At 70.3% G+C, this 55,713-nt stretch carries 52 protein-coding genes, 1 tRNA gene and 2 pseudogenes; 25 read left to right on the top strand and 30 right to left on the bottom strand.

Annotated elements, in window-relative coordinates; genetic code table 11:
* Positions 1-86: 86 nt before the first annotated feature.
* Together V6U81_RS06010 and V6U81_RS06005 are read right to left on the bottom strand one after the other, a co-directional pair.
* On the bottom strand, positions 87-1,349 hold the full coding sequence (locus V6U81_RS06010; protein ID WP_334485549.1) for an RNA polymerase sigma factor: 1,263 nt from the start codon (positions 1,347-1,349) through the stop codon (positions 87-89).
* Between the two features lie 3 nt (positions 1,350-1,352).
* Positions 1,353-1,745 carry a YciI family protein gene (locus V6U81_RS06005; RefSeq protein WP_334485547.1) on the bottom strand — a complete coding sequence of 131 codons (393 nt, stop codon included), beginning with the start codon at positions 1,743-1,745 and terminating at the stop codon, positions 1,353-1,355.
* Between the two features lie 252 nt (positions 1,746-1,997).
* On the opposite strand from V6U81_RS06005, the gene V6U81_RS06000 reads away from it, so the two are divergent.
* Complete coding sequence (locus tag V6U81_RS06000; protein WP_334485293.1) at positions 1,998-2,675, top strand: ribonuclease FAU-1 family protein; 678 nt, start codon at positions 1,998-2,000, stop codon at positions 2,673-2,675.
* Between the two features lie 77 nt (positions 2,676-2,752).
* Here V6U81_RS06000 and V6U81_RS05995 read toward each other — a convergent pair whose 3' ends face one another.
* From V6U81_RS05995 to V6U81_RS05980, 4 genes are read right to left on the bottom strand one after another with little or no spacing between them, the layout of a single operon-like run.
* A complete protein-coding gene (locus V6U81_RS05995) occupies positions 2,753-5,017 on the bottom strand; it encodes an alpha-galactosidase (protein ID WP_334485291.1) in 2,265 nt (754 codons plus the stop codon).
* Positions 5,014-5,922 carry a carbohydrate ABC transporter permease gene (locus V6U81_RS05990; RefSeq protein ID WP_334485289.1) on the bottom strand — a complete coding sequence of 303 codons (909 nt, stop codon included), beginning with the start codon at positions 5,920-5,922 and terminating at the stop codon, positions 5,014-5,016. Before V6U81_RS05990 ends, V6U81_RS05995 begins: the two co-directional genes overlap by 4 nt.
* Complete coding sequence (locus V6U81_RS05985) at positions 5,919-6,878, bottom strand: carbohydrate ABC transporter permease (RefSeq protein WP_334485287.1); 960 nt, start codon at positions 6,876-6,878, stop codon at positions 5,919-5,921. Before V6U81_RS05985 ends, V6U81_RS05990 begins: the two co-directional genes overlap by 4 nt.
* Positions 6,879-6,899: 21 nt before the next feature.
* Positions 6,900-8,228 carry an ABC transporter substrate-binding protein gene (locus V6U81_RS05980; RefSeq protein WP_334485285.1) on the bottom strand — a complete coding sequence of 443 codons (1,329 nt, stop codon included), beginning with the start codon at positions 8,226-8,228 and terminating at the stop codon, positions 6,900-6,902.
* Positions 8,229-8,506: 278 nt separating this feature from the next.
* On the opposite strand from V6U81_RS05980, the gene V6U81_RS05975 reads away from it, so the two are divergent.
* From V6U81_RS05975 to V6U81_RS05965, 3 genes are all read left to right on the top strand, one after another.
* A complete protein-coding gene (locus tag V6U81_RS05975) occupies positions 8,507-10,549 on the top strand; it encodes a beta-galactosidase (protein ID WP_334485283.1) in 2,043 nt (680 codons plus the stop codon).
* A 40-nt stretch (positions 10,550-10,589) separates the two neighbouring features.
* The gene (locus V6U81_RS05970; RefSeq protein ID WP_334485281.1) at positions 10,590-11,366 is read left to right on the top strand and encodes a DeoR/GlpR family DNA-binding transcription regulator; all 777 of its coding nucleotides are present in this window, start codon (positions 10,590-10,592) and stop codon (positions 11,364-11,366) included.
* A gap of 132 nt (positions 11,367-11,498) precedes the next feature.
* Positions 11,499-12,473: a sporulation protein gene (locus tag V6U81_RS05965; protein ID WP_334485279.1), complete on the top strand. Its 975-nt coding sequence runs from the start codon at positions 11,499-11,501 to the stop codon at positions 12,471-12,473.
* A 77-nt stretch (positions 12,474-12,550) separates the two neighbouring features.
* On the opposite strand, the gene V6U81_RS05960 is transcribed toward V6U81_RS05965, so the two are convergent.
* Positions 12,551-12,946 carry a hypothetical protein gene (locus tag V6U81_RS05960; RefSeq protein WP_334485277.1) on the bottom strand — a complete coding sequence of 132 codons (396 nt, stop codon included), beginning with the start codon at positions 12,944-12,946 and terminating at the stop codon, positions 12,551-12,553.
* A gap of 298 nt (positions 12,947-13,244) precedes the next feature.
* Here V6U81_RS05960 and V6U81_RS05955 point away from each other — a divergent pair, with 298 nt between their 5' ends.
* Positions 13,245-13,667: a hypothetical protein gene (locus V6U81_RS05955; RefSeq protein ID WP_420883981.1), complete on the top strand. Its 423-nt coding sequence runs from the start codon at positions 13,245-13,247 to the stop codon at positions 13,665-13,667.
* Positions 13,668-13,772: 105 nt separating this feature from the next.
* On the opposite strand, the gene V6U81_RS05950 is transcribed toward V6U81_RS05955, so the two are convergent.
* Both V6U81_RS05950 and V6U81_RS05945 read right to left on the bottom strand, forming a co-directional pair.
* A complete protein-coding gene (locus V6U81_RS05950) occupies positions 13,773-15,998 on the bottom strand; it encodes a HelD family protein (RefSeq protein ID WP_334485545.1) in 2,226 nt (741 codons plus the stop codon).
* A gap of 295 nt (positions 15,999-16,293) precedes the next feature.
* Positions 16,294-17,403 (bottom strand): LolA family protein, encoded by a 1,110-nt coding sequence (locus V6U81_RS05945; protein WP_334485276.1) that lies wholly within the window; start codon positions 17,401-17,403, stop codon positions 16,294-16,296.
* Positions 17,404-17,498: 95 nt separating this feature from the next.
* Between V6U81_RS05945 and V6U81_RS05940 the strand changes: the two genes are divergently transcribed.
* Both V6U81_RS05940 and V6U81_RS05935 read left to right on the top strand, forming a co-directional pair.
* Complete coding sequence (locus V6U81_RS05940) at positions 17,499-18,155, top strand: response regulator transcription factor (RefSeq protein ID WP_334485275.1); 657 nt, start codon at positions 17,499-17,501, stop codon at positions 18,153-18,155.
* Positions 18,156-18,196: 41 nt separating this feature from the next.
* Complete coding sequence (locus tag V6U81_RS05935) at positions 18,197-19,576, top strand: ATP-binding protein (protein WP_334485544.1); 1,380 nt, start codon at positions 18,197-18,199, stop codon at positions 19,574-19,576.
* A 168-nt stretch (positions 19,577-19,744) separates the two neighbouring features.
* On the opposite strand, the gene V6U81_RS05930 is transcribed toward V6U81_RS05935, so the two are convergent.
* Positions 19,745-21,271, bottom strand: coding sequence for a tetratricopeptide repeat protein (locus V6U81_RS05930; protein WP_334485273.1), 1,527 nt, complete (start codon positions 21,269-21,271; stop codon positions 19,745-19,747).
* 57 nt (positions 21,272-21,328) lie between these two features.
* Positions 21,329-21,790 (bottom strand): MarR family winged helix-turn-helix transcriptional regulator, encoded by a 462-nt coding sequence (locus V6U81_RS05925; protein WP_334485543.1) that lies wholly within the window; start codon positions 21,788-21,790, stop codon positions 21,329-21,331.
* Between the two features lie 50 nt (positions 21,791-21,840).
* Between V6U81_RS05925 and V6U81_RS05920 the strand changes: the two genes are divergently transcribed.
* Both V6U81_RS05920 and V6U81_RS05915 read left to right on the top strand, forming a co-directional pair.
* Positions 21,841-22,362 (top strand): VOC family protein, encoded by a 522-nt coding sequence (locus V6U81_RS05920; protein WP_334485271.1) that lies wholly within the window; start codon positions 21,841-21,843, stop codon positions 22,360-22,362.
* Positions 22,363-22,387: 25 nt separating this feature from the next.
* Complete coding sequence (locus tag V6U81_RS05915; protein WP_334485269.1) at positions 22,388-23,284, top strand: hypothetical protein; 897 nt, start codon at positions 22,388-22,390, stop codon at positions 23,282-23,284.
* Here the strand turns inward: V6U81_RS05915 and V6U81_RS05910 are convergent.
* On the bottom strand, positions 23,250-23,768 hold the full coding sequence (locus V6U81_RS05910; RefSeq protein WP_334485267.1) for a potassium channel family protein: 519 nt from the start codon (positions 23,766-23,768) through the stop codon (positions 23,250-23,252). The genes V6U81_RS05915 and V6U81_RS05910 overlap by 35 nt on opposite strands.
* A 110-nt stretch (positions 23,769-23,878) precedes the next feature.
* Positions 23,879-24,058 carry a DUF4236 domain-containing protein gene (locus V6U81_RS05905; RefSeq protein ID WP_208569874.1) on the bottom strand — a complete coding sequence of 60 codons (180 nt, stop codon included), beginning with the start codon at positions 24,056-24,058 and terminating at the stop codon, positions 23,879-23,881.
* Between the two features lie 252 nt (positions 24,059-24,310).
* Here V6U81_RS05905 and V6U81_RS29130 point away from each other — a divergent pair, with 252 nt between their 5' ends.
* From V6U81_RS29130 to V6U81_RS05875, 7 genes are all read left to right on the top strand, one after another.
* The gene (locus V6U81_RS29130; RefSeq protein ID WP_349881247.1) at positions 24,311-24,388 is read left to right on the top strand and encodes a putative leader peptide; all 78 of its coding nucleotides are present in this window, start codon (positions 24,311-24,313) and stop codon (positions 24,386-24,388) included.
* Positions 24,389-24,522: 134 nt separating this feature from the next.
* Complete coding sequence (locus V6U81_RS05900) at positions 24,523-25,542, top strand: ABC transporter substrate-binding protein (protein WP_334485262.1); 1,020 nt, start codon at positions 24,523-24,525, stop codon at positions 25,540-25,542.
* Positions 25,539-26,393, top strand: a complete 855-nt coding sequence (locus tag V6U81_RS05895; protein WP_334485260.1) for an ABC transporter ATP-binding protein — start codon at positions 25,539-25,541, stop codon at positions 26,391-26,393. Before V6U81_RS05900 ends, V6U81_RS05895 begins: the two co-directional genes overlap by 4 nt.
* Positions 26,386-27,246 carry an ABC transporter permease gene (locus tag V6U81_RS05890; protein WP_334485258.1) on the top strand — a complete coding sequence of 287 codons (861 nt, stop codon included), beginning with the start codon at positions 26,386-26,388 and terminating at the stop codon, positions 27,244-27,246. The genes V6U81_RS05895 and V6U81_RS05890 overlap by 8 nt, the downstream gene beginning before the upstream one ends.
* A gap of 11 nt (positions 27,247-27,257) precedes the next feature.
* Positions 27,258-28,595 carry an LLM class flavin-dependent oxidoreductase gene (locus tag V6U81_RS05885; protein ID WP_334485257.1) on the top strand — a complete coding sequence of 446 codons (1,338 nt, stop codon included), beginning with the start codon at positions 27,258-27,260 and terminating at the stop codon, positions 28,593-28,595.
* Positions 28,592-29,155: a flavin reductase family protein gene (locus V6U81_RS05880; RefSeq protein WP_334485255.1), complete on the top strand. Its 564-nt coding sequence runs from the start codon at positions 28,592-28,594 to the stop codon at positions 29,153-29,155. The genes V6U81_RS05885 and V6U81_RS05880 overlap by 4 nt, the downstream gene beginning before the upstream one ends.
* Positions 29,152-29,763, top strand: a complete 612-nt coding sequence (locus tag V6U81_RS05875) for a malonic semialdehyde reductase (protein ID WP_334485253.1) — start codon at positions 29,152-29,154, stop codon at positions 29,761-29,763. The genes V6U81_RS05880 and V6U81_RS05875 overlap by 4 nt, the downstream gene beginning before the upstream one ends.
* Position 29,764: 1 nt before the next feature.
* On the opposite strand, the gene V6U81_RS05870 is transcribed toward V6U81_RS05875, so the two are convergent.
* Both V6U81_RS05870 and V6U81_RS05865 read right to left on the bottom strand, forming a co-directional pair.
* A complete protein-coding gene (locus tag V6U81_RS05870) occupies positions 29,765-30,220 on the bottom strand; it encodes an RrF2 family transcriptional regulator (protein ID WP_334485251.1) in 456 nt (151 codons plus the stop codon).
* Positions 30,221-30,227: 7 nt separating this feature from the next.
* Positions 30,228-31,163, bottom strand: a complete 936-nt coding sequence (locus V6U81_RS05865) for a helix-turn-helix transcriptional regulator (RefSeq protein WP_334485249.1) — start codon at positions 31,161-31,163, stop codon at positions 30,228-30,230.
* 134 nt (positions 31,164-31,297) lie between these two features.
* Here V6U81_RS05865 and V6U81_RS05860 point away from each other — a divergent pair, with 134 nt between their 5' ends.
* The gene (locus tag V6U81_RS05860) at positions 31,298-32,074 is read left to right on the top strand and encodes a glucose 1-dehydrogenase (RefSeq protein WP_334485247.1); all 777 of its coding nucleotides are present in this window, start codon (positions 31,298-31,300) and stop codon (positions 32,072-32,074) included.
* 73 nt (positions 32,075-32,147) lie between these two features.
* Here the strand turns inward: V6U81_RS05860 and V6U81_RS05855 are convergent, their stop codons facing one another.
* A complete protein-coding gene (locus V6U81_RS05855; protein WP_007457244.1) occupies positions 32,148-32,579 on the bottom strand; it encodes an SsgA family sporulation/cell division regulator in 432 nt (143 codons plus the stop codon).
* A gap of 273 nt (positions 32,580-32,852) precedes the next feature.
* On the opposite strand from V6U81_RS05855, the gene V6U81_RS29125 reads away from it, so the two are divergent.
* A complete protein-coding gene (locus V6U81_RS29125) occupies positions 32,853-33,560 on the top strand; it encodes a TIGR02611 family protein (protein WP_420883980.1) in 708 nt (235 codons plus the stop codon).
* 71 nt (positions 33,561-33,631) lie between these two features.
* Positions 33,632-33,706: transfer RNA gene (locus tag V6U81_RS05845), tRNA-Val, on the top strand.
* A gap of 57 nt (positions 33,707-33,763) precedes the next feature.
* Here the strand turns inward: V6U81_RS05845 and V6U81_RS05840 are convergent.
* The 8 genes and pseudogenes from V6U81_RS05840 to V6U81_RS05805 all read right to left on the bottom strand — a co-directional run.
* Positions 33,764-34,666 carry a tyrosine-type recombinase/integrase gene (locus tag V6U81_RS05840; protein WP_334485243.1) on the bottom strand — a complete coding sequence of 301 codons (903 nt, stop codon included), beginning with the start codon at positions 34,664-34,666 and terminating at the stop codon, positions 33,764-33,766.
* A 312-nt stretch (positions 34,667-34,978) separates the two neighbouring features.
* A complete protein-coding gene (locus tag V6U81_RS05835) occupies positions 34,979-35,263 on the bottom strand; it encodes a helix-turn-helix domain-containing protein (RefSeq protein WP_334485241.1) in 285 nt (94 codons plus the stop codon).
* Positions 35,264-35,280: 17 nt separating this feature from the next.
* On the bottom strand, positions 35,281-36,993 hold the full coding sequence (locus V6U81_RS05830) for a replication initiator (RefSeq protein WP_334485239.1): 1,713 nt from the start codon (positions 36,991-36,993) through the stop codon (positions 35,281-35,283).
* A 220-nt stretch (positions 36,994-37,213) separates the two neighbouring features.
* Positions 37,214-37,654 (bottom strand): hypothetical protein, encoded by a 441-nt coding sequence (locus tag V6U81_RS05825; protein WP_334485237.1) that lies wholly within the window; start codon positions 37,652-37,654, stop codon positions 37,214-37,216.
* The gene (locus tag V6U81_RS05820; RefSeq protein WP_334485235.1) at positions 37,651-38,262 is read right to left on the bottom strand and encodes a hypothetical protein; all 612 of its coding nucleotides are present in this window, start codon (positions 38,260-38,262) and stop codon (positions 37,651-37,653) included. The genes V6U81_RS05825 and V6U81_RS05820 overlap by 4 nt, the downstream gene beginning before the upstream one ends.
* Positions 38,259-38,447 carry a hypothetical protein gene (locus V6U81_RS05815; RefSeq protein WP_334485233.1) on the bottom strand — a complete coding sequence of 63 codons (189 nt, stop codon included), beginning with the start codon at positions 38,445-38,447 and terminating at the stop codon, positions 38,259-38,261. Before V6U81_RS05815 ends, V6U81_RS05820 begins: the two co-directional genes overlap by 4 nt.
* Before the next feature lie 24 nt (positions 38,448-38,471).
* On the bottom strand, positions 38,472-38,780 hold the full coding sequence (locus tag V6U81_RS05810) for a spread protein (protein ID WP_334485231.1): 309 nt from the start codon (positions 38,778-38,780) through the stop codon (positions 38,472-38,474).
* Positions 38,777-39,715, bottom strand: a pseudogene (locus V6U81_RS05805) (type IV secretory system conjugative DNA transfer family protein); the annotation flags it as partial. The gene V6U81_RS05810 and the pseudogene V6U81_RS05805, both read right to left, overlap by 4 nt.
* Between V6U81_RS05805 and V6U81_RS05800 the strand changes: the two are divergent.
* Positions 39,705-40,253, top strand: coding sequence for a kinase (locus V6U81_RS05800; RefSeq protein ID WP_334485229.1), 549 nt, complete (start codon positions 39,705-39,707; stop codon positions 40,251-40,253). The pseudogene V6U81_RS05805 and the gene V6U81_RS05800 overlap by 11 nt on opposite strands.
* Here the strand turns inward: V6U81_RS05800 and V6U81_RS05795 are convergent.
* Together V6U81_RS05795 and V6U81_RS05790 are read right to left on the bottom strand one after the other, a co-directional pair.
* Positions 40,211-40,990 carry an HAD family hydrolase gene (locus tag V6U81_RS05795; protein WP_334485541.1) on the bottom strand — a complete coding sequence of 260 codons (780 nt, stop codon included), beginning with the start codon at positions 40,988-40,990 and terminating at the stop codon, positions 40,211-40,213. The two genes, V6U81_RS05800 and V6U81_RS05795, sit on opposite strands and share 43 nt — an antisense overlap.
* A 98-nt stretch (positions 40,991-41,088) precedes the next feature.
* A complete protein-coding gene (locus V6U81_RS05790; RefSeq protein WP_334485227.1) occupies positions 41,089-41,391 on the bottom strand; it encodes a hypothetical protein in 303 nt (100 codons plus the stop codon).
* Between the two features lie 672 nt (positions 41,392-42,063).
* On the opposite strand from V6U81_RS05790, the gene V6U81_RS05785 reads away from it, so the two are divergent.
* From V6U81_RS05785 to V6U81_RS05775, 3 genes are all read left to right on the top strand, one after another.
* Positions 42,064-42,495 carry an FxLYD domain-containing protein gene (locus tag V6U81_RS05785; RefSeq protein WP_334485225.1) on the top strand — a complete coding sequence of 144 codons (432 nt, stop codon included), beginning with the start codon at positions 42,064-42,066 and terminating at the stop codon, positions 42,493-42,495.
* 1,135 nt (positions 42,496-43,630) lie between these two features.
* Entirely contained in the window at positions 43,631-44,107 is a 477-nt protein-coding gene (locus tag V6U81_RS05780) for a hypothetical protein (protein WP_334485223.1), read from the top strand.
* A gap of 190 nt (positions 44,108-44,297) precedes the next feature.
* Entirely contained in the window at positions 44,298-45,059 is a 762-nt protein-coding gene (locus tag V6U81_RS05775) for a hypothetical protein (protein ID WP_334485221.1), read from the top strand.
* On the opposite strand, the gene V6U81_RS05770 is transcribed toward V6U81_RS05775, so the two are convergent.
* The 3 genes from V6U81_RS05770 to V6U81_RS05760 form a co-directional block, all read right to left on the bottom strand.
* On the bottom strand, positions 45,046-46,182 hold the full coding sequence (locus tag V6U81_RS05770; protein WP_334485219.1) for a hypothetical protein: 1,137 nt from the start codon (positions 46,180-46,182) through the stop codon (positions 45,046-45,048). The two genes, V6U81_RS05775 and V6U81_RS05770, sit on opposite strands and share 14 nt — an antisense overlap.
* A gap of 459 nt (positions 46,183-46,641) precedes the next feature.
* On the bottom strand, positions 46,642-48,633 hold the full coding sequence (locus tag V6U81_RS05765) for a DUF4209 domain-containing protein (RefSeq protein WP_420883979.1): 1,992 nt from the start codon (positions 48,631-48,633) through the stop codon (positions 46,642-46,644).
* A 425-nt stretch (positions 48,634-49,058) separates the two neighbouring features.
* The gene (locus V6U81_RS05760; protein ID WP_334485215.1) at positions 49,059-50,357 is read right to left on the bottom strand and encodes a hypothetical protein; all 1,299 of its coding nucleotides are present in this window, start codon (positions 50,355-50,357) and stop codon (positions 49,059-49,061) included.
* 507 nt (positions 50,358-50,864) lie between these two features.
* Between V6U81_RS05760 and V6U81_RS05755 the strand changes: the two genes are divergently transcribed.
* Complete coding sequence (locus tag V6U81_RS05755; protein ID WP_334485213.1) at positions 50,865-52,160, top strand: HNH endonuclease signature motif containing protein; 1,296 nt, start codon at positions 50,865-50,867, stop codon at positions 52,158-52,160.
* A gap of 162 nt (positions 52,161-52,322) precedes the next feature.
* A complete protein-coding gene (locus tag V6U81_RS05750; RefSeq protein ID WP_334485211.1) occupies positions 52,323-53,165 on the top strand; it encodes a CBS domain-containing protein in 843 nt (280 codons plus the stop codon).
* A gap of 1,581 nt (positions 53,166-54,746) precedes the next feature.
* Here the strand turns inward: V6U81_RS05750 and V6U81_RS05745 are convergent.
* Positions 54,747-55,713: pseudogene (locus V6U81_RS05745) on the bottom strand (tyrosine-type recombinase/integrase); the annotation flags it as partial.

Below are 55,713 nucleotides of genomic sequence, written 5' to 3'. Positions count from 1 at the left end.
CGCGGCACCGGTGGCCGGGTCCGCCCGGACCCGGCCACCTCTCCGCGGGTACGAGCGCCATGCTGCTCCGAGCGCGGCCCGCCCGGTCAGTGGCCGGCGTCGTCCGTCCCGGCGAGCCGGGCCGCCCGCATCAGCAGGTAGTGCTGCTCCGGGCGGCTGCTGGTGCGCCCGGCCGCCGCCCGGTAGTGGGCGACCGCGCGCTCCCGCTCGCCGGCCATCTCGTACAGGTGGGCCCGGGCCGCGTCGAGGCGGTGCTGCCCGGCGAGGCGGGCGTCGACGTCCAGCGCGGCGAGCGCGTCGAGGCCGGCGGCCGGCCCGTGCACCATCGCGGTGGCGACCGCCCGGTTGAGCGCGACCACCGGGCTGCCGGAGAGCCGCTCCAGCACCTCGTACAGGGCGAGGATCTGCGGCCAGTCGGTGTCCGTCGCGGTGGGCGCCTCGTCGTGCAGCGCCGCGATCGCGGCCTGGAGCTGGTACGGCCCGACGGGCCCCCGGGTTATCGCCCGGGTGACCAGCGCGGTCCCCTCGGCGATCGCGTCGGCGTCCCACCGGCCACGGTCCTGCTCGGCCAGGGAGATCAGCTCGCCGGCCGGTCCGGTCCGGGCGGCGGCCCGGGCGTCGGTGAGCAGCATCAGCGCGAGCAGGCCGGCGACCTCGCTGTCGTCGGGCAGCAGCGCGTGTATCGCCCGGGTCAGCCGGACCGCCTCCTCGGAGAGGTCCACCCGGCGCAGCGCCGGGCCGACGCTGGCGGTGTGCCCCTCGGTGAAGACCAGGTAGAGCACGTGCAGCACCGCGGCGAGCCGGGCCTGCCGCTCCGCCTCCTCGGGCATCCGGAACGGCACGCCCGAGTCCCGGATGCGCTGCTTGGCCCGGCTGATCCGCTGCGCCATGGTGGCCTCGGGGACGAGGAAGGCGCGGGCGATCTCGGCGGTGGTCAGCCCGCCCACCGCGCGCAGGGTCAACGCGATCGCGGAGCTGGTGGAGAGGGTGGGATGGCAGCAGAGGAAGAGCAGCACCAGGGTGTCGTCGGAGTCGGCGGCCGGCTCGTCCGCCGCCGGCGCGATCCACCGGGCGTCCGGTTCCCGGCGGCCGGCCAGGTCCTCGCGGCGCCGCCGGGCCACCTCGGAGCGGACCAGCTCGATCATCCGCCGGTGGCCGACCTGGATCAGCCAGCCGCGCGGGTTCTCCGGCACCCCCTCGACCGGCCACTGCGTCGCCGCCGCCAGCAGCGCCTCCTGCGTGGCGTCCTCGGCGTCGGCGAAGTCACCGAACCGGCGGGCGAGCACGCCGAGGACCTGCGGCGCCAGCTCGCGCAGCAGGTCCTCGGCGGGGCGTTCCGGGGTGTCCAGGCGTCACAGCTCCTGCGGTGGGGCGGACATGACCGGGTGCACCTCGATGGGCATCCGCAGCGGCCGGCCACCGGGGCCGGGCGCGGTGGAGATGTACGCGGCGATCTCGGTCGCCCGCTGCGGGGTGTCGCAGTCGACGATCCACCAGCCGGCCAGGAACTCCTTGGTCTCGGCGAACGGTCCCTCGGTGACCACCGGCGCGCCACCCTCGCCGGCCCGGACGATCCGGGCCTGCTGCGGCCCGCCCAGCCCTTCGGCCTGGACCAGCTCGCCGGCGGCGGTGAGCTTCCCGTCCACCTCCCGCATGAACCCGATGTGCGCCGCGATCTCCTCCGGCGTCCAGGTGTCGATCGACGGGAAGTCGGTTCCGGCGGCGCTGAACTGCATCAGCAGCATGTACTTCACGGCTCGCTCCTCACGCTGTGGCACCGATTCTCGGTGCTCTCACCCCCGGGTAGAAGCCGCCGTCCCGGTTCTCGACATCCGCGATGAAAAAGTTCGAAAGAATTTTGATGGTGGCAGTGTCCGGTGGCCTGCCCCCGGCGCCGGGATGAGATTGCGGGACAGCTTGTCGCTGGGGCTTGTTCCTCGATGGCGGACGTGCGTATGGGGCAATGATCATCAGGCCCTGATGGGTATCGTGCTCGAATGATCTTCGAGCGGGGGCAGACGATCGTCCGCCGGCACCTGTACCCGGACGGCCGGGTCGGCTCGGTGCTGTGCGGGCGGGTGGTCAGCGACGACGAGCGCGGGCTGGCGCTGTGGATCGAGGCGGGCTCACAGGCCATGCGCCGGGTTGACACCGCTGGCCAGCCGACCCGGAAGCTGTCGCTGCTCACGTCGCTGCGGATGACCACGCTGCTCGGCCTGAGCACGTGGCAGCCTTTCCGGACTCTGATGTTGATGCCGCCTGGTGCGGCGCATTCGGTCTGGTGGAGCTGGCGACCGGACGGCGATTTCGACGGTTGGTATGTCAACCTGGAGCGTCCGATCACCCGGTGGGCCGGCGGGGTCGACGTCTACGACCAGGAGCTCGACCTGCTCGTCTATCCGGATGGCAGGTGGTCGTGGAAGGACGAGGACGCGTTCGCCGAGTACACCGGCGAGCCGGCGTTCTGGGATGAGGTCGAGGCCGCTGAAGTCCGAGCCGAGGGCGAACGGCTGCTTGCCCTGGCCCGCGCCGGGGCCGCCCCCTTCGACGGCCGGTGGATGGACTTTCAGCCGGATCCCACGTGGCGGCCGACGCTGATGCCGCACTGGTGGGAGTTGCCGGCGGACACCACCTGCTGGGGTCCCGAGTACTTCCAGCCTTCAGCGCCTGCGTGAGATGAGGTTGATCAGTCCCAGGTGAGGGTGCGGCGGGCTTGACGGCGTGAGCTGATGCCCCAGTCAGGTACCACGCTCTAAGCTGCGGTGACCTCCAGCAGCAGCGCCTGCTCCGGGTGCAGGGCGGGCAGTTGCAGCCCCACCGCACCCAGCACCGACCCGCTCACCGTCACCCCGTCGCCGGTCGTCAGCCAGCCCGGCGGGGTCAGCTCCAGCAGCGCCGGCCCCGGCACCCCGGCGGGCTGCCGGACCCGGTAGCGGCGGGCCGGGTCCAGCCCCGGCAGGCGTACCGCGCCGGGCGCCTGCGCCACGGAGGTGGCCAGCCGGGACACCGCGTACACCGCGTGGGAGCCGTCGTGGGCCACCACGCCGTGCGCCTGGACGGCCGGGTCGGGGTGGTCGACCCGGACCACCCGGCCGGCGTGCAGCAGCGGGCGCAGCCGCTTGTGCAGCGCCACCCAGGCGGCCAGTTCGGCCCGCTCGGCCGGGGTGATCGCGCCGATGTCCCACTCGATGCCGTGGTGGCCGAAGAGCGCGGTGACCGCGCGGAAGCCGAGGTCGTGCACCCGGTGGGTGGTGTGCGAGCGCTCCGGTCCGATGTGGGTGCCGACCAGCTCCGGCGGGAGCAGCAGCCCGGTCCAGCGCTGGATCGACAGTCGTTCCAGGGCGTCGTTGCAGTCGCTGGCCCAGACCCGGTCGGTACGACCGAGGATCTCCAGGTCCACCCGGGCGCCGCCGGAGGAGCAGCTCTCGATCTCCAGGTGCGGGTGCCGGGCGCGCAGCTCGTCCAGCAGCCGGTAGACCGCCAGGGTCTGCGCGTGCACCCCGGGTCGGCCGGCGTGCCCCGCCTCGGTCAGGTCCCGGTTGTGGTCCCACTTCAGGTACGCGATGCCCTCGTGCTCGGTGAGCAGCGCGTCGAGCCGGCCGAACACGTGGTCGTACGCCTCGGGGTGGGCCAGGTCGAGGACCTGCTGGTGCCGCCACTCGGGGGGCAGCCGGCCCGGCGCGGCGAGCAGCCAGTCCGGGTGGGCGCGGAACAGGTCGGAGTCGGGGTTGACCATCTCCGGCTCCACCCAGAGCCCGAACTGCATCCCGAGCCCGCGCACGTGGTCGATCAGCGGGTCCAGCCCGTCCGGCCAGACCTCGTCGTCGACGTGCCAGTCGCCGAGGCCGGCCCGGTCGTGGCGGCGGCCCCGGAACCAGCCGTCGTCGAGGACGAACCGTTCCACCCCCACCTCGGCGGCCCGGTCGGCGAGCGCGGTGAGCCGCGCGAGGTCGTGGTCGAAGTAGACCGCCTCCCAGACGTTGAGGGTGACCGGCCGGGGGGAGCGGGGATGCCCGGGGCGGGCCCGCAGGTGGGCGTGGAGCACGTCGCTGAGCCCGTCCAGCCCGGTGTCCGAGCGGACGGCGTGCAGCAGGGGAGTGGCGTACTCCTCGCCGGGGCCGAGCAGGATCTCGCCGGGGGCGAGCAATTCGCCGCCGCCCAGGGTGGACTCCCCGGTGGGGCGGCGCTCGGCGACCGTGACGTGGTCGCCGCTCCACGCGGTGTGCACCGCCCACACCTCGCCGTGCCGGAAGCCGAAGCCGGGCGTGCCGGCCGCCAGCAGCAGGGTGGCGTCGTGTCCGGTCCGGCCGTGCCGGCCCTCGCGGACCCAGGCGCCCATCGGCCAGGGGTGCCGCTGCGGCGCGCGTTCCCGGCACCAGCGTCCGGTCAGGTCGAGCAGTTCGGTGGCGACCGCCGGCACCGGCAGCACCGGGGTCAGCTCGCGCACCTCGTAGGGGGCGTCGCCGGTGTTGCGCAGCCGGTGCCGCAGCGTCAGCAGCCCGGTCGGGTGCAGGGTGATCTCGACGGTGAGGGCGAGGGCGGCGCCGGGATCCGACGCCCGCACGGTCACCCGCGCCGCGCCGGCCCCGCCGCGGTCACCGTCCTTCGCGGGTACGACCACCGCCTCCCCGCCGAAGGACACCCGGCTCGGGTCCGGGCCGTTCGACGTGGCGTCCGGCCCGCCGTCGAGCTCCGGGAGGTCGCGGCCGCCGCCCGCGTCGACGACGTCGAGCCCGTCGAGGCGGAAGGCGGTGGACCAGTCCCGTCCGTTGCGGTGGCCGCCGAGGCCGGGCCGGCCGCTCCAGCCGGCGCTCGCCTCCGGCAGCAGCGACAGCACGGTCGGCGCGTCGAAGCTGCTCGGCACGACGGGCGGGACGGTGGCGTCCACCAGCGCGGGCAGGTCGTCGGTCGGCAGCGGGCCGAGGTCGGCGCCCCAGTGCACGACCCGGGGCAGGCCCGGGCCGCGGGCGTCCAGCACCAGGCTGGTCCGCCCGCGGCGCAGGTGGACGACGCTCATCCTTTGCTCGCCCCGAGCGTCAGGCCCCGGACGAACTGCTTCTGCAGCAGGAAGAAGATCACCAGGGTGGGGATCGCGACCAGGACCGAGCCGGCCGAGACCAGGTTGTTGTCGGTGAAGAACTCGCCGCGCAGGTTGTTCAGCGAGCTGGTCACCGGGAACTTGTCGCCGGTGCGCATCAGCACGGTGGCCCAGAAGAACTCGTTGTAGATCCAGGTCACCTCCAGGGTGGCCAGCGCGGCCAGGGCCGGCCGGCACAGCGGCATGGTGATCTGCCAGTACTGCCGCCAGATGTTCGCCCCGTCGACCATCGCCGCCTCGTACAGGTCGCGGGGGAGCGCCTTCATGTAGTTGCTGAGCACGAAGACGCAGAAGCCGCACTGGAAGGCCACGTTGACCAGGATCAGCCCCCAGTAGCTGTCGTAGAGCAGTTCCGAGTCGCTCATGAACGCCGGCAGCGGCACCTCGGTGAAGAGCCGGAACAGCGGGATCAGCAGCGCCTGCTGGGGCAGCAGGTTCGCCGCCGTGAAGAGTCCGAGCAGGACGATGTTGAGCTTCCAGCTGAACCGGGCGATCACGAAGGCCACGCAGGAGGCCATGAAGAGCGTCAGCAGCACCGCCGGGACGGTGATGTACACCGAGTTGAGGAAGTGCTTGCCGAACTCGGCCGTCTGCCAGGCGGTGACGTAGTTGTCGAACGTCCAGCCGCCGAAGGAGACGTAGCCGTTGATGGCCGTGTACTCGTACGACCGCAGCGAGCTCAGCACCGCCCACAGGATCGGGAAGAGCCAGCCGACGGCGATCGCACCCAGGAAGAGGTGCAGGGCCACCCGGGCCGGCCGGAGCGGCCGGCGCGGGCTGACCGGGGCGGTGGCCGCCGGCTCGCGGGTCAGGGTGGTGGTCATCGCCGGTCCTCCCGCATGACGGTGGTCAGGTAGAGGGTGATGAAGACCAGCGAGACGACCAGCATGATCGTCGCCAGGGCCGAGCCGAAGCCGATCCGGCTGGCCTCGCCCACCACGTTCTGGGTGACCAGGGCGGAGAGCAGCTCCAGGCCGTTGCGACCCTTGTTGATCACCCAGACCAGGTCGAACGCGCGCAGCGACTCGATCACGGTGACCACCAGGACGATGATGTTGATGGGTCGCATCACCGGGAACACCACGCGGAAGAAGGTGCTGGTCTCGGAGGCGCCGTCCACCGCCGCGGCCTCGCGCAGCGACGGGTCGACGCCCTTGAGGCCGGCCAGGTACAGCAGCATGATGTAGCCGACGTGCCGCCAGCCGGCGGCGACCAGCACCGCCCAGATGTTGACGTTCGGGTCGCCGTACCAGTCGGTGTCGCCGCCGAGCACCGCGTTGAGCAGCCCCTGGTCGCGGGAGTAGATCAGCTGCCAGACGAAGCCGATGAGCGCCAGCGAGAGCACCACCGGCAGATAGAGCGCGGTCTGGTAGAACCGGCTGCCGCGGATCTCCTTGTCCAGCAGCACCGCGAGGAACATGCCGATCGGGGTGGCCACCGCGAAGAGCGCGGCCAGCCAGAGCAGGTTGTTCTGCACCGCGGGCACGAACGGCGGGTAGATCTCCACCACGTCGGAGTAGTTCTTCCCGCCGACCCAGTCGATCTCGCTGATCGGGCCGATGCCGTCCCAGTCGGTGCCGGAGAGTGCCACGGTGGCCAGCGCCGGCAGCCAGACCAGGCCGACCACCAGCACCAGCGGTACGAGGACCATCAGCGTGATCACCACGCGGTCGGTGCGGGACAGGAGCCGTAGCCGGCGGCCGCGACCACCCCGGGAGGTGGTGGTCGCGGCCGGCGACGGCACGGCGCGATCCGCTTGGATCAGGGGCAGGTCGGACACGATGTCCTTCCCCTCTCGCCGTCAGCTGGTGAAGATCGACTTCTTCTGGTTCTCGATGCTGGTCAGCAGCCCGCTGACGTCCTTCGGGTTCTTGAGGAACTGCTGCAGCGCCGGGATGACCACGGTGGAGGCGAAGTCCGGCCGGGTGTCCCGGTCCAGGAACTGGGCGATCTCGGTGGCCGAGCCGACCAGCTCCGCGGCCTTCTTCTGCAGGGCGGTGTAGCCGCTGACGTCGGCCTTGCCGTTGGCCACCAGGGTGCTCGGGTCGTTCTTGACGGTGATGTTCGCGGCGTCGGTGGAGCCGAGGTACTCCAGCAGCTTCTTGGCGTTGGCCTCGGACTTCGGCTTGCGGGCCAGCATGTAGCCGTCGATCGGGGCGTCCAGGGCCTTGGCCCCGATCGTCGAGTCGATCTCTGGGAAGGTGAAGAAGTCCAGGTCGTCCTGCTCGGCGGCGCTGAACTGCTGGGCGACGAAGAGGCCGAGCAGGTACATGCCGCTCTTCTTCTGCTGCAACGACTGCGCGGCCTCCTGCCAGGTGCGGCCCAGCGCGTCCGGCTGGTGCAGCGGCAGCAGCCCGTTCCAGGTGTCGAAGACCTTCTTCACCTTGTCGGAGGTCCAGGCCTCCTTGCCGGCCATCAGGTCGACGTGGAACTGGTAGCCGTTGATCCGCAGGTTGAGGATGTCGAAGGTGCCCATCGCCGGCCAGCCGTCCTTGTCGGCGAAGGCGATCGGCGCCAGGCCGTCCTTCTTCATCTGCGCGCCGAGCGTGTTGAGCTGGTCCAACGTGGTCGGTACCTGGTAGCCGTACTGCTTCCAGACCGACTTGCGGTAGAAGAGCGCCCACGGGTAGTACGACGACGGCACCAGGTACTGCTTGCCGTCGTCGCCGGTCGAGGCGGTCTTGAACGCGTCGGAGAAGCCCGAGAGCTTGCCCCAGACGTCGCTGACGTCACCGGCCAGGCCCTTCTCCGCGAAGAACCGCATCCGGTAGCCGGAGAACCAGGTGAACACGTCGTCCGGCTTGCCCTGCAGGTAGTTGTTGATGTTCTCCTGGAAGGTGTTGTGGTCGACCGTGTTGATCGCGACCTGGATGCCGGACGAGGTCTTGAACCCGTCCATGACCTTGGCGATGACGCCCTTCGGCACCGGGTCGGACTGGTTCGAGCCGAGCGACACCGCCTTGCTGTCCGACCCGGAGTCCGAATCGGAGCCGCAGCCGGCGAGGAGGCCGGTGCCGAGCAGCGCGCCCGCCCCGGCGGTGCCGGCGAGCAGTGAGCGTCGCCGGAGGCCGGCGACGGAGGGCGGTGCGAGTCGGGCCAGGTACTCGGCTTCGGTACGGGGACGGGACATGGTGCCTCCTGCGGATGAGAAGGTGCGCTGCGCCCAGCGGCCGTCGGGTGTGAGGGGGTCGGTGTCGGTGAAAGCCACATAGATCCACCGAGAACAAACATTCGCAAACACAAAGTGCCGGTGGCGCTTGAAGCTACCCCTCCCTGCGGCCGTGTCAAGAGGGCTGATGCCAATCGGTATCGCAGTGTTGACAAGGGATCCCGGTGGTAAACGTTGGAAATGCTGTCGATGTTGGAAAGTGTTGACTTGGCCCGTCCGTAGGGGCACGCTCTGGTGCCATGCGACAGGACGGCACCTGGCAGGGCGACGGGATCTTCTACGGCGCCGACTACAACCCGGAGCAGTGGCCCGAAGAGGTCTGGGCCGAGGACGTGGCCCTGATGCGCCGGGCCGGGGTCGACCTGGTCTCGGTCGGGATCTTCTCCTGGGCCCTGCTCGAACCGGCCCCCGACCGGTACGACTTCGGCTGGCTCGACCGGGCCCTCGACGTGCTGCACCGGGGCGGGATCAGCGTCGACCTGGCCACCGCCACCGCGAGCCCGCCGCCGTGGCTGGCCCACCGGCACCCGGAGACGCTGCCCCGCCGGGCCGACGGCACGGTGCTCTGGCCCGGCGGCCGGCAGGCGTACTGCCCCAGCTCGCCGGTCTTCCGGCAGCGCTCGCTCGCCCTGGTCGAGGCCGTCGCCGACCGGTACGCCGACCACCCCGCCGTGGTGATGTGGCACGTCTCCAACGAGCTCGGTTGCCACAACGTGCACTGCTACTGCGACGTCAGCGCCGAGGCGTTCCGCGGCTGGCTGCGCGACCGCTACGGCGACCTGGCCGCGCTCAACGACGCCTGGGGCACCACCTTCTGGAGCCAGCGGTACGGCGACTGGGCCGAGATCAACCCGCCGCGCACCGCGCCCACCTTCGCCAACCCCACCCAGCAGCTGGATTTCCTGCGCTTCTCCTCCGACGAGCAGCGGGCCCAGCTGCGCGCCGAGCGCGAGGTGCTCAAGCGGCGGGTCCGCCAGCCGGTCACCACGAACTTCATGATCGGCACCGGGATCAAGTACCTCGACTACCACTCCTGGGTCGCGGACGTGGATGTCGTCGCCAACGACCACTACCTGACCGCCGCGGACCCCCGTGCGCACCTGGGCCTGGCGCTCGCCGCCGACCACACCCGCGGGGTGGCCGGCGGGGACCCGTGGCTGCTGATGGAGCACTCCACCAGCGCCGTCAACTGGCAGCCGCGCAACGTCGCCAAGGCCCCCGGCCAGCTGCGCCGCAACAGCCTCACCCACGTGGCCCGCGGCGCCGACGGGGTGCTCTTCTTCCAGTGGCGGGCGTCCCGGGCCGGCGCCGAGAAGTTCCACTCGGCGCTCGTCCCGCACGCCGGCCCGGAGACCAAGGTGTTCCGCGAGGTCTGCCAGCTCGGCGCCGACCTCAAGGCCATCGCCGAGGTGCGCGGCAGCCGGGTCGAGGCGGAGGTGGCGATCCTCTTCGACTGGGAGGCGTGGTGGGGGGTCGAGCTGGACTCGCACCCCAGCGTCGACGTGACCTACGCCGACCGGGTCACCGCGCTGTACGGGGCGCTCTGGCGGGCCGGTGTCACCGCCGACCTGGTGCACCCCTCGGCCGACCTCACCGGCTACAAGCTCGTCCTGGTGCCCACCCTCTACCTGGTCCGCGACGCCGACGCCGAGGCGCTGCGCCGGTACGTCGACGGTGGCGGCACCGCCCTGGTGACGTACTTCAGCGGCATCGTCGACGAGCACGACCACATCCGCCTCGGCGGCTACCCGGGCGCGTTCCGCGAGCTGCTGGGTGTCCGTACCGAGGAGTTCTTCCCGCTGCGCGCCGGCGAGCGGGTGCGCCTCGACGACGGCTCCGGCGCCGACGTGTGGACCGAGTGGCTGCACCCGGAGGGGGCCGAGGTGCTCGCCTCGTACGCCGACGGGCCGCTGCCCGGGGTGGCCGCCCTGACCCGGCACCGGGTCGGCGCGGGCACCGCCTGGTACGTCGGCACCCGGCTCGACGAGGCGGCCACCGACCGGCTGGTGGCCCGGCTGCTGGCCGAGGCGGGCGCCCGTCCACCGGTGGCCGCCCCGGCCGGGGTCGAGGTGGTCCGCCGCCGCGCCGGGGACCGGTCCTGGCTCTTCGTGGTCAACCACACCGACACCGAGGCCCGGCTCGACGTCACCGGCGCGGACCTGCTCACCGGTACGCGCTGCGCCGGCGATCTCGTCGTCGGCGCCGGCGAGGTGGCCGTGGTGCGGGAGGAGCCGGCCGTGGCCGGGTATGTCCCGAACGCCGAGCCGCGAGCAGCGGCCTGATCCGCGTACCGTGTCGTCGTCCGCCGCCGAGGGAGGTCCGATGCTGGCTCAGCAACGGCAGAGCGCCATCCTGGAGCTGATCCGGCACCATGGTGGCGTCCGGGTCAGCCACCTGGTCAGCCGGTTCGGGGTCTCCGACATGACCATCCGGCGGGACCTGGAGGTTCTCGCCGAGCGCGGGCTCATCGACAAGGTGCACGGCGGCGCGACGCTCGTCGGCCCCGGCTCCGCCGAGGAGCCGGGCTTCGCCGCCAAGTCGATCCGCCAGCAGGACGAGAAGCGGGCCATCGCCGAGCGGGCGGCGTGCCTGGTCGAGCCGGGCATGGCGATCGCGCTCTCCGCCGGCACCACCACCGCCGCGCTGGCCACCCGGCTCGCCGACGTGCGGGGGCTGACCGTCGTGACCAACTCGATCCCGGTGGCCGACGCGCTCTACCAGAACCCGCGCGCCGACCAGACGGTCGTGCTGACCGGTGGCATCCGCACCCCGTCGGACGCGCTGACCGGGCCGGTGGCCGAGGCGGCGATCGGCGCGCTCAACGTGGACCTGCTCTTCCTCGGCGTGCACGGGATGAGCCCCCGTACCGGGTTCACCACGCCGAACCTGCTGGAGGCGGCGGTCAACCGGCGGCTGATCGGCGCCGCCCGGCGGCTGGTCGTGCTCGCCGACCACACCAAGTGGGAGACCATCGGGATCGCCACCATCGCCCCGCTCACCGAGGCCGACGTGCTCATCACCGACGGGAAGCTGCCGGCCGAGGGGCGGCGCCAGATCGGCGAGGAGGTCGGTGAGCTGATCGTGGTCGAGACCGACTGAGCCGGCGGCCGCGGCCGGGGCGACGTACCGCGGCGCGCTTCCCAGGCACTTCACAGCGCTGCGGGTTAGGGTGCCCTGCGTGACCGTGCGCGCTCCACGGTGGAGCGCGCCGAGGGTGAACCAGGAGTGTCGATGGTCTTCAAGAAGATGCTGAGCGCGTTCGGTGTGGGTGGGCCCAGCGTCGACACCGTGCTGGCGAACCCGAACACCCGCCCGGGCCTGGCCCTGGACGGCCAGGTCAACCTGGTCGGCGGGGACGCCCCGGCGAGCATCGAGCAGATCACCGTCGCCCTGGTCACCCGGGTCGAGATCGAGGGCGGCGACACCGAGTACGCCGGCATCATGGAGTTCCAGCGGATGGCGGTCAGCGGCCCGCTCCAGCTGGCGCCGAAGCAGCAGCTGTCGATCCCGTTCCAGCTGCCGGTGCCGTGGGAGACCCCGATCACCGACGTCTACGGCCAGCGGCTGCACGGCATGACGATGGGGCTGCGAACCGAGCTGGCGATCGCCCGGGCGGTCGACAAGACCGACCTGGACCAGGTCAACGTGCACCCGCTGCCGGTGCACGAGCGGATCCTGGAGGCCTTCCAGCGGCTCGGTTTCCGGTTCAAGCACGCCGACCTGGAGCGGGGCCACATCCGGGGCACCCAGCAGACGCTGCCGTTCTACCAGGAGATCGAGTTCTTCGCCGCGCCGCAGTACGCGCGGACCGTGAACGAGGTCGAGGTGACCCTCGTGACTAGCCCGCATGGCGTCGAGGTGATCCTCGAGTGCGACAAGCGCGGCGGCTTCCTCAGCGCCGGGCACGACGCCTTCGGCCGGTACGCCGTCTCACACGCGGACGCCGACCGGGTCGACTGGGCCCGCGTCGTCGAGGGCTGGTTGCAGGAGACCACCTCCCGCTACGGCGGACTGCGCGCCTCCGGCTTCGGCCAGCCGACCCACGGCTACCCGACCCACGGGCACCACGGCCGTGGCGCGGGCATGGGTGGCATGGTCGCCGGCGCGGCCCTCGGCATGGCCGGTGGCCTGGTCGCCGGTGAGATCATCGAGGACGCCTTCGAGGGTGACTTCGGTGGCGACGACTTCGGTGGCGACTTCGAGTGAGCCGCTGACGGCCAACGACGGTGGCCCCCGGGAATGATCCCGGGGGCCACCGTTCTCAGGAACTGATCTCGTCGGGGTCAGTGGCGCGCCCTGCGCTCCTCGCCCGTGCGGAAGTTGCTGCCGGCCTTCGACAGCCCCCGGCTGCCCAGGTAGCCGATGGTCAGCAGCGTGATGAAGAACCAGGCCTGCGGGGCGCGGAAGATGTCCACGCCGACCGAGTTCTTGCCGACCAGGTACGACGCGGCCAGCACGCCGATCACACCGGCGACGTAGACCCAGAATTCAGTCGTCGCGAACGACGGCTTGGTCTCCGTCCCCGGCGCCGTCAGGTCCTGCCGGCGTCCTTCGTGCATCATCGGCATCGGACGGGTCATCTCGTCCATCCGCGCCCGATCATCCATGTCCGTCGGACGGTTCGGCGCGTTCTGGGTGGGCCGGTTCATCGGCCTGGTCGATGCAGCCTGCGTGCTCATCTGTCCTCCTCAAGGATTTGATGAGTACCTGCACTCCCTCGCCCCGCTACCGCGGTTCGGCCACGGCGCGGTTCACCTGCTGTGGCGAGGGCACCCTGCGTCTACCCGGCCCCCCGGAGGAGGTAACACCGAACCCGCCGACGGATCGGTCCGCCGCTGCCGCCCCGCGCGGACGCACCACCGCCGGGGTACGTCAGCGCAGCCCGGCTCGGGGCGTCGGTGAACCGGCGCGGGCCGGTTTGTCGTCCCCGTCAGCGGGCAGGCGGTGGGTTACCGCCAGTTCTGCGAGGTGATGAACGTGCGTGAGAGCAACCCGATGCGGGAGTCCGCCCGCAAGACCGAGGAGCGGCTCACCGCCGGCGTGTACGGCGAGGGCGCGCTCGACGAGGTGACCGTGCCGCGTTTCGACGAGACCCGGGTGATCCAGGAGGAGGACCCGGACGATCCGGCCGACGCGCCGGTCGACCCGAACGTGCTGCGTGACGGCGGTCCGACCCGAGGCCAGGGCGCGGTCACCACCACGGGCGGCACCGCCGGCCCGGCCAGCGCCCGCCGAGTGGCCAGACAGCCCGAGCGACACCCTGGCAAGGTGGCTCCGACCACCACCGGCGACGCCACCACCGGCGGCCTGAGCACCCCCGCCGGCGGCTCCACCAGCGACAAGTCCAGCTCCGGCAGCCAGGTGGGCAACTTCACCAACGATCGGGCGAACCCTGGCTGATCCGGTTGCCCGCTGATCGCGCTCGACCACGGAAGCAGTGGCCTCACCCGCACGGGGAGGCCACTGCTTTCCGCATCGGCCGATTCGTCGCCGGCTCGGCAGCGGTCAGGGGGTGGGGCGGAGGATGCCGAGTCGCTGGGTGGCGCGGGTGAGGGCGACATAGAGGTCGCTGCGACCGCGCGGGGACTCCGCCACGATGCCCTCGGGGTCCACCACCAGGACGGTGTCGAACTCCAGGCCCTTGGCCTGACCGACGGTCAGCACCACCACCCGGCTCTCCAGCTCCGGCTGCTCACCGACGGCGGCTTCGGGCAGCGCGGCGACCACGGCCGCCGCCAGCTCGTCCGCCCGGCCCGCCGGGACGATCACGCCGAGCCGGCCGTCGTCCAGTGCGGCGGCCTCCCGGGTGGTCGCCTCGACCAGCTCTGTCGCCAGCGTTGCGGCGTCCACGGCCCGGTCCCACGGCGGCTCGCCGCTCTCCCGGACCGAGCGGGGCGGGCGCAGCGCCGGGTCGATCTCGGCGAGCACCTCGGCGGCGACCGCCATGATCTCGGCGGGGGTGCGGTAGCTGACGGTCAGCTCCTCGAGCCGCCACCGCCGCGCCACGTACGGCTCCAGCGCCTCGCCCCAGGACGGCGTACCGGCCAGCGCGCCGGTCTGCGCGACGTCCCCGACGATGGTCATCGACCGGCTCGGGCAGCGGCGCATCAGCAGCCGCCAGCCCATCGGGGTCAACTCCTGCGCCTCGTCGACGATGACATGCCCGAACGCCCAGCTCCGGTCGGCGGCGGCGCGCTGCGCGGTGGTGAGGCGGTCGGCCTCCTCCTGCCGTTCCAGCAGCCGGTCGGCGTCGATCAGGTCGGTGACGCCGAGGATCTCACCGCCGTCGGCCTCGTCCTCCACGTCGATGGAGCGGGAACCCCGGGCGATCTCCAGCACGCCCTCGGCGTACTCGCGCTGAAAGGATCGGATCCGTTCGCGGCGGGCGGCGGCGGCCCGTTCGTCCTCCCCGAGCAGCTCGGCGGCCTCGTCGAGCAGCGGCACGTCGGCCGGCGTCCATCCGCCGCCCGGTTCCCGGTGCAGCAGGGCGCGCTCGGCGTCGGTGAGCATCGGCGCGGCGGTGGCGAGTCGGTCGGGGGAGGCGTACACGTCGGCCAGCAGCCGCTGCGGGGTGAGCACCGGCCAGAGCCGGTCGAGCACGGCCTGGACCTCGGGTTCCTCCCGCAGCTCCCGGCGGATCTCGGCGCGGTCCGCCTCCTCCAGCAGGTTCTCCCCGCCCAACGGGTCGGCGCCGATCCGCTCGGCGACCTGCGCGGCGAGGGCGTGCACCAGCTCGATGTCGAAGAGCGCCCGGGCCAGGTTGTGCGGCCGGTCGGCGTGGCGGACCCGGTCACGGGCCGCCCGGACGGTCTCCGGTTCCACCCGCAGGATCTCGCCCTGGGGCAGTTCGATCTCCAGCGGCTCGTCCGGCACCCACTGCCGGTCGCGTACCGCGGCGGCCAGCACCTCGGCCATCACCGCCCGGCCCTTCAGCGCCGCCGTCCCGGCCGGCTCCGCGCGCCCGGCGCTCACCCCGGGGAAGAGGTCCCCGGGGGTACGCAGCAGCACGCCCGTCTCGGCCAGCGCCGGTAGCACCTGAGAGATGTAGCGCAGGAAGGTGGCGTTCGGGCCGACCAGCAGCACGCCGCGGGTGGAGAGCTGCTGTCGGTGGGTGTAGAGCAGGTACGCCGCGCGGTGCAGCGCGACCGCGGTCTTGCCGGTGCCGGGGCCGCCCTGCACGACCAGCACGCCCGGCAGGTCGGCCCGGATGATCCGGTCCTGCTCGGCCTGGATGGTCTCGACGATGTCGCGCATCCGGCCGGTGCGGCCGGCGTTGAGCGCGGCGAGCAGGGACGCCTCGCCGGTCAGCTCCTCGTGGGCGGTGGGGGAGGCGGTGGCGATGTCCAGCGTCTCGTCGTTGAGGCCGGTGACCTTGCGCTGCCGGCTCCGCAGGTGTCGCCGCCGGCGTACGCCCTGTGGGTTGGCGGCGGTGGCGAGGTAGAACGGGCGGGCGGCGGGGGCGCGCCAGTCCATCAGCAGCGGGTCGTAGTCACCGCTGGTGTCGAAGATGCCGATCCGGCCGATGTAGTGCCGGGCGCCGTCGGCGCCGTCGAGTCGGCCGAAGCAGAGGCCGTTCTCGACCGCGGAGAACTGCTCGACCTGGTCGGCGTACATCCGTACGGCGCTGTCCCGTTGGGATCGCGCCTGGAGGGTGCCGCCGGTGGTCCGCAGCTCCTGCGTGAGCCGGCGGGCGGCCTGCTCACGCAGCCCGTCCAGCCGGCCGTAGAGCATCGAGACGTACTCCTGCTCGCGGCCGATCTCGTCCTCGTGCCGCGGCAGCTCGCCGGGACCGCCGGAATGCGTTGACAAGCCGTCTCCTCGTCAATTAGAATTGCGCCAGGAATGGCCGAGAGCGCCATTCCTTTTTTGTGCCCAGGAACTGTTGAAGATACCGCGCGGCGAGCCGCGGCACCAAGCCTGCCGGTCCGGGGGCGACCACGTCACACCGCCGCGCCGGCTCCGGGCACGCGAACGGGGGCCCGCACCGGCTTCCGCCGGCCCGGACCCCCTGCGCGGTCGCGGTGGGTCAGCCGCGCGCGGCCTGGTAGAGCCGCTCGGGCGTGACCGCCCCGGCCAGCAGCCGGCCGTCGTCGGTGAGCAGCACGCTGAACAGCTTCCCGGTCAGCAGCCGGCCGCTGCCCCAGTCGCCGCTGACCTTCGGCAGCCCGTTCAGCAGGCTCCCGAGCTGGGCCGCGTCGGGTCCAGCGGTGCCGTCCGCGGCGGTCGGCTTCTCCTCGCGCGGGGCGGTCGCGTCCGTGCGCGCCACCACCACGGTGGTCCAGCCCTCGCCGACGGTACGCACGTCCGCGCCGTCCGCCCGGTGCTGCGCGGCCCGCTGCCGGTCACCCGCCGGCGCGTCGGCCCGCTCCTCGGTGACCTTCACCCCGGGCGGCGGGTTGAAGGCGAACTGGTCGGCGTCCGGCCGGCGGAAGTCGACCTGGGTGAACGCCACCTCGAAGGCCGGCTGGTCGGCGCCGTCGGCGAGCACCTCGAAGCGGAGCGGGATGTGCTCGGTGGCGTCGATGGCGATCCGCACCTGATGCACCAGGGACGCCTCGTCGCGCGGAGTGAGCACCAGCTCGTACGCGTCCCGCCCGGCGACCGTGGCGGTGCGACCGGTGGTGACCACGGTGCTCGGGTCGATCGCGGCCAGCGCCCGGTCGGCGGCCTCCTGCGGAGTGGCCGGCAGCTCCGCCTCCGGCGCGCGGCCCGCCGACTCCGGCAGGGTGCGGTGGCTGGCGGTGTTGGCCCGGCTGTCCCAGGTCCAGACGTCCCGGCCGGCGCGGATCACGTCCCGCTCGCCGAGGGTGTCGAGCAGCGCGACCCGCTGCCGGTCCGGGCCGGAGTGCCAGACCCGCAGGGTGTGCGTGCCGGTCAGCAGCTTGGTCAGGTCGCCGCCGACCAGGCCGGCGATCGGCGGCAGCCCCAGGTCGGCGCGCTGCACCACGGTGCCGGAGAGCCCGTCCAGCCGGGCGGTCTGCACGTCGACCAGGAGTTGGGCGGCGCTGCGCGGCGGCAGCGCGGGTTCGGCGTTGGCGGCGAACGTGCCCACCGCGACGCCGCCTCCGACGACGGTGACGGCCGCGGCCAGCGGCACCAGCCAACGCAGCGCGGGACGGCTCTTCAGTACGGACATGACGCACCTCCTGCGCCCATCCTGCCCGGAAGGTGCTGTGAAGGTGCTGAGGACGCCAGACCAGCCGGCGGCGCCGGGGTGGCACGCTTGTGGGCGTGCGGGTGCTGGTGGTGGAGGACGAGTCCCGGTTGGCGGCCGCCCTGCAACGCGGCCTGACGGCGGAGGGGTTCGTGGTGGACACCGCGTCCACGGGTCCCTCCGGGCTGGACGCCGCCCGCCACGGCGGGTACGACGCGATGATCCTCGACGTGATGCTCCCCGGCCTGTCCGGCTACGAGGTGGTCCGCCGGCTGCGCGCCGAGGAGCACTGGTTGCCGGTGCTGATGCTGTCGGCCAAGGACGGCGAGTACGACCAGGCCGACGGGCTGGACTGCGGGGCCGACGACTACCTGACCAAGCCCTTCTCGTACGTCGTCCTGCTGGCCCGGCTGCGGGCGCTGCTGCGCCGGGGCGCGCCGGAACGCCCGACCGTGCTCACCGTCGGCGACCTGCGCCTCGACCCGGCCCGCCGGCGGGTCACCCGGGCCGACGTGGAGGTCGTCCTGACCGCCCGCGAGTACGCCCTGCTCGACTACCTGATCCGCCGCCCCGGTGAGGTGGTCTCCAAGACCGAGCTGCTCGACCACGTCTGGGACGGCGGGATGCGGACCGCGCCGAACGCGGTCGAGGTGTACGTCGGCTACCTGCGCCGCAAGATCGGCCGGGACCGGTTGGAGACGGTCCGGGGCGCCGGTTACCGGCTGGCGACGTGAGCCGCCCCGGCTGGCCGTCGCTCGGGCTGCGCGCCCGGCTGATGGCGCTCGGGGTGGCGGGGCTCTGCGTGGGGCTGGCCCTCGGCGGGGTGGTGCTGCTGGTGGCGCTCGGCTGGACGCTGCAACGCAACGTCGACGACGAGGCGTTCCGGACCGCCGACGCGGTGGCTCGGCTGGCCGCCGAGGACGCCCTGCCGGATCCGCTGCCGGTGGCCGGTGGGCAGCTACGGGTGCAGGTGGTGGACGCGTCGGGGCGGATCCGGGCCGCCTCGATCGACGCCGACCGGCTGGTGCCGATGGTCCGCCCCGACCAACTCGGCGGGGGCGACCGTCGGCGCACCGTCGTCCCGGGGCAGCGCCTGGGCCTGCCGGGACCGGTGCGGGTGGTGGCCGTCCCGGCCGGTACGCCCACCGAGCCGCTGACGGTCCTGGTCGGCCGGTCGACCGAGGACGTCGCGCACGCGCTGCGGGCGGCCCGGACGGTGCTACTGGTGGCCTTCCCGCTGCTGGTGGCGCTGCTCGCGGCGGTGGCCTGGCGGGTCGTCGGGGCGACCCTGCGCCCGGTGGAGGCGCTGCGCAGCGGCGCGGCGGAGATCACCGGCCGGGGCGCGGACGCCCGATTGCCGGTGCCGGTGGCCCGGGACGAGATCCACCGGCTGGCGGTCACCCTCAACGACATGCTCGACCGGTTGGAGGCGGCCCGGGCCCGGCAGCGGGCGTTCCTCGCCGACGCCGCGCACGAGCTGCGCAGCCCGCTGACCAACATGCGTACCGAGCTGGAGGTGGCGCAGCGGCTGGCGGACCGGACCGACTGGCCGTCGGTCGCCACCGACCTGCTCGCCGACACCGAGCGGCTGGGTCGGCTCGTCGACGACCTGCTCCTGCTGGCCCGCCTGGACGAGCAACCGCCCGCGCCCGCCACGCCGACGGGCGGGCCCGGCACGTCCGCCGGCGAGCCGGTGGAGCTGGGCGGGCTGCTCGGCGAGGTAGCCGGCCGTTACCCGTCCCCGCCGGTGTCGGTGATCCCGGCGCCGGGCCCGGTGTGGAGCGTCGGCCACCCGGAGGAGCTGCGCCGGGTGCTGGCCAACCTGGTGGACAACGCCGTCCGGCACGCCCGCTCCCGGGTCGTGCTCGCGGTCCGCCCTGCCGCCGGAGGCGACGCGGCCGGCCCGGGTGGGGCGTACCACCTGGTGACGGTGACCGACGACGGGCCGGGCATCCCGGCCGCGGACCGGCAGCGGGTCTTCGAGCGGTTCACCCGGCTGGACGAGGGGCGGGCCCGCGACGCCGGCGGCGCCGGCCTGGGGCTGGCCATCGTGCGGGAACTGGTCCGCCGGGCCGGCGGGACGGTCGAGCTGTCCGACGCCGGGCCCGGCCTGGCCGTTCGGCTGCGGCTCCCGGCGCTGCCCGATCCGGGCTGACCCCCGCGGGCGCGGCGGTACCTTCGAGGCGCTTCCGGACAGCGATGTGCTGAAGAGCGATATGACGCTCCGTCATATTCATGACGCGGAGTCATGTCGCCGACCGGGACATGCGGCCCCCGGGTCTCGACACGCCGAAGCACCCGACCGGCCAATGGGGACGCGGGGTCAGCGGCGCTTCGTGCAGACCCGGTTGGCCCGGGCGACCGTGTCGGTGGACCAGGCCACCGCGACCGTGAAGCAGTAGTCGGTGGTCCCGTCGAGGCCGTAGACGACGAAGTTGGTCGTCCCGGCGGGCAGCTCCTGGAAGGCGCGCGGATCCTGGTCGGCGCGGCCGCCCGCGATCACCACCGGCCCCTCGGCGCCGGCCGGGTACGTCCAGCTCAGCGCGATGTTGTCGCGGCGGTCGCGGAGGCTGACCGCGCCCGGTGGGGTGCCGGGCGAGGCGGGGGCGACGGCGGGCGACGAGGCGCTCGGCGCGGCGGGCGACCCGGACCGCGCGGTGGACGCGCTCGGGGAGGCGGGTGCGGCGGGGCTGTCCCCGGAGCCGTCCACCTGGGACACCCCGGCGATCACCGCGACGGCGCCGAGCAGCACCACGACCACCCCGGCGACGACCGCCGGCGCGGCCCGGATCCGGCGGGGTGGGGGAGCGTGCTGCCGGGGCACCAGCACCGGCAGCAGCCGGGACGAAATCGGCGGCCCGACCCGGCGGACCCCGTCGGCCTCGTCGGCGTACCCGCCGGCCAGGCCGACCACCGAGGGCGGGACCGGGTCGTGCGGGGTCGGCTCGGGCGCGGGTTCCGGCGGCCACCAGTCGGTGTCCTCCGGGTACGTGTCGTCGGGCGGGAGCCGCTGGCCGGGCACGGTCGGCGGGTGGGGCTCGTCGGCGGCCGGCGCCGCGACGGGCCAGACCGGCGGCTCCGGCGGGCCCTCGGCCGGCGGCGGGGTACGCGCGGCCGGCACCACCGGCCCGTCGTGCTCCGGCCCGTGCTCGTCGTCGCACACGTGGTCGGGGTCGGCGGCGCCCCGGGCCAGCGCGGCGACCTGGCGGGCCAGCGGGTCGTCGTCGGCCAGGTGGTCGGCGGCCAGTTCGCGGGCGAGCGCGAGGGTGTCGTGCGCCTCGCCGAACCGGCCGCAGTCGCGCTGCATCGCGCCGAGCCGGGCGAGCATCTTGATGCCGCTGGGGTGCCCGTCGCCGTAGACCTCGCGGTGCAGCTCCCAGGCGTCCTGGAGGCGTTCCCGGGCCTGGACGCACTGGCCGCGGGCGTACTCGACGGTGGCCAGGTCGGCGTGGGCGGCGAGCACCCGCACCGACTCGGGGCCGTCCCGAGCGGTCAGCTCCAGGATCACCTCGGAGTAGAGCCGAGCGGCCCGGGCCTCGCTGCCGACCCGGTGCAGCACCGCGGCGAGGGTGGCCGCGGCGGAGATGGTGCGCTCGTCGGAGCGGCCGTGCAGCCGGTTGGCGGCCGCGTACGCGAAGGCGGCCCAGCCTCGGGCGGAGTGCGGTTCGCCGAGAGCGACCAGCACCCGGGCCTGGAGCCCGGCGGCGTCGGCCAGCTCGGGGGAGGCGTGGTCCGGGCGGGGGTCGGCGTCGGTCAGCGCGTCGGAGAGCAGCCGCTGCGCGCCGGCCAGGTCACCGGCGGACACCAGCTGGTGCGCCTGGACAGTGAGTTCACCGAAGCCAGAGGACACGCCCCATCGTGCTCGTCCGGCGACGGTATGTACAACCCTTGCCGGGGAGCAAGTTGGTCAAGAACTCGTCAGGTGGGCGGCGAGCGTCTCGCTGATCCGGCGCAGCTGGTCGACCTGGGCCGGGCTGAGCGCGTCGAACAGGTGGCGGCGTACCCCCTCGACGTGGCCGGGCGCGGCGGCGGCGAGCGCCGCGAAGCCGGCGTCGGTGAGGACGGCGACCTGCCCGCGCCGGTCGGTGGGGCATTCCTCGCGGCGGATCCAGCCGGCGGCCTCGAGCCGGGCGGCGGCGTGCGAGAGCCGGCTGCGCGAGGAGCCGGTGGCGTCGGCGAGGTCGCTCATCCGCAGCCGCCGGTCGGTGGCCTCGGAGAGCCGGACCAGGATCTCGTAGTACGCGTGCGGCATCCCCGCGTCGCGTTGCAGCTCGCGGTCGAGGGTCTCCATCAGGGCGCGGGAGGCGGTCAGGTAGGAGCGCCAGGTCTGTTGCTCGTCGGGGTCCAGCCACCGGGTCATGACGACCATCATACCGGAAGTGGTTGAGCGTTCAACCAAGCCGCGCTACCGTGGGTCGCATGGGAATCCACCGCCTGAACCACGCCGTCCTCTACGTGAGCAACCTCGACCGCAGCGTTGCGTTCTACCGTGACGTGCTCGGCTTCCGCCCGGTGTCGATGACCCCGGACGGCTTCCGTGGCGCCGCCTTCCTCCAGGCGCCCGACTCGACCAACGACCACGACCTCGGCCTCTTCGAGATCGGCGCCGCGGCCGGCCGGTCGACCGCCGGCCGCGCCACCGTCGGCCTCTACCACCTGGCCTGGGAGGTCGACACCCTCGACGAGCTGGCCGCCACCGCCGAGCGGCTCGCCGCCGCCGGTGGCCTGGTCGGCAGCTCCGACCACGGCACCACCAAGAGCCTCTACGGGCAGGACCCGGACGGGCTGGAGTTCGAGGTGGTCTGGCTCGTCCCCGCCGACCTGCTCGACGAGGCCGCCCTCGCCGCCCGCAAGCGGATCGGCCCGCTCGACCTCGACCGGGAGCGCCGGCGCTACGGCGGCCAGACCCGCGGCGGAGTGGGCATCTCCATCCCGGCCTGAGCGGCCCTACTGGTACAACGGCAGCATGTCGACCGACGCCGTCCTGCGTGAGCTGCTCGTCCGCCAGCTCGACCACTGGTTGCCGGGGGCGTTGCAGCGCTCCCGGCGGGCCACCCTCGCCCTGTCCTACGCGGGGGAGCCCGCCACCGCCGAGGCGGCCCTGCGGGTGGTGGCCGAGTTCGCCGACCGGCTGCGCGGGCGGCGGCTCACCGTGCTGGTGCTGGCCGGCGGCGCCGACCTGCCGGCCCGGCTCGGCGCGGTCGAGGCGACCCTCCCCGCCGACGTCGCCGTCCACCTGGTTCCCGGCGACCCGGCCCGGCTGCCCGTCGCGCTGAAGGCCGCCGGGGCGGCCGGGGCGCCGCTGCTGACCGTGGTCGACGGGGTCGTCCCCGGCCCGGCGGTGCTGGACGCCGCGGCCACCGGCCGTCCGGCCGAGGTGCTGGCCGTCGCGCCCGCCCCGGCGACGCTGCGTCCGGCCCTCGACGCGGCCGGGTTCCCGCTGGTCACCGAGGTCGAGCTGGTACCCGCCGACGGTGGCGCCGGCCGGGTGGTCGCCTACGGCACCCGTCTCGACCGGAGCCTGGAAGCGTTCAAGGACGCCCTCTGGGACGCCGACGAGTTCGCCGGGGTCCGCTACCGGGACCCGGCCGACCCGGCCGGCGGGCTGCTCGACATCGCGTTGCACCCCGAGCCCGGGCCGCTGCGCCGCGAGCTGCTGGCCGAGCTGGCCCGCTCCGGGCCCCGTACGGTCACCGAGCTGCGCCGGCACACGCTGACCGCGACCGCCTACCGGGCCGCCGACACCGTCCGTGCGCTGAGCACTCTGCTGACCTCGGGCGCGGTGACCCGGGAGCCGGAGCACGGCCGGCTCGGCGGCGACGTGCTGATCAGCGCCGCCCCGGGCGGCCCGTCAGCTGCCTGACCAGGATGGACGCCCCGGTGGCGATCACCCCGATGCTGAACAGCATCTGCGCGCAGACCACCACCCGGGCGATCTGCCCCTGGGCGTGCACGTCGCCGTAGCCGATGGTGGTCAGGGTGGCCAGCGCGAAGTAGAGCGCGTCGACCCGGGTGTCCAGGTTCGCGAACTGGTCGGGCCGGGTGTTCGCCACCACGTAGTCGGCGAGGGCGAAGGTGACCACTCCGGCGACCAGGGCCACCGTCAGCCGGACCAGCGAGCGGGCCTCCGCCTCGCCGGTGGGTGCCGCGGCGAGCTGTCGACGCACCTGGCCGGTGACCAGCGCGGCGACGGTGAGCACCAGCAGCAGCGTGCCGACCGAGCGCAGGACCAGCCGCGGCCCGTTCGGGTCCGGCTCCACCGGGACCAGGAAGTAGGCGAGGAGCAGCAGGAGGCATCCGATCGCCGCGCGCCGCCGCTCCCGACGCCAGGACCCGTCCCCACCCATGCCGCGATTCTGCGCCGGGAACGCGGCCGTCCCGGGCCGAACGCCGAACCGGGCCGGAACGCCGAGCGGGGTGCCGGTGAATCACCGGCACCCCGCTCGACCTCGGGACGTCATGCCCGGGACTTGTCCTGCTTCCACGAGAGGGGCCCCGGCAGGTCGACCCGGTGCGCCTTGGCCTTGGAGTTCCAGGACCAGCGACCGATCTTGATGCTCCAGGAGGAGAAGCCGTTCTCGGTGAAGTTCAGGATGATCGGCCCGTACTTCTTGCGCTTGCGGAACATCAGACCCATTGTGGGCTCCCTTCGCATTCCCTCTACTGCCCTGCTCTGTCGTGATCGAACATGCCCGGATCGAGGAATTACGAAACCTGCGTCCGTTCCGCTCTGGACGGTGCACGGCGAGCCCTCCAATCCCCATTGAGTCGGTAGGTGTTGCGGGCCGGTAAACCCAGCTCAGCAAGGGATGTAACAAAGCCAGCGACGCACATCTCATGTTCTGGAAGGCCGTTGACCGGGGTGCCCGCCGGCCGGCAGCATGGGCTCATGTCGCAGCGGGATGAGCTTCTCCTCACCGCTCGCGTGCACGTCGACCTGGTCCGGCACGCGAGCGCGCTCTGTTGAGCTGACGCGATTCGCCGTCTTCCACACCTCACTTCCTCCGCGCAGACCACGCCCCGCCCACGGCGGCCCGGTGGCGCGCGTCGGCGTATCCCCGCGCCCCGGGCGCGGTTCCGTGCACAGATCAGGAGACCGCCATGTCCCCATTCCGTCGTACCCTCGCCGCCCTCGCGGCCCTGCTCACCCTCGGCGCCGCCACCGCCTGCGGCGCGGACGCCGAAGCCTCCGGCCAGGCCAGACAGCTGCGCTACCAGGGCTCGGTCGGCCAGGTCACCCTTCCCGAACTCGCCGCCGACCTCGGCTACCTCGGCGACGTCAAGCTCAACTGGATCGGCAACGTCACCGGCGGCCCGGCCGACATCCAGGCCACCGCCACCGGGCAGAGCGACTTCGGCGGCGCGTTCAACGGTGCGATCGTCAAGCTCGCCTCGGCAGGCGCCCCGATCACCGCCGTGGTCAGCTACTACGGCTCCGACGCGCAGACCTTCCAGGGCTACTACGTCCTGCAGGACAGCCCGATCAGGACGCCGCGCGACCTGATCGGGAAGAAGGTCGGGATGAACACCCTCGGCGCGCACGCCGAGGCGGTACTGAAGACCTGGCTGGTCAAGGGCGGCCTCACCCCGGCCGAGATCGCCAGGGTCGAGCTGGTCGCGCTGCCCCCGGTCAACACCGAGCAGTCGCTGCGGGCCAAGCAGATCGACGTCGCGGTGCTCGGCGGGGTCATCCGCGACAAGGCGGTCGCCAACGGCGGCGTCCGCACCATCTTCACCGATTACGAGCTGCTCGGCGCGTTCAGCGGCGGCGCGTACGTCTTCCGCGACGACTTCATCAAGCGCAACCCGCAGACGGTGAAGACGTTCGTGGGTGGGGTCGGCAAGGCCATCGAGTGGGCCCGTAGCCAGCCCCGGGAGACTGTGGTCGCCCGGCTGGAGCAGATCATCGCCAAGCGCGGCCGCAACGAGGACCCGTCCCTGGTGCGGTACTGGAAGTCCACCGGCGTCGCGGGGAAGGGCGGCGTGATCACCGACCGGGAGTTCGCCACCTGGATCGACTGGCTGGCCGACGCCGGCGAGCTCAAGGGCGACAAGCCGAAGCCCGGTGACATCTACACCAACCAGTACAACCCCTTCGCCTCCGGTGGCGGTGCGGCATGACCGGCGACAAGGTCCTCTTCGACCGGGTGACCAAGACCTTCGACGTCCGCGGCGGCCGGCGCGCGTCCGCCGGCGCGGTCACCGCGCTGGACCAGCTGACCCTCGGGGTACGCCCCGGCGAGTTCCTGGTCGTCGTCGGCCCGAGCGGCTGCGGCAAGTCCACCCTGCTGGACCTGCTCGGCGGGCTCTCCCGGCCCACCTCCGGGCAGGTGCTGGTCGACGGCCGCCCGGTCACCGGGCCCGGCCTCGACCGGGGCATCGTCTTCCAGCAGTACGCCCTGCTGCCCTGGCGCACCGCCGCCGGCAATGTCGCGTTCGGACTGGAGGCCAAGGGGGTGCCCCGCGCCCAGCGGGCCGACCTGGTCGCCCACCACCTGGAGCTGGTCGGGCTGAGCGGGTTCGCCGAGCGCTACCCGCACGAGCTCTCCGGTGGCATGAAGCAGCGCGTCGCCATCGCCCGCAGCCTCGCGTACGACCCGGACATCCTGCTGATGGACGAGCCGTTCGCGGCGCTCGACGCGCAGACCCGCGACTCGCTCCAGGACGAGCTGGTACGGATCTGGCAGGCCACCGGCAAGACCATCGTGTTCATCACCCACGGCATCGACGAGGCCGTCTACCTCGGCCGGCGGGTCGCCGTGATGACCTCCCGGCCGGGGCGGATCAAGCAGGTCATCGACATCGAGCTGGGGGACCGGGGGGAGGCCGAGGACGTCCGTTCCTCCGACGCGTTCCGGCACCACCGGCACGAGATCTGGACGCTGCTGCGCGACGAGGTGCGCGCCGCCCAGTCCGCCGAACGCCCCGCCGCCACCCCGGCGGCCCGCCGACAGGAGGCCCGCGTTGGTTGACATCGCCGAACGTCCCGCCCGGCTGGCGGCTCCGCCCGCCGCGCCACCGGCGACGGCCCTCGCCGCGCCCACCCTGCCCGGCCGGCTGCTCGGCCTCGGCGGCCGGGCTTTGCACCGCAGTGCCGCGCTGCTGGCCCTGGCCGCCGTCTGGGAGACCGCGCCCCGGGCCGGGCTGGTCGACCGGGTCTTCCTGCCGCCGCTGTCCGAGGTGCTCGTGGCCTGGTGGGCGCTGCTCACCAGCGGGCAGCTCGCCGACCACGTCGGCGCCAGCCTCACCCGGTCGCTGACCGGGCTCGGGCTGGCCGTGCTCACCGCCATCCCGCTCGGGCTGCTGATCGGCTGGTACCGCCCCCTGGCGGAGCTGCTCAGCCCGCTGCTGGAGGTGTTCCGCAACACCGCCGCGCTGGCCCTGCTGCCGGTCTTCGTGCTGATCCTCGGCCTCGGCGAGACCTCCAAGATCGCCCTGGTGCTCTACGCCTGCTCCTGGCCGATCCTGCTGAACACCATCGCCGGGGTGAAGGGCGTCGACCCGCTGCTGGTGCGCTCGGCCCGTTCGATGGGGCTGAACCACCTGCGGCTGTTCCAGAAGGTGATCCTGCCGGCGGCGGTGCCCACCGTCTTCACCGGCGTCCGGCTCGCCGGGGCGTACTCGATCCTGGTCCTGGTCGCCGCCGAGATGGTCGGCGCGAAGGCCGGGCTCGGCTACCTCATCAACTACGCGCAGTACAACTTCGCGATCCCCGACATGTACGCCGGGATCATCACCATCTCCGCCATCGGCCTCGTGGTCAACCAGCTCCTGGTCGCCGTGGAACGCCGCTTCTCCACCTGGCGCGTCGACGTCTCCGCCTGAGAGGAACCCCCATGTCCCGCACCCTGCACCTGAACGCCTTCCTGATGGGCGTCGGCCACCACGAGGCGGCCTGGCGGCACCCGCGTACCGACCCCCGGCGGGTCGCCGACGTCCGGCACTTCCAGGAGCTGGCCCGGATCGCCGAACGCGGCACCCTCGACTCGGTCTTCCTGGCCGACGGGCTCGCCGTCGGGCCGAACGTCCGGCACAACATCCAGGCCGTCTTCGAGCCGCTGACCCTGCTCGCCGCGCTGGCCACCGCCACCGAGCACATCGGTCTGATCGCCACCGTCTCCACCACCTACAACGAGCCGTTCAACGTCGCCCGCAAGTTAGCCTCGCTGGACCACCTCAGCGGCGGCCGGGCCGGCTGGAACATCGTCACCTCCGCCCAGTCCCGGGAGGCGTGGAATTTCAACCTCGACGAACACCCGTCGCACGCCGACCGGTACCGCCGGGCCGCCGAGTTCGTCGACGTCACGGTGAAGCTCTGGGACAGCTGGGAGGACGACGCGCTGGTCCTCGACGCCGCCGCCGGGGTCTTCGCCGACACCGACCGGGTGCACGAGGTCGCCCACGCCGGCGGGCACTTCACGGTCCGCGGCCCGCTGAACACGCCCCGCCCGCCGCAGGGCCGGCCGCTGCTGGTGCAGGCCGGCTCGTCCGCCGACGGCATCGCCTTCGCCGCCCGGTACGCCGAGGCCGTCTTCACCGCGCAGCAGACCCTCGCCGACGGGCAGGCGTTCTACGCCGGGCTCAAGCGGGCGACCGCCGCCGCCGGCCGCGACCCCGACCTGGTCAAGGTGCTGCCGGGCATCGCCCCGGTGATCGGGGGTACGGAGGCGGAGGCGCGGGCCCTCGCCGACGAACTGGAGGCGCTGATCGTGCCCGAGCACGCCCTCGCCCAACTGTCCGGGATGACCGGGGTGGACCTCACCGGCCTGCCGCTGGACGGCCCGCTGCCCGACCTGCCCGACGCCACCAGCGTGCAGGCCCACCAGAGCCGCTACCAGCTCGTCGTCGACCTGGCCCGGCGGGAGAAGCTGACCATCCGGCAGCTGATCGGCCGGCTCGGCGGCGGGCGCGGGCACCGGGTGGTCGCCGGCACCCCCGAGCAGATCGCCGACCAGATCGAGCTCTGGTTCACCGAGGGCGCCGCCGACGGATTCAACGTCATGCCGCCGCTGCTGCCCAGCGGGCTGGAGGCGTTCGTCGACCACGTGGTGCCGCTGCTGCGCCGGCGCGGGCTGTTCCGCCACGAGTACACCGGCCGGACCCTGCGCGAGCACTACGGCCTGCCCCGCCCGGCCAGCGGGTACGCCACCGAGCGGGAGCTGGTGACGGCGTGACCACCGTGGAACGTCCCACCGACCTGCTGCCGGTGGACCGGGACCTGTTCCGGACCCTGCTGCGCCGGCAGGCGTCCACCGTCACCGTGGTCACCGCGGTGGCCCGGGGCACCGACCCGGCCTGCCTCGGCGGGGTCGGCGCCCCGGTCCGGGCGGGCTTCACCGCCACCTCGTTCACCTCGGTCTCGCTGGACCCGCCGCTGGTCTCGTTCTGCCTCGGCGTGGCCTCGTCGAGCTGGCCGGTGCTGGCCCGCGCCGAACACGTCGCGGTGCACCTGCTCGGCGCCGGCCAGCAGGAGGCGGCCCGGATCTTCGCCACCAGCGGCATCGACCGGTTCGCCGCGTACCCGGGGTGGACGCCGGGGCCGTTCGGGCTGCCGCTGCTCGACGGGGTGCTGGCCCGGCTGCTCTGCCGGGTGGTGCACCGGGTGCCGGCCGGGGACCACACCCTGGTCATCGCCGAGCCGCTGGCGCTCGGCCCGGGGGAGGACGGCGACCCGCTCGTCCACCACCGGGGCGGCTACACCACCACCGGCGGCATCGCCGAGGCGGCCTGGTGACGGCCGCGCCCCCGACCGACCTGCTCGCCCTCGATCCGGCCGCCCAGGACCTGCTGTTCCGGGCGGCCCGGACGGCGAACACCTTCACCGACGAGCCGGTCGACGACGCGCAGCTGGCCGCCGTCCACGACCTGGTCCGGTACGGGCCGACCGCGCTCAACGGTCAGCCGCTGCGGGTGCTGCTGGTCCGCTCGGCGGCGGCCCGGCGACGGCTGCTGCCGTACGTGTCCAGCGGGAACCGGGTCAAGACGGCGGGCGCGCCGCTGGTGGCGGTGCTCGCCGCGGACGTCGACTTCCACGAGCGGCTGCCCGAGCTGTTCCCGCACCGGCCGCAGGCCCGGGACTGGCTGGCCGACCGGGCCGAGCGGGTCACGCAGGCCCGGTTCAACGCCACCCTCCAGATCGGCTACTTCCTCGTCGGGGTGCGCGCCGCCGGGCTGGCCGCCGGGCCGATGGCCGGCTTCGACGCGGCCGGCGTGCAACGGGAGTTCTTCCCGGACGGTCGGCACGAGGTGCTGCTGTTGGTGAACATCGGCCGCCCGGGGCCGGACGCCTGGCACGACCGGCTGCCCCGGCTCGCCGCCGAGGAGGTGATCCGGACGGTGTGACTCAGCGCGGCTCCCAGGCGTCCGGCAGCGCCGTCAACCGTCGTACGTGGGCGGGCATCCGGCCGCTGAGGATCTCGGCGAGGCTGACCTCGTCGAGCACCTGCCGGACGGCCGCCCGGACGGCGACCCAGAGCCGGGGCAGGTTCTCCGCCGAGCCCTCGTACCGGGTCTCCTCCGGGCGCAGCCCGCGTACCCCGGCCAGCGGGCCCTCCACAGCGCGCAGGATCGTCCCGACGGTGACCTCGCGCGGCGGGCGGGCCAGGGTGTAGCCACCCTCGGCGCCGCGCTGGGCGCGGACCACGCCGGCCCGGCGCAGGTCGGCCAGGACGGCCTCCAGGAACTTGCGGGGCATGTCCTGCTCGGTGGCGATCGCCTGGGTGGAGAGCAGCGACGGGTACGCGGCGGCGAGGCTCAGCGCCGCCCGCACCGCGTAGTCGCCGCGCGCGGAGATCTGCACCCTGCCATCATGCCCGGCCGGGGTCGACCGGCGGGTCGGCGGGCCGGCGTGGCCGTACCACCCGGGGCAGTGGTTGCTCGCGGGCCGCGCGGAACGCCCCGGGGCTGACCCCGACCTCCCGGGTGAAGAAGCGACCGAAGTTGGTCGGCTCCGGGAAGCCGAGCCTGCGACCGATCCGGGCCACCGGCTCGTCGGTCGCCGCGAGCAGCCGGCTGGCCTGCAACGCGACCCGCTCGTCGACCACCTGCTTGGCGCTGCGGCCGGTGACCGCCAGGCAGGCCCGGGTCAGGGTACGCACGGAGCAGCCCATCCGGGCGGCGTAGTCCTCGACCCGGCGGGTCTGCTGGTAGCCGTGCTCGACCTCCCGGCAGAACCGGTGGAAGGTGACCAGCTCGGCGCGCTGCGACTCGGCGCCGTCGCTGTTCCGCCCGTTGCTCTCGCGCCCGGCGCCGTCCCGGTACGGGTCGGGGAGCAGGGCCAGCCGCAGCAGCAGCACGGCGAGCTGGTGGCGCAGCAGCGGGTGCGCGGCCGGGTCGGCGCGGTGCCGACGGTGGTCCACCACCAGCTGGCTCACCTCGTTGATCACCGCGTCCTCGTCCTCGCCGGCGAGCTGGTGGTGGGCCGGGACGGACTCGGGGTCGACGTCCAGGCCGCGCAGCGCGTCGCCGTGCCACCGGATGACCGTGGCGTCGAGCTGCGCGGTGCAGCGCAGCACCTGGCCCGGGCCGGCGTGCAGCAGCGTGCCGGGGCGGCAGGGCCGCGGACGGAAGTCGAGTTCCGCGGTGCCGTGCCCGCCGGTGACCAGCACGAGCACGTCGGCGTCGAGCAGCACGGGTCGACGCCACCCCGCGCCCGGAGCGAGGTCGCCGAGCTCGAGGATGTCGATCTCGGTTTCGGGCAGGTCGGGACGGGTTGCCGGGGAGAGCTGACCGGAAGGGACCATCACCTGCGACGGTAACCGGACGTCCGGTCGGTCGCATCCCGGCCACGGGACTCCGGTCCCGCCCACGGTTGTCCGGCTCCGCGGGTGGGGCTAGGTTACCGAGCGGTAGGGCTTCGGCGGGTGATGGGACGGGCATGACGGATCTGTTCTCGGTCGACGGCAAGACGATCCTGGTCACCGGCGGGTCGCGGGGAATCGGGCTGATGATCGCCCGGGGCTTCGTGCAGGCCGGCGCGCGCGTGATCATCTCGTCCCGCAAGGCCGACGTCTGCGAGTCGGTGGCCAAGGAGCTGTCGGCCGAGGGGCACTGCGAGGCGATCCCGGCCGACCTCGGCCACGACGCCGGAGCCGAGGCGCTCGCCGCTGCCGTGCGGGAGCGCACCGACCGGCTCGACGTGCTGGTCAACAACGCCGGCGCGACCTGGGGCGCACCGCTGGAGCAGTATCCCGAGGCCGCGTTCGACAAGCTCTGGGCGATCAACGTCAAGGCCGTCTTCCGGCTCACCACCGCGCTGCTGCCGGCGCTGCGCGCCGCGGCAGGCGCGGACGACCCGGCCCGCGTGATCAACATCGGCTCGGTCGACGGCCTCCGGGTGCCGTTCATGGAGGTGTACGCCTACTCGGCCACCAAGGCGGCCGTGCACATGCTCACCCGGACCCTGGCCCACCAGCTCGCCGGCGAACACATCACGGTCAACGCGATCGCGCCCGGCCCGTTCGAGAGCAGAATGATGGCGTTCGCGCTGGACGACCCGGCGTCGCGGGCGGCCATCGCCGGACAGGTCCCGCTGGGCCGGATCGGCCGGCCCGAGGACATGGCTGGCACGGCGATCTACCTGGCGTCGCGGGCGGGCGCCTACCTGACCGGCGCGGTGATCCCGGTGGACGGTGGGCTCACGACGCACGGCTGAGGGCGTACCCCGGCGTGGGTAGCCGGAGCCGCGCGGACTCGGCAGATCCGCGCGGCTCCTTCGACGAGCGTGGTCAGCGACCGGCGAGCAGCCGGTTCACCGCCGTGTCGACGTCCAGGTGCTCGGCCTCGCGACCGCGCGGGACGACGACGTAGGTCCGGCGCAGGAAGCGCACGAGCACGCTGCGCGGCACCTCGAACAGGGCGTTGCCGTCCGGGGACGACAGCGCCAGCGCGACGAAGTCGCCGCGCGGTGTGGCCCAGGGCCACACCCGGACGTCGCCGATGCCGGCCGGCTCGTCGAGACCGGTCACCAGCAGCTCACGGGCGAAGGACCAGCTGACGGCCTCGCCACCGGCGGATTCGGCGTGGAACAGGACATGGACCGCATACGGGTCAGCAGGGTCGTAACGCAGGCTGGCACGCACCGGCAAGGCGGTGGCGTCAGGCGCGACGAGCCTTAGCGACGTCTCGACCTCTACGGTCGTCGGTCGGATGACACTCATGGACGTTCTCCCCCCGGCACCGCTGCGGAACGCGCGTGTCCCGCTTTTCCCATACTCAGGTGCTACTCCTGGCTACGCTCCGCCATACGCTGACTTCACCCAGTGGTGGGAAGGGGTTCGGAAACGCCTCGAGAATGTGAAGATTCTTGTAGGATTTCCGGTTCTGCCCAGTGCGTGATCCCGCCCGAAGTCGGGTGGCTCAGTCGTCGACTTACTCCGGTAACGTCCAGTGGTCTGCAGGAGTGACGGGCCGGGGCGACACTGGGGGGTGAAATGGTCACGAACCGATCCTCAGTGGATGCGGGGCGCGCGGCCGACTCACCGAAAGTAGGGGCCCGAGCAGCCGAAAGGCGGGGGAACGGCGTGCCGATGGATCAGCCCGGCAGGGACGGACGGCCGACGTCCGGGGCGTCTCCGGCCGGTTCGTCGGGCGCCCCGACGGGTGCTTCGTCGGGTCGCGGCGCCGGCGGCCCTTCCGGTCCCGGCGGTTCTTCCCGTCGCGGTGGATCCGCCCGCGGCGAGGCCGGCTCGCGATCGGCGGGCGGCGGCGGACGGGGTGGCGTCGCGGTGGCCGAGCGGCGACCGTCCGGGTGGCGCAAGCGGGTCCGGACGACCCTGGACCTGATCCGGTCCAACCCCACCGGGCGGATCACCCTCAAGATCTTCATTTCGATCGCCGGGGCGCTGGTGGTCACCCTCGGCATCGCGCTCATCCCGCTGCCCGGGCCGGGCTGGCTGATCGTGATCGCCGGACTGGCCATCTGGGCGGTGGAGTTCCACTGGGCGCGACGACTGCTCGCCTTCACCCGCCGACACGTCCAAGCCTGGACGCGATGGGTCACCACCCGGTCGCTGGGAGTGCGGTTCATCCTCGGGGCCGTCGGCCTCGTCTTCGTGGCCGTGGTGGTCTGGCTGTCGCTCAAGTACAGCCTGGGGATCGACCTCGTGGCGCGGTTGGCGCACTACCTGGCGACGCACTGACGCCTCTCCAAGGCGCGCGGACCCCGGGTTTTTGGTCCGGTGGCTCGATCAGGTAGAGTCATGCGCGCTGAGGGCGATTAGCTCAGCGGGAGAGCGCTTCGTTCACACCGAAGAGGTCACTGGTTCGATCCCAGTATCGCCCACCACCGAAGTAACGCAGAAGAGCCACCCTCGGAAGAGGGTGGCTCTTGCTGATTCCATCGTCAGGTGTCGTTGGGCGTCAGCGGATCGTCAGCGAACGCGTCGCGGATGCGTTGATCCCGCCCGTCCGACCGGTGGGTGTAGAGGTTCAACGTCGTCGACGGCTTCTCGTGGCCCATCACCGCCTGGACGTCGTTGACCGGCACTCCCCGGGACACCAGCTCCGTGGCGTACGAGTGCCGCAGGTCGTGGAAGCGGAGTCCGCCTGGCGCCATCTTCGCCACGTGCGCGACCGCATCCCGTTCGGTGGGGAACTCTGCCGTGCACTCGACGCCCTCCACGTCGACCCAGGCCGCCCGCCAGGTGAAGTGACCCACCCGGCTGACGGTCCCGAGCAACCCGGCCCGGACCAGCGACGGCCGCCACACCCGAGCCCGGAACAGCGTCCGGCGCAGCGGACCGGCGGACGAGTTGGTGAACACCTCAGCGCGGGGGCCGGCGGGAAACGCCTCACGATGGGCCGTCAGCAGGTCGACTGCGAAGTCCGGCACCGGGACGGTACGCCGGCCCGCCCGCGACTTCGGGTAGGGCTTGATCGTGACGGTGCCCGCCACCTCGACGGCGACCCGGACGACCTCGACCGTCTTCCGGTCCAGGTCGAGCGATTCCCAGCGGAGTCCGGTGCACTCACCCCAGCGCAGACCGGTGCCGCCGGCCAGCGCGACCAGGGCGCGATACCGGTCGGGGACGGCCGGTAGGAGCCGAGCGACCAGATCCGCGCGGGACAGTACGTGCCCGTCGGTGTCCTTCTTGCGTCGCGATGGCACCTTGACGCCCTCACACGGGTTGGCGCCGATGAGCCGGTCACGGACGGCGGCGCGGAGGACGGCCGACAGCAGCCGGTAGCGCTCCGCCACCGTGGCGGGCGATCGACGTGCGCCCAGCTCCGCCACCCAGGACTGCACCGCGAGGTGATCGATTCGCGACAGCGGAACGTCTGACCAGCGGGGGAGGACGTGCGTCCGCAGGATTGAGGCGTCCCGCGCCCTCGTGGTCAGCTCATCGTTGCGGGACTCCCGCCACCGTTCCGCGTACTTCCCGAACAGCAGACGTCCGGCGTGCGGGTCGACGTACCCGCCGGGCGATGGCGGTTTCCGTCTCGGCGAGGAAGGCCGCGGCCTGCCGTCGCGTCGGGAACGTCTTGGCCTTCTGCCGGCCGCTCGCGTCACGCCAGTTGGCGCGGAAAGTACCCGCGGGCGTCTTGACGACGTGTCCCATCAGGCCCAGCCCTCCGGACCGTCGGCCTGCTCGGTGCACTCGTCGAGCCAGGCGTGGAATCGCTTCTTGGGGATGACCCAGCGGCCACCGAGCTTGCGGGCGGGTATCTCGCCGTCGCGCACCAGGGCGTAGGTGCTGCCGAGGGAGAGGGAGAGCAGCCGGGCGACCTCGCGGACGGAGTAGACAGCCCGGTTGTCGGCCATGCGGAGCAGCCGGCCGGGGACGTCGGCGTCGGTGGTGGCGGGGCGGGGCCGGGTGGTGAGGGAGACGACAGGGCGGTCCATTGCAGGGTTCCTCCAGGTCAGTGGCTAGCGGACTGGACGGTGCTGGTGTCGGTGGTGGCGGCGCGGTCCCGCGCGGCGAGCAGTGCTGCCCTCCACTGCGCCCGTTGGGACAGGGCGCGCAGGAGCCGGTGTTGCAGGGGTGGGATGTCCGGGTCATCCGGCCGGGCGAGTTCCCAGGCGTAGGCGGGCGGGGCGTCCTGGTCGACGGGGTAGGCATCGTCGGTGCCGGTGGTGACGCCGAGGAGGTTGCGGACCCACGCCCGAGCGTCAGCCCGGTGGTCAGCGAGCGTCTTGCCGGACCAGTCGCGGGAGACGAGGATGCGTCGTCCGCCGATGCCGAGGGTGGCCCGCTGGTGGACCTTGCCCTTGCAGCGCCCGGCTTGCAGCCGTCCATGTGCCTTCTTCGGCTGGACGCCGTACAGCAGCCAGTTAGCGCACCGCTCGTTGCATGGCGTGATTCGGAGTTGGTGCCAGAGCCGGTCGAGGTGATCCCGCTGCCGGTCGGTGTCTGCCTTGTGGCAGTCGGCGGCGCTCTTGGTGATGTACTTCGTGATGTAGCCGATGGTCCGCTGCGCGTGGACGGTGCCGGGGGTGACGCCCTCGGCGTGGACCTGCCGCCCGAACGTGACGACGTGGGCGGGTTGGGCGTCGGGGTCGGCGTCGACCAGGTCCAGGGCGTCAGCCCACGACGGCAACGGCTCCCGGCTGTCGGGGTCGACCCATGTACCGCGGCTGTCGTCCCATACCGGCGGGTGCTCCAGCTCGTAGACCAGCTCGTCAGCGGGCGGCCACCACACCTGGTGGTAGGTGGCGGCGGCGACCTGCCGCAGCACGGCGCGGGGGATGGTGCCCCGGATGGCGAAGTGCGCGTGCGGCGCCAAGCGGCGTTGGGGCTCGACGCAGCCGGCGTACTGGACGTTCCAGCCGACGCAGCGGCGCAGGTTCTGCCAGAACCGGTCGAGTAGCCGCGCGAAGTGCACCGCATCCCATGCGGCTCGCCGGTAGTCGTACGAGTCGGGGTCGACCGGGGTGCCGTCGGGCAGGACCCGGCCGTAGGAGTCGAGGGTGAGCGACAGCCACATGGACGGGCGGTGTTCGGTGCCGTCCGGGGCGGTGTAGACCCGGCCGACCGTGCGCCGCTCCACCTTCTTACGCGGCAGGTCCGGGGCGTCCTGCCGGCGGCGGGTCGACCGCTTCCGGCGGCCGCCCTCGGAGCCTTCCCCGTCGTGGGGTGGGGCGACCTGCCCGCGTAGGCCCTCGGCGGCGATGGCTTCCTCAACCTCGGCGATCGCCTGGTCGATGCCGGGCACTTGATCGAACTGGGCGGAGCGTTGGGCTTCGTCGCGGGCGAACTCCAGGTGCGCCCGCAGCAGGATCAATTCCCGTTGAGCGTCGGTGGCCGGGTCTGGTGCGGGGGCGGGTTCGTCGGTGCGGTGCCAGCCTTCCCGGATCTGGGTCTGTCGCAGCCGGCGGGCACGCTGCGCGCAGGGCGGGCACTTGTCCTCGCGGGTGGTGCCGCACGGCAGGTCGATCACTTCCGTCTGTCCGGTGGCGAGGTCGGTGCGGCGCAGGGTCACGGGTCGGATGCAGACGCCGTACTCAGCGGCCATCTCCTTCAACACCTGCCGTGACATCGGCAGCGCGAGGCGGGCAGCACGCGAGCCCGCCGCCGGCGGGACGGTCGCCGGGGCGGGTTCGGCGGCGAGGCCGGGCAGGGTCGGGGCGGTCAACGGGTCACCTCCGGAAGCTCGAACAGGGCGGGTTGCGTGTCACCGATCGGGGTGGTGCGGGTCGGGCCGATCGCACTGGCCCAGCGATGGGCGGCGCGGGTGTGGCGGTGGCAGGTGGTTTCGGCGCGGTAATGGCCGCTGCCGGGGCGGCCGGCTTCGACCAGGGCGACGGCTGACCCACCGCAGCGGGCGCAGTAGGTGGGCCAGCCAGCCATGGCGGTCAGTGGCCGCAGCCAGGGCAGTGCAGACCGGGGCAGCACCGGCCAGAGCGGCGCCGCAGCAGCACGATGACGACCAGGACCAGGACGACACCCGCGATGAGGGGAAACGCGGCCCGCACCGCCTGGACGAGCTGCACGGCGGCGAGGTAGCCCGCCACCGCGACGGCACCCACGGTCGGAACGGCGACGGCGGCGACGACGCGGCCACGGCGCAGCCGGCGGATCGGAGCCGGGGCCGGGCGGCCGGTGTCGAGGAACCGGACCGTGACCGTGACGCGAGAGTCACCAGGGAGCTGCCGGGGCGCGGTCATCGCCACCAGGCGACCGGAGTCACGGACCAGGGCGACCGTGGCGGCGACCTCGGCCGGGGTGCCGACGATCCGGCGCGCGACGAGGGCGGGGCGGCGGGTTTGGACGCGGGCGAGTTGGGTGCGGGTCATCGGGTCACCTCCGAGGCGAAGACCTGACCGTTGCGGGGTGTCTGGACGACGGACGAGACGAGGGCCGAGCGGACCGCCACCGGGGCAGCGGGGGCCGGGGTCGGGACGGTGGGTGCCGGCGGGACGAAGACCGGGGCGGGATTGGTAGGCCGGTCGGTGTCGTCCAGGTCGACGGCGGCGGACGGCGACGGCCGGACCGAAGCCGGGTTGGGCGTCTTCGCCGTGGCGGACAGGATGAGCTTGGACAGGGCGAGGAATGCCAGCGCGGGCACCGAGGACAGCAGTCGGGACGAGAAGCTGTCCTCCGCGACGGCGATCTGCGCGGCCAGGGACAGGGCCACCGCGGCGACGAGGATCGACAGCGGGTAGAGCACCGGGGCGTGCGGGTCGAGGCGGCGGCGACGGCGGATGACCAGCAGCGCGGCGGCCGGGGTCAGTTCGGAGATGACGGCGTTGGACCAGCCGAACCACTGCCCGGTTCCGGCCGGGGCGTGGTCCATGGTCCAGTCCTTGACGTGGGTGAACCACGCGGCGCCGGCCATGCCGCCCACGGCCAGGAGGATCAGGACGAGGGCGACGGCTTCCAGCCGATCGGAGGCCCGCTTCACGCTGCCCACCCCCACGCTTCGGCGTCCTCGGCGGCGATCTCGACGTGCTGCCGCAGGGCGGTGTCGAGGATTTTGGCGGCGTCGGTGTCGGGGGCGCAGTAGGGGCACTGCTGGTCGGGGTCGGTGTGGGCGAGGTCGAGGCAGGTGCGCCGAATGGGCCGGCGGGTGAGTCGACGGGTACGCATCGCGCAAGCTCCAAGCGGGGGAGGTCAGCGGTGGGTGGGGGTGATGTGCACGCGGATCCACTCCGGCGGCTCGCCAGTCGAGGCGACCGCTTCGGACAGGCAGCGCCACAGCGCCCACGCCTCGTTCGGGGTGAGGTACATGCGGCGCCGTCCGGACCCGACGGCCACGTAGAGGTCGGCGTCCGGGGTGACGCGGACCGTGACCGGCACCGAGGCTTTGTCGACGTGCGGGGCGCGCAGCCGGTAGAAGCGGCGCGGCTCCTGCACCGGGTCGGGTTCGTCGGCGTAGGGCATCCGGGCCGGCGTGCCCTCGGGCAGCTCGTTGGCGGTCATCGGGGGTCGCCTCCGTTCGTAGGTGCGTCGAGGTCCAGGGCGTTGAGCAGCGACGGCGGCAGCAGCGGCGCGGCCTGCCGGGGCGGGGTCGGCCGGTAGGTGTGCCGACCGTTGCCGTTGGTGCGAGCCGGCTTCACCGGGACCGAGGGCTTGACCGGTTCGGGCTGAACCTCGGGCGGAGCGGCGAAGGTGGCGGCCATCTCGCGGATCAGGTCGTCATCGATGTAGGAGAAGCGGACGCGGGCCGGTTCCGGCTGGCCGTCGAGCAGGACGTAGGCGACGCCCTTGGCCGACAGCGGGATGTGGTCGGCCAGGGCACCGCGGTCGCGGGCACCGTCGCCTAGGAGCAGGTCGACGTGGCCACGTTCGGTCAGCCCGAGGGCGATACGGGTCGGGAAGTAGTCCCGGACCGTCACGACTTCCTTGCGCGGGTCCTGCGTGGCGGCCACGACCAGGACGCCGAGGCCGGCGCCCTGCGACAGCAGCACACCCAGGCTCTGGGTGATGCGGTTGCGGATCTCGCTGTCGGGCAGGAATGCCAGCAGCGTGGCCAGCTCGTCAATCACGATGACGATCAACGGCTCATCCACAGTTGGGCTGTGCACCCGGACCTTCCCGCGCAGCACCCGTTGCCGGGCACGCATCCGGGTCACGGCGTCGTCGAGCATGTCGGCCATGCGCGACCAGTCGTCATCGACGTAGCGGGAGAACAGCGGACCGCCGATGGCCAGCTCCATCCCGCCCTTCGGGTCGATCGCCCACACTCGCACCAGGCCCGAGCGGATGCCAGCAGCGAGGGCGCGCAGCAGGGACCAGATGACCGAGCCCTTGCCCATCCGCGTCGCCCCACCGATCAGGACATGGGTCGCGAGCAGCCGCAGGCAGTAGACGGCCAGGTCCTCGCGCAGCCCGAGCGGCAGAGCGGTGAAGTCCGGGCTCTACGGGCCACCCGCCGCTGGTAAGGACACCATCACCAGCGCCCTGCACGAGCTCGATGCCCGGTACACGCTGTACCCGCGCCTGAAGGTGGGGCCGGGCCGCACCGCCGGCTACCGGATGGCCGATGAGGCGACCGTCAACGCGCTACGAGCGAACGACGAGATTGTCTGGGAGAACCACAGGTATGACGCGCTCTACGTGGTTGACAGGCCGTCGCTCCTGCAAGGACTGACGACGGGGATGCCTGTCGTACACCTTGGGCAGCGGCCGGCTGTCGACGCTGTCACCGCGGCCGTTTCGGCCGCCCGCTGGTTCGTGGTCTACCTGTGGTGCCCAAGGGGGGTTGCGAAGCAGCGAATCATCTCGCGAGGCACCGGCGATACCGACGCCAGGCTTCGTGCCTGGGATGCCACTGAACCGCTACCCGACAGTGACCTGACTCTGAACACCGCTGACGTTTCCCCGCGTGCCGCAGCCGAGCAGATCCACCGTCACGTCCTGGCCGACGAGCGGGCGGCAGTTCCCCAGGCCTGACGTAACAAGGCGAGCAGCCCGTGACCGTCCTCGATCCTCGCGTCCGGTTCGACGTGGGGGAGGGCGGATTCGCGATCGGTACGAGGTGACCGCATCAGGATCGCCGCACCGGCACCCGCCCGACGAGCGCAGACGATGTCACGTTTGAGGCTGTCTCCGACGAACCAGCAGTCCCCGATCGGGACTCCAAGGCAGCGGGCGGCCATGTGCGCCAGCTCCGGGTTCGGCTTTCGCGGCCCCGCCTCGTCGCTGTAGAACTCGGCTGCGAGCAGCCCGGAGAGCCCTGCCGCGGCGAGGTAGTCCCGGTGCGCGGCGCCGGAGAGCGTGTTGCTGACCACCGCCATTGGTAGTCCCGCGTCGGCGGCGGCGTGTAACGCCTCCGGGATGCCGGGACGTACGGCCCATTGCTGTCGCCAGGTCCAGGCGTACGCCAGCGGGGTTGCTTCCCGCTCGACGGCATCGCGGGCCTCCTGAGGCCAGGACCGGGTCACGAAATCTGCCCACACCTGAGCGTGCGACAGCTCGACGGGTTGAGCCGCCTTGCCAACGTCGTCGCGCCAGAGGGCATACGCACGCGCACCCTCGCCGATGTCCCGAGCGATCTGCTCGCGGGACACCGCTCCGTCTACGAGTTGGGACACTCGCTGCACCAGCTCCGGCGGGGCCGGCGGTTGCGGTGGCGCGTCGACCAGGACGCCACCGAAGTCCAGCAGAAGCGCGCGAGGCGGACGAAGCATGCCCGCATCCTCTCGCAGCGGCAGAAGGAAGAGGAGGGAATCCCAGGGCAAAGCGACTCATGCCAGGTTGGGCGAAGCCACACGTGGTGCGGCTCCCATCAGTCCGATCGTCGTGACGGACTTCTGGCCCAACGTGCGATGAGCCGCACGAACAGCAGGGTCATCACGGCCATCGCAGGAAGGGTCAGCAACACCCACCGGCCGCCGAGCAGGTTGCCGGTTCCGAGCAGGGCAACCGCTACGCCCTCCCATAGCACTTCACGTCCGCTGAACGGCTGTCCAGGCAGTAAGCGTCGGCGCTGGCGCCGTTCCTCGCGTCGTAGCCGCACTCCCATGAGCATGAACAGCAGGCCCAGCGCGATGCAGGGCCAACCAGCTATCCAGGTGAGCGCTTGCGGCATGAGAACTCCTACCGGTCGTCTCATTCGGTGAAGGCGATGTGCCCGGTGAAGTCAGCTGGCAATCCCCTTCGTCCTGGCAACCGCTACTTCTAGCGGCGGACCTGGTGCTGATCCGGGCCGGCTGCCGTACTAGCCGGTCGGACGCTCGGGCCGGTCTCCGTTGCGCCGTTGCCGACGTTGGAAGGTGTCGGGCGGTGGTGTGTCGTGCTGCTCTTGGCTCGCGCGGACCTGTCGGTGATCTCTTGCCGAATCGGCTTCGCGCTCGCGCGAAAGCGTCCGATACGGAGGGGGGTGGGGTGATCACGTTTCCTGCGTGATCACCAGACCCTCGCTGTCCCGGCCGAAACTCCGCCCTCCGGCGACCCCCAGGGGTCGGGCGACCCCCACGCGGGTGTCCTTGGTCAACCAGGACGGACACATCTACCTGCCCAGTCGCGCTGATAGAGCTGCACCCGGCCGTCGCTATCTAGCTACTCAAAGTACGGTGCTCGAATGACCCACGGTCCCTTGGATCCGTCGCAGCCGCCGACTCAGCCAGTGCAGCCGATGAGCCCATACCCGCCGCCGCAGTACACCCCCACTTCCGGCGGCCCGCCGGTATACCCGCCGAGTGGGCCGCCTCAGTACGGTCCAACGACCGGCGGGCCGCCGCCGTACCCACCAGCCGGGCCGATGCCCTTCTATCCCGCGCCTGTCCCGCCGAAGAGGAAGAGTTTCTGGTCTTCCACGGGCGGGATCCTGACCATCGTCTTCGGCTCGCTCGCACTGGTGGTCGTGTTCGTGCTGTGCACGCCCTTGGTCTTGGTCGCGGTGATCGGGGACAGGGGGGACAGGGCCGCCGTCTCCAAGATGGAGGTTCGGGTCACCTCGTGCGAGGTGTTCGGCTCGGTCGCGAAGGTTGGGTTCTCCGTGAAGAACATCGGGGACCAGACTCGCAGCGCCACCCTCAAGATTGAGTATCGGGACTCGGCTGGCGCCCGTCTGGACACGACAACGTCGTACGTGCGAAACGTGGCGCCGGGAGACACGGTGCGCGGCGAAGAGTCGACCATTTTGGATGTCCCGACGACGTCCGGAAGCTGCAAGATCGTCGAGGTGAGCTGACCCCAACGATCGTGCTGACCCGGCAGGCCGCGCAGCCCCCCGTCGTCTTGTAAGTGGCGGGGGCTCCGCGCGGCGCGTTGTCCTCGGTGTCGAACTCCCAGCGGAGCACCTTGCCTGTCTCGGAGTCGCCAGCCCTGGCGACGACGTACCACCGGACCTCGCGGGCGAGCCACACGTCACGCCGGGTCAGCCGACCCAGCTGTTATTCCACCAGCGCGTCACCAGCTCCTTGCCCACGCGATGATCGTACAAGCGTTCTAAGCCGGCAGTGGCGGATGGCGTGAAAGGGGAGGCGAGCCCGAGCGGACAGGCCGGGGAGCGAACCGCGCGGGGCCGATGAAGGAGAAGGGTGGCAGCGCGGCCACGAGCGGAGCCGACGAGGCAGCCAGCGTCACGCGCGGATGAGCCACAGCGATCCTCGGAGGCGACACCGGACGGCGATGGCCGGGGTGGAGTTGTGCTCGTGCCGGCTTGGTCGACTCGGAGCGCTTCCGGTGATCTGTTGCCGAATTGGCCTGTACTAGATCAAGGCCGCTCCGCGCGGCGCGGGCCGGGGCGCGGCAACCGGCTCCTGCGGAGCCGCCGCCCCGGCGCCCACGGGCGCCGGGGCGGAAAGTCAGCCGGCCCGAACCCCACGCCCCGCCCCGCGCGTCACCCCTGGGTCAGTGAGGTGACCCGGTGACGAGTCCCGGAGATGACCGGGACCAGGACGACAACGTCTCCCTGCCGGTCTTATCCAGGCTCGTGACGTCTCACTGCGGACTGGTCTGCGGTCTCGGGGTGAGTTGCCGAACGGAATCCGTCGGCCGCTCACGGGTCCGAGGTGGGGAAGGGGGAAGGTGAGGGAGAGGAGCGGGGGGGGTTGGGGTTAGGGCTGCCTCCGGCGGGGGCCAGACGACTCCAGGATGGAGTTGCCGAACGGTTCCGGCCGTGGGTGGTTGAGGTGGGATGCCATCCCGCCAGCCACCGACCCAGGCAAGCCGAGCAGACCAGGGCCAGGGCGACAAGGTCGTACGTCCCGTAGGGCGCTCCACCTTGTCACCCTGGCCCTGGCCCGCTCCACGGAGTGTGGGTCGGCGGCAGACGGGATGGCAGGGGCGCGAGCGCTGGCAAGCCAGGACTACCGTGCTCACGTATGGACTGGAGTCAGATCGGAGCCGGCCTCATCGGTGCCATCGGTGCCATCGTGCTCAAGGGCATTGTCGACTGGTTGAGAGAAGGCCGGCGGCAGAAGCATGAGCGCGATATGCGACTGCTCGACCGGAAGATTCAGGCGTCGGCCGACTTTATGGGGGCGGCGGAGCGCCTCTGGCGGGCAGAGTCGGGGCGCCTGACTGCCGCCGACAGCCTTGACAACAGCCGCAGTCAAGGAGACACCGTCTACCAGCAGTATCTCGCAAAGTACAACGCGGCTGTTGAGGCCACGAAGTCCCCCTGGGCGGACGGCCACACCGCACTCTCAACGGTCCGGCTGCTGATGCCTGAGGCGACGTCGGAGTGTGACGCGTACTTCGAGGCATGCAAGAACGTGGACTTCCCAGACAAAACAAGAGATTCGCGTGACGCCGCTCGTAGCGAGGCGGAAAAGTCCCTCCGGGCAGCCCTTAGATAAGGCTCGCCGCACAGTAGCGATCTATAGAAACCGATCGAGCGCGGAGGGCAAGCTACGCCGGCAGGCTGGTCGAGCAGGTCAGCGGCTCTGACCGACGCCAGCCGAAAGGCGCGTGGTCTTTCAAAGGCGGGTGGCTCACTTGAGATTAGGATACAGGGCTTCCCCTGACCAATGACTTGAGGGAATGAGGATGATGTCGCTCAGTCCGTCTCAGCAGAGCTTATTGGCAGTGCTTGTTCCGTTGGCATCCTCATTACTTACGGCAATCGTTGCAGTGGCGGCAGTTGTGGCAAGTCGAAAGTCGTCCCGCGATACGGTTGAAAAGGATTTGAGGCTGAGCTTATGGGAGAAGCGGAACGAGATCTACATCGAGCTGCTCGTCAGGCTTGACAAGCAGGACCCATCAACCCGCCCTGCCGCCGCCGGGATGCGAGACAAGGCCCTGTCCGGAGAAGTCGTCTCCATTCTCCGACAGGACCCGCATTCGAAAGACTGGAAGAACTTCGAGGCAAAACTCCGTGCGTATGCGTCAAAAGACGTGTGGACGCTCTATTCGATATGGTTAGCCACTCTAGGCACTTGGACCTTTTTGCGTAGTGCTTGTCTAACTCATATCATGGGCGACCGGGAGAAGTTCGACAGCTTCTCGAAGCGAGAGGACAAAACCCGTGATGCGATCCTGCAGATATCCAGAAAGATAACTCATTATGTGAGGGCTGAACTGCGATTTGAGCGTGTGAAGCCGGTCAAAGCGCGATACAAGCCAGGGCCGCTGGGAGGGATCGAGGATGTTTGGGTCGCTGCCACCGGCACTGAGGAGGACTTCACCTACCAGGAACCACCTTTCGTGATAAATATGCGAAAAGAGGGGCCGGGTTGGTCGTTCAGGTACGCCCTACCTCCCGGCGCCACATTCGCTGACTGGATTGGTGGTAGTCCTACCGCTTCGTAGGCCGGGTTATCGGTTGCGGATACCAGGTCTCACAGACGAAGGGTGAGGGGGAAAGCGAGGGTGTCGCGTCTACCTCGACTGTACGAGTCACAGTGAACTTCGCAGGCACGGAAGGGCCTGTACAAGCCTGTCGCTCTTCCTCCATGCTTCTTCTGCTGCTATTCATGGCCCAAGCCACGCCAATGCTGCCAATCAAGATTCCAGCAACAAGTGTACCGGCGAGGCGCTTTAGTCGTGGCTTGCTCTGGGCGGTCGACCTGACTGCGGGTCTTGCTGGTTGAGGGCTAAGGGGGCGGGTTGGTTGAGGAGAGCGTTGGAATGGCGCTGGACGTTCGGTGAAGGCTGCACGATATTCCTCTGCCCGAGGGAACTCCTGTGCGATTTCACGCAGCGCCCCGACGTTCGGGATTTCGGCTGTTGCCTGCCTTAAGTCACCAACCGCCGTCTCCAGTCGGCTGGTAACGTCAAAGTTGGCAAAGTGTTCGAACGCCTCGGCTGCGGCTAGAAGTGTATTGCCGGATACGGTTTCCGCAAAAAGCCCAAGCTGTTGTGCTGAGTATGATAAATCAGGCACTGTCTCGGCAAAGTAGGCTAGAAGTTGTGCTGAGTGATGAAGCTCGCTGTCCGGGGAGGGCAGACGCTCCACCGCTTCACGAAGAAGTTCTGCGGCTCCGTGCGCAATTTGGCCAGCGTCCTCTAGCCTGTCCACTGTCTGGCTGAGTTCATGCATGGTCTGCTTGAATGAATCGAGTAGCAATCCGGGCAGCTTCTCACTGATCGGCCCCGTACGTTCTAGAAAGCGGAGGGCCTCAGCATCGAAGTCCTTCTCGCGATCCTTCTTCCATTCACGCAACAACCTGGACGGGTAGTGCGCCCAAGTCGTACGGTTGTCAATGATCTTGTGGTGTTCGCCGCATAGGACCAAGAGGTTCGAGAAGGCCTCGGTGTTGGAGCACGGTTCGCCGCCGCGGGGGCCGTCGGGTTCAGCCGCTACGATGTGGGCAATCTCGCCGACGAAGATGGGCTGACCTCGTTCGATGACGAGCACCCGAACGGTGCAACCAGGTGTGTAGCAATGACCCCGGCTCATCCCGAACAGGGCACGCTTGATCCGTTCTGACACGCTGCCGCGGTGTCCAGCCATGGCGATCAGAGTAGGTCTAGGGTCCGACAGCGGTCTCAAGGATCGGAGGCTGGATGTACAGCCTTTTGTACAGCCAACCCCGCCGACGGCCATGATCCCGGGATCGACGGTAGGCGACACGGCGGGCAGGTCAGCGACAGTAACGGGCAGTCTTGATCTTTGCAAGGCAGTGCCCGCGAGGCAGCGAGCTACTGGGCGGCACAGCGTCGTCCCGTTATCGCGTTCCCGCTATGGTCCCGCGGAGGCTCGTGGAACGCCGGACCAGGCTGGACTCCGCTGGACACAACGAGAACGGCCCCGGTGTGCGCTTCCGCAGCTCACGGGGCCGTCTCTGCACCTGGTGGCGGGTAGAGAATTCGCACCTCTGTAGCTTTCGCGACGGATTTACAGGGAACCGGTGTTCCCGCCATTGTTTCCGTAGCACGAGTAGTGGTTGCCTCAGCTACTCTCGTCCCCCGACCGCTGAGCACCTGCATCCTCCACCTCACCGGAGACGCCCGGGGCTCTTTCGTCTGTCCGCTCCTCCTGAACTTGCTCACTACGCCGGTCAGAGTCCAAGTCTTTGCTCCCCCCTGACATCACTCCTTGCGCTCGCATCTGGAACACCGAGTGAGCGACGATACGGAGGCACAGCCACCAAGCGTATACCGAGCTATGGCTCCAGGCCTCCGCGTCGGTTGCAAGGCCATGAGCCAAATTGTTCCGGAGGTTCGGACCCTGTTGCTCGCAAAGCAGGGCGCGTAGCTCAAGGGCTAGGCCAGGCCCGAGAAAATGAATCGCCTCGGGCATCCTCAGAAGCGCCGATAGCCCCTTCTCAGTCTCCACCCCCATTTCATCAACAAGTAACGTATAGACACCGTTCCGCTTCAACCCCTGACGCACCAATTGTTCAAGCTGAGGGACTAGAACAAAGGCGGCTGAAGCAAAATCGCCATTAAGGCCGTGCCATAGGCCTAGAGTCCACAGTGCCTCCTGTCTTGCAGGAACGAATGGACACTCTTGACATATTTCCAGAAGATTGGACCTACTGTATCGGTGCTCCATAGTGATCATTGCGTGCGCGGGCAAGATTCGGCCTTGACTTGCGACCTGGGCCCGGATATCCAACTCTCGCATTACCTCGGACCATATCGCCGGCTCCACCGCATCCGGATCCGTAACTACTTGGCTGCCAGATGACTCGTCGACAGGTGAACTTCCGGCGTTGGAGGCAACCTTACGGCCATCGTGCGCGAAAGTAGAGCTACTGAAGATCCGCGCAATGCTGCCACGGACCCGCTCCGTAGCCGAGACAAAAACTTGCTCAGGATCAACGATCGAGTGGATGCTGCCGAGGCGCGCAAGGGCTTCAAGCGGTTCGGCACCCCGGACGGCCGCACGTGCACTCTCGATGTAGTCCGTGAGATCGACGCTCTCACCCTCGATCGCGACCATCTCGTCAAGGGAGTTTAGGCGGTTCTCCTCCAACAACTTACGCAACTCGGCCAGTCGAGTATCAAGACCTGCGGCCGTCCGATACTTATTGGGCAGGGAGATAAGCGTGGCTACCGCCTTCTCAAAGAAGTGGCTGGCAACCATGGCACTGGGCGACTCACCGGAGAGTCGCTGCTTCGCCTCTGCAGCATAGGCTTCCGCCACCGCAGCTTGGCACTGGTTGGCGGCTTCCGCATCAGCGATGCGCTTATACCAACTAGCAGCTTGCCGGTTGAGCGCTCGCGCCAAACGCTGGTTTCCATTACCTGCGGCGTCTCCAGCTAAAGACTGGCAGTGGTCTGCTATCGAACGCATATCGTTGGGATTCAGGACGCGTATGCCAAGAAGGAGAGCCGAAATTTGTACGGTCAGGAACGAGTCATTAACGCTTGCGGCTAGGATTTGCGTCTTGAGCGCCTCGCTCATTTCCTCGACGCGTCGATGCTCTGCCTTTCCTCTCCGTAGCCCTAACTCCAAAGCGCGCCGCCAGGACTCCTCGCCGCCGTGATACCACGACGATGCCTCCAGCGGACTCTCGCGATACGCATCGATGGCTGTAGTCAGCAGAGCGCCGTCTCTGCGATCACCATAAGTCCAGGCGATGTCGGCCACGCGCGCACGGAGCCCCGCATGCTCTACGAGGGGCGCCAAGCTTGCGAGTACGCCCAACTGCTTAGCCGTTAGATCCGATGGCATGGCCGAACGGTGAGTACGGGTCTGAATCACAGGAGCGAAAGGATCGATCCAATTGTCGGGCACCAGCATAGGCGAAGTTGCGATTGCCAGCGCATCGAGGACCAGCCGCTTGAACTCCCCGACTTCGACCTCCCGCGCCGCTGCTTGAAAGCGGAACGACATCGAGCTGACGCTAGAGTCGTCGCTGGCCTCTACTACGGAGTCCCACCAGCTAGGGTCAATCAGCTCTGGCGAGGAGGTTGGACTGTCGGATTCGGCCATGACTTACCAATCGTCTCAGGATTCCACTGCCGGAACGGCATTTCACGTTAGCAAGTCCGTCTTGGTGCTGGCATCCTCAATTTGAGTGGCCAGGCTATCGACCGTCCAGGCACGCATGCCAGCTGCACGAACCGGCCCTGTCGACAGAAGCTAGGCAGGACGAGCGACGACCTGGTCCATGACGGCGGTTCAGCTCGCTCGACTCCGCGATCGTCATGTCGTACCGCCGTCGCGTTTTCGACCGTTGCTCCCGCCGACACCGCTCGCTGCCAGCTCCGCCGTCACACGATCGGATGCCTACAGCGGGTGCACAACAGCGGTACAGCAACGAAGTACAGCAACCGATCGAGCCGCAAGGGCTACCACGCGACGGCCAGGAGTCAACCGACGCTGGGGGCAGCCGCAGGAGATCGCATCGCCCGGAGCTACGGACCAGATGGCTCACGGATGATTGCAGCCAGCGGTGGATGACCTAGGCGGCGAAGGGCCATGTCTAGCCAAGAGGCTTCCTCGCTGTACCACAGGCCAGGTTCGAGCCCGGTTCCGGCTGGGAGCACGAGGTGGGCTTGCCGGGTGGGCATCACGAAGGCGAGGCGCTGCCGTCGCCCGGGGAGTATCCGACGGAGTGCTGCCGGACCGTGCGCGAGTTGCTGTCGACTGGCTTGGGTCTGGGGCGGTTGGCCTAAGAGCCTTCCCACGTCTTGCCAGGCGGTCTCGCCAGCGGCACCGCTCGCGGCGTATCCGAATCCCCCCGAGAGGATGACGCCGCGGACGTGGGGCGCGTCGGCCAGCGCGACACCGATGTTCAGGGATAGATCATGTAGACGTTGAGCAAGCGGGCGAACGCTCCAGTCGGTGAGGCGGAACAGGGTTCCGACGTCATCAATGCGCAGCCAGGCAGGCGGGCCGCCCGAGGTTTGCTTGATTTTGCTGGCTAGCCGGGTCGCCACGCGCAACCACGCGTCGTTTGCCAGGGCCGGGCCGGTCAGGATTGGTCCGGAGGGTCGCTCGCCCTTTGCGAAGACCTGCACGGAGCCTTCGCCGGCCCGCACGGTGCGCTGCTTTCCATCCTCGCCCGTAGCGAGGGCCGCGGCGGCAATGTTCAGGATCCACTGTTCGGTCTCTGCCTCACTCAGCACCTCGTCAAGCTGGGCGATGGTCTCGACCTCGTGCCGTAGCTCCAGCACCTGGAGAGTCCGCCGTAGGCGGTCCGTCCAGTCTTCGGTTGACCGAAAGTCACGGTCGAAGCCGATGATCGTTATCTCGATCAAGTAGTTCAAGCCGTTTCGGCTCAGCCACAAATCAGGCTTCCGGCCGGAGGGGAGCTGCTGCTCGTAACTGACCTTCCAGCCGTCCATGACGGCGAAAGCTGCGACCTCAAGCCCGAGCAGCAGATGCTGAAACTCGCGGAGGGCGCTCTCTCTGTTGGATCGGATCTCACCCGCTTGGGCGAGCAGCGCTTCGGCGCCCTCTTGCTGTTTGACTAGAGCGACTCGCGCCGCGAACTCCAGCACTCGCACGACCGCACGTGGATTGGTCAGGGGGTACCAGTCCAGATGCAGCAGTGGGATGGTCTGGTTTCTGGCCGCGCTGTCAGCCAGCCATGACTCACCGAAGAGGCCTCGCAGCTCGTCAACAGCCCACGGCAGCACGGGTTGCCCGAGAGCGGTTACTGCCGCCTTATCGATAGGTCCGGCCCACTCCTCCCAGGTGAAGTTGCGCAATGTCCGTCCTAGGGGCTCGTTGACGCTGGCGATGCTCGGCCATAGTAGGACGTCGCTGTGCGACCTGCGTTCCAACCGACTGACGGCACTGACCTTTGGCGCAAAGGCAGCACGGAGGCATCGAAACCGGCGGCAGTCGCTGACGATGCCCGGCGCTGATCAGCCTGATGGCCACGCCCCGCAGCACCGGACGACAACGGCCGACAAGTGATGGTGCCCCATGCCCGCGTTCGGGACGAAGAGGCCGGCGGGCTCGGGCCGGCACCGAGCGAACCCGGAGGAGGACCCAGCAGTACAGCAACGGAGTGCAGCAACCGAGCAAGCTGCACGAGCTACCACGCGACGACCAGGGGCTGTCCTAGGTCCGGCGCGGCCATGAGAGATCGCATCGCCCAGAGCTACGGATCAGAAGGTCATGTAGGCGTGGGCACACCGTGTCCCTGCCGCCGGAGATCCTCGGCCGAACGCATCTTGTCTTCGCTGGCGGGAGTCGATAGACCAGATGTCGTGGCGGAAGCGAAGCTAGGGCAGCAGGCGAACTACTGGTGGGTCAACCAGGGCCAGACCTATCAGCAGGAGCGCAAGGCCGGGATCCTCTGGGCGCCCAAGGTGCAGAAGAATGGCATCCAGCCTCTGCACTGGCAGTCGATGCTTGCCGTTGGGCCAGGGGACGTGATCCTCCACTACGCGAAGGGCGTTCGGGCGCTCAGCGTGGTCGCTGCCGCGGCGGTCGATGCCCACAGGCCGGGTGACCTGCCGGAAGACGTGTGGGACCGCGACGGACGGATGGTCCGAGCTACCTACAGCGAAGCCGCGAACGCAGTTACGTTGGACGAGCTGCCGTTGGATGAGCGACTTAAGGAGCCGCAGGCTGGGCCTTTCGATCGTGCGGGCAAGGTCAAGCAGGGCTATCTCTTCTCCGTGAGCAAGACGTTCGGGGAGATGTTCGCGGCCGCCTTCGGGGACAGGTTTCCAGCGCTGGGCGTTGCCTCCGGCAGCTATGTGCCGAGCGAAGCGCGGATGGAGGCGGTCGAGTTGCTCCGTGCGCTCATTGGCGTGCCTCTGCTCACCGTGAAGGGTCAGACGAACAGAATCCTCGCGGTGCAACCGCCAAACGTCATCGTCGCCACGGAGTCTTCGCCTGCCGGGCAGCCGGTACCGATCGCTTGGGTCGAGAACGCGCTGCAGATCCTGCGGGAACATGGTTCAGTCACCGTCCACCCTGACCAGATTGGCTACCGAAGCGCCTTCATCGGAGCCGTCCTACTCCAGTTGCCCTACGCACAGGCGACCGGCAGTCCTCCCGTCGTCAGCTTCCGGGCCGGTAGCGGGGCTGAGTCAGACGCCGGCCCACAACCGCCGACCGACAAGGTCGCAACGGATCCCTTCACAGGCGGCCTTGAAAGGCCGTTCGCGGGAACCCAGCGAGGAGAGCAACCAGCTCTGCGCCGCCGTCTGCTCGGCTCGATGTCCGAAGCTGACTGCGCGATCTGCGGCGAGACCTACCCGGCACGCTTTCTGTGGGCAGCGCACATCAAGCCGCGGTCGGTCTGCACGGACACGGAACGCCGAGACTTGACACACGTGGGGATGCTCGCCTGCGTCTTCGGTTGCGACGCGCTCTTCGAGGCTGGCTACATCAGCATCAATGAGAACGGGCACATCGTCACGAGCGCTTCCGAGCCAGAGTACAAGGCCATCGCGAACAAGCTAGCCGACCTCGAAGGACGACCCGTCAGCGCTCACACGAAGGCGAGCGCCGCTTACTTCGCCTGGCACCACTCGAACATATTCCGCGACTGATGTATGTGATCAACTGGCGAAAGCTCAGTGTAATAAGCGCCACAGGAGCGAGGAAAGCGTAGGGTTCGTGAAATTGGATCGTGTAGAAGTGGTCGCCCTTGTCGGCGTAGCCGTTGCGGTTAAAATCGCGGCATCGGTGCGAGGCGTTGTGACGTGCTTTCAGTGGGCTTCCTGAGGACTCCGGTGAACCTAGGTAGCGCGAGTTCCTCCGTCGCGATTCGAGACGAACTGGAACAATCCAGGTTCCTTCGCGTCAGTCAACTCGTTCCCGATGACCAAGATATTGTTACCGTGATGGCTGGAACGCCTGTTCGGGAAGCCCTTGGCCTAATGCGGTCGCGCCGCTTCGACCAGCTGCCCGTGATGACGACGGACGGGCGCGTAGTCGGCGCGTTTACCTATAGGTCTTTCTCCGCGAATCTGCGCAACATTAGGCCCCAGGACGATCCACTGGGTGCCACAGTGGACGATCTAGTCGAAGATCTTAACTTCGTTCGCCCGGCTGATGAGCTGAGCGCCACCCTTACCTTTATCGAACGGGACAATGCCGTTCTGGTTGGCGATGAGGACAGATTGCTAGCGATCGTGACGACCGCGGATGTCAGCCGTTTCCTCTGGCGTCGTACGCGGCCCTACGTACTCCTGGAAAGCATCGAGCTAGCGGTTCGAGATCTGATGCACACTTCCTGCTCTGCAGAGGAATTGCGGTCGGCGGTGGCAGCTGCTCTAAAACTCGAAGAGGGCGGGCAGGATGTGGGGCTAGAGGACCTGACATTAAGTGAGTTACTCACGGTTCTGCTTAACGGCAACAGCTTCGGTAGGTTCTTTAGGCTACGCTTCGGCAACAACCGGCAGCTGGTAAGCACCACTCTGGCGCCCGTTCGAGAGATTAGAAACAAGGTATTTCACTTCCGCGGTGATCTGTCCGAGCAGGAGATCCAATGTCTGCACGACGTGTCTGTCTGGCTTAGGCGCAAGGTCTTGATCAGAGGCGGTGGGCGATGAAGCCGTTAGCTGAGTATCAGCAGGCGTTGCTCGACCGCCTCACGGATCCGGCACGGCCGAGGGCAGGAGTTGTCGCCTCAGTCGCTGGCGGCGGGGTCCGGAGAGTGATCGAGTCGTACCTGGACGACGTTTCATCTAATGGGGCTCTCACACTTGTTGTTTGTCCTACAAGGGGCCTCGTTGAACAATGGGCCGACCGTCTGAAAGCGCGGGAGCGCACGGCTGTAACGGTCCTTGATTCCACGGAGGCAGCTTTTCGTCTGTTGGAGGGGTCACCTGAGCAGACTGGCCAGGTCCTGCTGACGACGTATCATAGGGCTATTCACGGCCCCGGCAGTCTCGCCCTATCTGAACTAAATTTTGAGCTGATCGTGCACGACCATCCCTTGCGAGACATCCCGGAGCGGGTTTATTCGCTGAACTCCCGCGCCCGATACTTAATCGCGCTCGTCGATCAGCAGTCAATGGGCTTCTGGTCGGACTGGCCCCTCCTCGCTAATATCGCTTCGGAAGACATAGCTCGCGAACTAGGTCACCCGATCCTGGTTGACGTCCAGTACCGATCGAGCGTTGAAGAGCGCATGCTGCGAAATGAAATAATCCGCTTGTTGCAGGAGTATGCATCCCGCCGTGAGCTCCCGCTCGCGCTGAGTAGCGACAGCCGTCCCGCACTTCACGCCAGCCTAATGAACCTCGCCGCCGCCGGGTCCGATTTGGATGGTGCCCAAAACAAGGGCGGAGCGGACGTCTCGGACCTTTCGCAGAGAGCATGGACGCTGCTAGATCGAATCGAGAACTCTCCGGACCCTGACCCACGCTTGCATGCCCTCGATTCCGTGCTTGATCGCCAGTTGGCAGATGGCGCGCGTTGCTTTGTCTTGGCGTCCAGGATTGACGACACCAGGTACATCGCGGACCACCTTGCAAACACAGGCAGAGCCCCGCGCGGGGTACTCACCGTGGCAATACCCGCGGCTGAACGGCGCTCAATCTTGGAATCGCTCGAACCCGGACAGTCTGTCGTCGCGTCGTACGGGGTGTGCGAGCTCCTGGACGTGTGGCCCCCTAATTCTGTAGTGATCTCCTGGCCATCACCTGGCAACCTTCGCCTTCGTGGGGTGCTCGCGACGATAGACGAGGCTTCCGGAGTGAGGTTCTTTCAACTGAAGGAGTCAAAGAGCTTGCCCCACGAAGGTGCATCGTGAACGGATGCGATGTAGGCGGAAGGCGGGCGGGGGGTGGGGCCGCGCTGGTGCTGAGGGCCGGCACTGGCCTGCTCGCGGTGCGAGTACCGTCGTCAGTCAGGCCCGGTCGAGGCCCAGTGCGGTTAGGCCGCGACGTCAGCGAGAAGTCAGCGAAAGGTTCGGCGTCATGCGTCACTTATCGACATTCGACCGTGGCCGGGCGTACGTGACGGCACTACGTGGCGTTGCTTGAACCGGGCTAGCATACGAGATTGACGTTCACACCGAAGAGGTCACTGGTTCGGTCCCAGTATCGCCCACGCAGGTCAAAGGCCACTTCCCGGCTTCGGGAGGTGGCCTTTCTGCTGTCGTACGGCAGCTAAGTACAGCAGTTCCGTCAGCGGCCGAGTGAGTCACCGAGGCGTTTGAGGGCATCTCTGGGTCGCCTTCGTCGATACCTGCGTGTAGATCTCCATCGTTACCGAGAATCTGGCGTGCCGGAGCACCTGCATGGCGACTCTCGGGTGGACGTCCAGGTCGGCCAAGAGCGTGGCGCAGGTCCGCCTGGCGTCGTGGACGGTAATCGGCGTGACCTTCGCCTTCTCGCATCTCGTCTGCCAGGAGCGTTGGAAGTTGCGCGGCTCGATGGGCGTGCCATAGCGGGTGGTGAATACGAGGTCGGTTTCGTGCCACGCCTTGCCGGCGGCTGCTCGGGCCTCGCCCCGCTGTTCCTGCCTGAGCTTGAGGGCGGTCAGGCAGATGTCGGGCAGGGGGAGGGTGGCGTCGGACGCCTGGGTCTTAGTGTCGCGGTGCAGGAGCTGCCCGCGCACGCGTTGCAGTTGGCGGCCGACGGTCAGCTCTCCGGCGTCGCGGTCGACGTCCTCCCAGGTGAGGCCGAGTGCCTCGCCCTTGCGTAGGCCGGTGACGAGGACCAGGGCGTAGGCGGCGTAGAGCGGGTCCTCGTCGGCCCGGGCCGATTCGAGGAACTTGCGGGCCTCGTCGCCCGACCATGACTTGCCCCGCCGGCGGCGAACGGTGGCGAGGGTGACCGCGACGGCCGGATTCTTGGTGATGAGGTCTTCGGCCTGGGCGTGGGTGAGGGCGGCCCGCAGCGCGGCCCGGATGTCGCTGACCGTCCGCGTCGATGGGACGGCCTGGCAGCAGCGGCCTACGGCGCAGCAGCGGCGCTTGTCCTTGGGTCGGGCGGCGTCCTTGCCCTGTGCGCAGCACTGGCAGGTGCGGGCCACCTGGTTGATCCAGGTCTGCACGTCCCGTGACTGGAGCCGGTCGAGCCGCTTCGTCCCGAGGCCGGGGGTGATGTAGCGGCGGACGAACGTCTCGTAGGTGGCGTAGGTCAACGGTGC

Source organism: Micromonospora lacuserhaii (assembly GCF_036902735.1).
In the GTDB taxonomy this organism is placed as follows: Bacteria; Actinomycetota; Actinomycetes; order Mycobacteriales; family Micromonosporaceae; genus Micromonospora.
The sequence above is the reverse complement of the archived record's forward strand: the minus strand, read 5'-3'. Positions and strand labels throughout refer to the sequence as shown.

Bases quoted from the DNA above. Each gene is read 5' to 3' on its own strand.
- V6U81_RS05785 (WP_334485225.1), top strand. From the start codon at position 42,064: ATGCCCTTCTATCCCGCGCCTGTCCCGCCGAAGAGGAAGAGTTTCTGG.
- V6U81_RS05950 (WP_334485545.1), bottom strand. From the start codon at position 15,998: ATGCTCTACGGCCGGCTGGACGGGCTGCGTGAGCAGGCCGCCCGCCGG.
- V6U81_RS06005 (WP_334485547.1), bottom strand. From the start codon at position 1,745: ATGCTGCTGATGCAGTTCAGCGCCGCCGGAACCGACTTCCCGTCGATC.
- V6U81_RS05965 (WP_334485279.1), top strand. From the start codon at position 11,499: ATGGTCTTCAAGAAGATGCTGAGCGCGTTCGGTGTGGGTGGGCCCAGC.
- V6U81_RS05765 (WP_420883979.1), bottom strand. From the start codon at position 48,633: ATGGCCGAATCCGACAGTCCAACCTCCTCGCCAGAGCTGATTGACCCT.
- V6U81_RS05865 (WP_334485249.1), bottom strand. From the start codon at position 31,163: ATGGTCCCTTCCGGTCAGCTCTCCCCGGCAACCCGTCCCGACCTGCCC.
- V6U81_RS05925 (WP_334485543.1), bottom strand. From the start codon at position 21,790: ATGGTCGTCATGACCCGGTGGCTGGACCCCGACGAGCAACAGACCTGG.
- V6U81_RS05775 (WP_334485221.1), top strand. From the start codon at position 44,298: ATGATGTCGCTCAGTCCGTCTCAGCAGAGCTTATTGGCAGTGCTTGTT.
- V6U81_RS05895 (WP_334485260.1), top strand. From the start codon at position 25,539: ATGACCGGCGACAAGGTCCTCTTCGACCGGGTGACCAAGACCTTCGAC.
- V6U81_RS05960 (WP_334485277.1), bottom strand. From the start codon at position 12,946: ATGAGCACGCAGGCTGCATCGACCAGGCCGATGAACCGGCCCACCCAG.
- V6U81_RS29125 (WP_420883980.1), top strand. From the start codon at position 32,853: ATGGTCACGAACCGATCCTCAGTGGATGCGGGGCGCGCGGCCGACTCA.
- V6U81_RS05835 (WP_334485241.1), bottom strand. From the start codon at position 35,263: ATGGACCGCCCTGTCGTCTCCCTCACCACCCGGCCCCGCCCCGCCACC.
- V6U81_RS05905 (WP_208569874.1), bottom strand. From the start codon at position 24,058: ATGGGTCTGATGTTCCGCAAGCGCAAGAAGTACGGGCCGATCATCCTG.
- V6U81_RS05935 (WP_334485544.1), top strand. From the start codon at position 18,197: ATGGCGCTCGGGGTGGCGGGGCTCTGCGTGGGGCTGGCCCTCGGCGGG.
- V6U81_RS06000 (WP_334485293.1), top strand. From the start codon at position 1,998: ATGATCTTCGAGCGGGGGCAGACGATCGTCCGCCGGCACCTGTACCCG.
- V6U81_RS05920 (WP_334485271.1), top strand. From the start codon at position 21,841: ATGGGAATCCACCGCCTGAACCACGCCGTCCTCTACGTGAGCAACCTC.
- V6U81_RS05810 (WP_334485231.1), bottom strand. From the start codon at position 38,780: ATGACCGCCAACGAGCTGCCCGAGGGCACGCCGGCCCGGATGCCCTAC.
- V6U81_RS05855 (WP_007457244.1), bottom strand. From the start codon at position 32,579: ATGAGTGTCATCCGACCGACGACCGTAGAGGTCGAGACGTCGCTAAGG.
- V6U81_RS05975 (WP_334485283.1), top strand. From the start codon at position 8,507: ATGCGACAGGACGGCACCTGGCAGGGCGACGGGATCTTCTACGGCGCC.
- V6U81_RS05825 (WP_334485237.1), bottom strand. From the start codon at position 37,654: ATGACCCGCACCCAACTCGCCCGCGTCCAAACCCGCCGCCCCGCCCTC.
- V6U81_RS05945 (WP_334485276.1), bottom strand. From the start codon at position 17,403: ATGTCCGTACTGAAGAGCCGTCCCGCGCTGCGTTGGCTGGTGCCGCTG.
- V6U81_RS05980 (WP_334485285.1), bottom strand. From the start codon at position 8,228: ATGTCCCGTCCCCGTACCGAAGCCGAGTACCTGGCCCGACTCGCACCG.
- V6U81_RS05885 (WP_334485257.1), top strand. From the start codon at position 27,258: ATGTCCCGCACCCTGCACCTGAACGCCTTCCTGATGGGCGTCGGCCAC.
- V6U81_RS05910 (WP_334485267.1), bottom strand. From the start codon at position 23,768: ATGGGTGGGGACGGGTCCTGGCGTCGGGAGCGGCGGCGCGCGGCGATC.
- V6U81_RS05900 (WP_334485262.1), top strand. From the start codon at position 24,523: ATGTCCCCATTCCGTCGTACCCTCGCCGCCCTCGCGGCCCTGCTCACC.
- V6U81_RS05815 (WP_334485233.1), bottom strand. From the start codon at position 38,447: ATGCGTACCCGTCGACTCACCCGCCGGCCCATTCGGCGCACCTGCCTC.
- V6U81_RS05795 (WP_334485541.1), bottom strand. From the start codon at position 40,990: ATGCTTCGTCCGCCTCGCGCGCTTCTGCTGGACTTCGGTGGCGTCCTG.
- V6U81_RS05990 (WP_334485289.1), bottom strand. From the start codon at position 5,922: ATGACCACCACCCTGACCCGCGAGCCGGCGGCCACCGCCCCGGTCAGC.
- V6U81_RS05780 (WP_334485223.1), top strand. From the start codon at position 43,631: ATGGACTGGAGTCAGATCGGAGCCGGCCTCATCGGTGCCATCGGTGCC.
- V6U81_RS05860 (WP_334485247.1), top strand. From the start codon at position 31,298: ATGACGGATCTGTTCTCGGTCGACGGCAAGACGATCCTGGTCACCGGC.
- V6U81_RS05970 (WP_334485281.1), top strand. From the start codon at position 10,590: ATGCTGGCTCAGCAACGGCAGAGCGCCATCCTGGAGCTGATCCGGCAC.
- V6U81_RS05915 (WP_334485269.1), top strand. From the start codon at position 22,388: ATGTCGACCGACGCCGTCCTGCGTGAGCTGCTCGTCCGCCAGCTCGAC.
- V6U81_RS29130 (WP_349881247.1), top strand. From the start codon at position 24,311: ATGTCGCAGCGGGATGAGCTTCTCCTCACCGCTCGCGTGCACGTCGAC.
- V6U81_RS05790 (WP_334485227.1), bottom strand. From the start codon at position 41,391: ATGCCGCAAGCGCTCACCTGGATAGCTGGTTGGCCCTGCATCGCGCTG.
- V6U81_RS05995 (WP_334485291.1), bottom strand. From the start codon at position 5,017: ATGAGCGTCGTCCACCTGCGCCGCGGGCGGACCAGCCTGGTGCTGGAC.